This window comes from Auritidibacter ignavus, from assembly GCF_003703835.1.
GTDB lineage: Bacteria > Actinomycetota > Actinomycetes > Actinomycetales > Micrococcaceae > Auritidibacter > Auritidibacter ignavus.
On the sequence record NZ_RDQR01000006.1, the window covers coordinates 56,982 to 114,652 of the forward strand.

52 protein-coding genes and 1 pseudogene (2 of these 53 cut by a window edge) are annotated in these 57,671 nt (G+C 60.9%); 32 read left to right on the plus strand and 21 right to left on the minus strand.

Going from position 1 to position 57,671, the window contains the following annotated elements:
• The 10 genes from DYI20_RS04830 to DYI20_RS04875 form a co-directional block, all read left to right on the plus strand.
• On the plus strand, positions 1–1,372 hold the 3' portion of the coding sequence (locus DYI20_RS04830; RefSeq protein ID WP_183145597.1) for a glycosyltransferase family 87 protein. Its footprint begins 191 nt before the window's first position; only the last 1,372 of its 1,563 coding nucleotides appear in the window; its start codon lies off the left edge, out of view; its stop codon occupies positions 1,370–1,372.
• 10 nt (positions 1,373–1,382) lie between these two features.
• Positions 1,383–2,660 (plus strand): M18 family aminopeptidase, encoded by a 1,278-nt coding sequence (locus DYI20_RS04835; RefSeq protein WP_122549005.1) that lies wholly within the window; start codon positions 1,383–1,385, stop codon positions 2,658–2,660.
• A 163-nt stretch (positions 2,661–2,823) separates the two neighbouring features.
• Positions 2,824–3,129, plus strand: coding sequence for a 30S ribosomal protein S6 (gene rpsF / locus DYI20_RS04840; RefSeq protein ID WP_110100910.1), 306 nt, complete (start codon positions 2,824–2,826; stop codon positions 3,127–3,129).
• Between the two features lie 62 nt (positions 3,130–3,191).
• The gene (locus DYI20_RS04845; protein WP_110098898.1) at positions 3,192–3,716 is read left to right on the plus strand and encodes a single-stranded DNA-binding protein; all 525 of its coding nucleotides are present in this window, start codon (positions 3,192–3,194) and stop codon (positions 3,714–3,716) included.
• A gap of 55 nt (positions 3,717–3,771) precedes the next feature.
• The gene (rpsR, locus tag DYI20_RS04850) at positions 3,772–4,008 is read left to right on the plus strand and encodes a 30S ribosomal protein S18 (RefSeq protein WP_110110674.1); all 237 of its coding nucleotides are present in this window, start codon (positions 3,772–3,774) and stop codon (positions 4,006–4,008) included.
• 28 nt (positions 4,009–4,036) lie between these two features.
• Complete coding sequence (gene rplI, locus DYI20_RS04855) at positions 4,037–4,507, plus strand: 50S ribosomal protein L9 (protein WP_110122523.1); 471 nt, start codon at positions 4,037–4,039, stop codon at positions 4,505–4,507.
• Between the two features lie 133 nt (positions 4,508–4,640).
• Positions 4,641–5,369 carry a YggS family pyridoxal phosphate-dependent enzyme gene (locus tag DYI20_RS04860; RefSeq protein WP_122548974.1) on the plus strand — a complete coding sequence of 243 codons (729 nt, stop codon included), beginning with the start codon at positions 4,641–4,643 and terminating at the stop codon, positions 5,367–5,369.
• Positions 5,370–5,537: 168 nt separating this feature from the next.
• Positions 5,538–5,972 (plus strand): PaaI family thioesterase, encoded by a 435-nt coding sequence (locus DYI20_RS04865; protein ID WP_122548975.1) that lies wholly within the window; start codon positions 5,538–5,540, stop codon positions 5,970–5,972.
• A gap of 486 nt (positions 5,973–6,458) precedes the next feature.
• Entirely contained in the window at positions 6,459–7,832 is a 1,374-nt protein-coding gene (gene dnaB, locus DYI20_RS04870; RefSeq protein ID WP_122548976.1) for a replicative DNA helicase, read from the plus strand.
• Between the two features lie 188 nt (positions 7,833–8,020).
• Positions 8,021–9,574 carry an AMP-binding protein gene (locus DYI20_RS04875; protein ID WP_122548977.1) on the plus strand — a complete coding sequence of 518 codons (1,554 nt, stop codon included), beginning with the start codon at positions 8,021–8,023 and terminating at the stop codon, positions 9,572–9,574.
• Positions 9,575–9,628: 54 nt separating this feature from the next.
• Here the strand turns inward: DYI20_RS04875 and DYI20_RS04880 are convergent, their stop codons facing one another.
• Together DYI20_RS04880 and DYI20_RS04885 are read right to left on the minus strand one after the other, a co-directional pair.
• Entirely contained in the window at positions 9,629–10,360 is a 732-nt protein-coding gene (locus DYI20_RS04880) for an NAD-dependent epimerase/dehydratase family protein (protein WP_110110678.1), read from the minus strand.
• Between the two features lie 96 nt (positions 10,361–10,456).
• On the minus strand, positions 10,457–11,146 hold the full coding sequence (locus DYI20_RS04885; protein ID WP_110098957.1) for a GTP pyrophosphokinase: 690 nt from the start codon (positions 11,144–11,146) through the stop codon (positions 10,457–10,459).
• Between the two features lie 176 nt (positions 11,147–11,322).
• Here DYI20_RS04885 and DYI20_RS04890 point away from each other — a divergent pair, with 176 nt between their 5' ends.
• Positions 11,323–12,531 (plus strand): aminotransferase class I/II-fold pyridoxal phosphate-dependent enzyme, encoded by a 1,209-nt coding sequence (locus tag DYI20_RS04890; protein ID WP_122548978.1) that lies wholly within the window; start codon positions 11,323–11,325, stop codon positions 12,529–12,531.
• A gap of 15 nt (positions 12,532–12,546) precedes the next feature.
• On the opposite strand, the gene DYI20_RS04895 is transcribed toward DYI20_RS04890, so the two are convergent.
• Positions 12,547–13,137 carry an NADPH-dependent FMN reductase gene (locus tag DYI20_RS04895; protein ID WP_110100901.1) on the minus strand — a complete coding sequence of 197 codons (591 nt, stop codon included), beginning with the start codon at positions 13,135–13,137 and terminating at the stop codon, positions 12,547–12,549.
• Between the two features lie 155 nt (positions 13,138–13,292).
• Here DYI20_RS04895 and DYI20_RS04900 point away from each other — a divergent pair, with 155 nt between their 5' ends.
• Both DYI20_RS04900 and DYI20_RS04905 read left to right on the plus strand, forming a co-directional pair.
• A complete protein-coding gene (locus DYI20_RS04900) occupies positions 13,293–13,862 on the plus strand; it encodes a YbhB/YbcL family Raf kinase inhibitor-like protein (RefSeq protein WP_122548979.1) in 570 nt (189 codons plus the stop codon).
• Between the two features lie 315 nt (positions 13,863–14,177).
• A complete protein-coding gene (locus DYI20_RS04905; protein ID WP_122548980.1) occupies positions 14,178–14,582 on the plus strand; it encodes a Pr6Pr family membrane protein in 405 nt (134 codons plus the stop codon).
• Here DYI20_RS04905 and DYI20_RS04910 read toward each other — a convergent pair.
• Positions 14,579–15,253 carry an SDR family oxidoreductase gene (locus tag DYI20_RS04910; protein WP_122548981.1) on the minus strand — a complete coding sequence of 225 codons (675 nt, stop codon included), beginning with the start codon at positions 15,251–15,253 and terminating at the stop codon, positions 14,579–14,581. The genes DYI20_RS04905 and DYI20_RS04910 overlap by 4 nt on opposite strands.
• Before the next feature lie 149 nt (positions 15,254–15,402).
• Here DYI20_RS04910 and DYI20_RS04915 point away from each other — a divergent pair, with 149 nt between their 5' ends.
• Positions 15,403–16,170 carry a ubiquinone/menaquinone biosynthesis methyltransferase gene (locus tag DYI20_RS04915; protein WP_110100898.1) on the plus strand — a complete coding sequence of 256 codons (768 nt, stop codon included), beginning with the start codon at positions 15,403–15,405 and terminating at the stop codon, positions 16,168–16,170.
• A 63-nt stretch (positions 16,171–16,233) separates the two neighbouring features.
• Positions 16,234–17,112 (plus strand): annotated as a pseudogene (locus DYI20_RS12775) (IS5 family transposase).
• Here DYI20_RS12775 and DYI20_RS04925 read toward each other — a convergent pair.
• Together DYI20_RS04925 and DYI20_RS04930 are read right to left on the minus strand one after the other, a co-directional pair.
• Positions 17,109–18,317 (minus strand): YkvI family membrane protein, encoded by a 1,209-nt coding sequence (locus DYI20_RS04925; RefSeq protein ID WP_122548982.1) that lies wholly within the window; start codon positions 18,315–18,317, stop codon positions 17,109–17,111. The pseudogene DYI20_RS12775 and the gene DYI20_RS04925 sit on opposite strands and share 4 nt — an antisense overlap.
• A gap of 11 nt (positions 18,318–18,328) precedes the next feature.
• The gene (locus DYI20_RS04930; protein WP_110122725.1) at positions 18,329–18,934 is read right to left on the minus strand and encodes a TetR/AcrR family transcriptional regulator; all 606 of its coding nucleotides are present in this window, start codon (positions 18,932–18,934) and stop codon (positions 18,329–18,331) included.
• A 192-nt stretch (positions 18,935–19,126) separates the two neighbouring features.
• On the opposite strand from DYI20_RS04930, the gene DYI20_RS04935 reads away from it, so the two are divergent.
• The 5 genes from DYI20_RS04935 to DYI20_RS04955 all read left to right on the plus strand — a co-directional run bounded on the left by DYI20_RS04935 (position 19,127) and on the right by DYI20_RS04955 (position 24,861).
• On the plus strand, positions 19,127–19,909 hold the full coding sequence (locus DYI20_RS04935) for an electron transfer flavoprotein subunit beta/FixA family protein (RefSeq protein WP_110110686.1): 783 nt from the start codon (positions 19,127–19,129) through the stop codon (positions 19,907–19,909).
• Positions 19,910–19,922: 13 nt separating this feature from the next.
• The gene (locus tag DYI20_RS04940) at positions 19,923–20,906 is read left to right on the plus strand and encodes an electron transfer flavoprotein subunit alpha/FixB family protein (protein ID WP_122548983.1); all 984 of its coding nucleotides are present in this window, start codon (positions 19,923–19,925) and stop codon (positions 20,904–20,906) included.
• Positions 20,907–20,938: 32 nt separating this feature from the next.
• Positions 20,939–22,816 (plus strand): cytochrome b/b6 domain-containing protein, encoded by a 1,878-nt coding sequence (locus DYI20_RS12575; RefSeq protein ID WP_243857764.1) that lies wholly within the window; start codon positions 20,939–20,941, stop codon positions 22,814–22,816.
• A gap of 84 nt (positions 22,817–22,900) precedes the next feature.
• Positions 22,901–23,638 carry an SDR family NAD(P)-dependent oxidoreductase gene (locus DYI20_RS04950; RefSeq protein ID WP_122548984.1) on the plus strand — a complete coding sequence of 246 codons (738 nt, stop codon included), beginning with the start codon at positions 22,901–22,903 and terminating at the stop codon, positions 23,636–23,638.
• Between the two features lie 62 nt (positions 23,639–23,700).
• Positions 23,701–24,861 carry an acyl-CoA dehydrogenase family protein gene (locus DYI20_RS04955; protein WP_122548985.1) on the plus strand — a complete coding sequence of 387 codons (1,161 nt, stop codon included), beginning with the start codon at positions 23,701–23,703 and terminating at the stop codon, positions 24,859–24,861.
• Positions 24,862–24,876: 15 nt separating this feature from the next.
• On the opposite strand, the gene DYI20_RS04960 is transcribed toward DYI20_RS04955, so the two are convergent.
• Positions 24,877–25,650, minus strand: a complete 774-nt coding sequence (locus DYI20_RS04960; RefSeq protein WP_122548986.1) for an enoyl-CoA hydratase/isomerase family protein — start codon at positions 25,648–25,650, stop codon at positions 24,877–24,879.
• A gap of 160 nt (positions 25,651–25,810) precedes the next feature.
• Between DYI20_RS04960 and DYI20_RS04965 the strand changes: the two genes are divergently transcribed.
• Positions 25,811–27,475 (plus strand): long-chain-fatty-acid--CoA ligase, encoded by a 1,665-nt coding sequence (locus DYI20_RS04965; protein WP_122548987.1) that lies wholly within the window; start codon positions 25,811–25,813, stop codon positions 27,473–27,475.
• A gap of 31 nt (positions 27,476–27,506) precedes the next feature.
• Here DYI20_RS04965 and DYI20_RS04970 read toward each other — a convergent pair whose 3' ends face one another.
• On the minus strand, positions 27,507–28,418 hold the full coding sequence (locus tag DYI20_RS04970; RefSeq protein ID WP_122548988.1) for an aspartate dehydrogenase domain-containing protein: 912 nt from the start codon (positions 28,416–28,418) through the stop codon (positions 27,507–27,509).
• Between the two features lie 101 nt (positions 28,419–28,519).
• Here DYI20_RS04970 and DYI20_RS04975 point away from each other — a divergent pair, with 101 nt between their 5' ends.
• From DYI20_RS04975 to DYI20_RS04995, 5 genes are all read left to right on the plus strand, one after another.
• Entirely contained in the window at positions 28,520–29,527 is a 1,008-nt protein-coding gene (locus tag DYI20_RS04975; protein WP_122548989.1) for a DUF368 domain-containing protein, read from the plus strand.
• A gap of 133 nt (positions 29,528–29,660) precedes the next feature.
• Positions 29,661–31,085 carry an HNH endonuclease gene (locus DYI20_RS04980; RefSeq protein ID WP_110100883.1) on the plus strand — a complete coding sequence of 475 codons (1,425 nt, stop codon included), beginning with the start codon at positions 29,661–29,663 and terminating at the stop codon, positions 31,083–31,085.
• Positions 31,086–31,193: 108 nt separating this feature from the next.
• A complete protein-coding gene (locus DYI20_RS04985; protein ID WP_147472519.1) occupies positions 31,194–31,913 on the plus strand; it encodes a DUF6318 family protein in 720 nt (239 codons plus the stop codon).
• Between the two features lie 447 nt (positions 31,914–32,360).
• A complete protein-coding gene (locus DYI20_RS04990; protein WP_147472520.1) occupies positions 32,361–32,846 on the plus strand; it encodes a hypothetical protein in 486 nt (161 codons plus the stop codon).
• Between the two features lie 43 nt (positions 32,847–32,889).
• Complete coding sequence (locus DYI20_RS04995; protein WP_244924656.1) at positions 32,890–33,402, plus strand: NUDIX hydrolase; 513 nt, start codon at positions 32,890–32,892, stop codon at positions 33,400–33,402.
• Here the strand turns inward: DYI20_RS04995 and DYI20_RS05000 are convergent.
• Positions 33,377–34,600 carry an acyl-CoA dehydrogenase family protein gene (locus DYI20_RS05000; RefSeq protein ID WP_110110907.1) on the minus strand — a complete coding sequence of 408 codons (1,224 nt, stop codon included), beginning with the start codon at positions 34,598–34,600 and terminating at the stop codon, positions 33,377–33,379. The two genes, DYI20_RS04995 and DYI20_RS05000, sit on opposite strands and share 26 nt — an antisense overlap.
• A 374-nt stretch (positions 34,601–34,974) precedes the next feature.
• Here DYI20_RS05000 and DYI20_RS05005 point away from each other — a divergent pair, with 374 nt between their 5' ends.
• Positions 34,975–35,853, plus strand: a complete 879-nt coding sequence (locus tag DYI20_RS05005) for a 3-hydroxyacyl-CoA dehydrogenase family protein (RefSeq protein ID WP_122548993.1) — start codon at positions 34,975–34,977, stop codon at positions 35,851–35,853.
• 35 nt (positions 35,854–35,888) lie between these two features.
• On the plus strand, positions 35,889–36,668 hold the full coding sequence (locus DYI20_RS05010) for a crotonase/enoyl-CoA hydratase family protein (protein ID WP_122548994.1): 780 nt from the start codon (positions 35,889–35,891) through the stop codon (positions 36,666–36,668).
• Positions 36,669–36,789: 121 nt separating this feature from the next.
• Here the strand turns inward: DYI20_RS05010 and DYI20_RS05015 are convergent, their stop codons facing one another.
• The 8 genes from DYI20_RS05015 to DYI20_RS05050 all read right to left on the minus strand — a co-directional run bounded on the left by DYI20_RS05015 (position 36,790) and on the right by DYI20_RS05050 (position 46,360).
• A complete protein-coding gene (locus DYI20_RS05015; protein WP_122548995.1) occupies positions 36,790–37,866 on the minus strand; it encodes a phosphotransferase family protein in 1,077 nt (358 codons plus the stop codon).
• Between the two features lie 61 nt (positions 37,867–37,927).
• Positions 37,928–38,758: an SDR family oxidoreductase gene (locus DYI20_RS05020; RefSeq protein ID WP_110100876.1), complete on the minus strand. Its 831-nt coding sequence runs from the start codon at positions 38,756–38,758 to the stop codon at positions 37,928–37,930.
• 254 nt (positions 38,759–39,012) lie between these two features.
• Positions 39,013–41,703 carry an ABC transporter permease gene (locus tag DYI20_RS05025; RefSeq protein WP_122548996.1) on the minus strand — a complete coding sequence of 897 codons (2,691 nt, stop codon included), beginning with the start codon at positions 41,701–41,703 and terminating at the stop codon, positions 39,013–39,015.
• Between the two features lie 3 nt (positions 41,704–41,706).
• Positions 41,707–42,462, minus strand: coding sequence for an ABC transporter ATP-binding protein (locus tag DYI20_RS05030; protein WP_110110903.1), 756 nt, complete (start codon positions 42,460–42,462; stop codon positions 41,707–41,709).
• 124 nt (positions 42,463–42,586) lie between these two features.
• Positions 42,587–43,627, minus strand: a complete 1,041-nt coding sequence (gene adhP, locus DYI20_RS05035; RefSeq protein WP_110110902.1) for an alcohol dehydrogenase AdhP — start codon at positions 43,625–43,627, stop codon at positions 42,587–42,589.
• 212 nt (positions 43,628–43,839) lie between these two features.
• Entirely contained in the window at positions 43,840–44,148 is a 309-nt protein-coding gene (locus DYI20_RS05040; RefSeq protein WP_110110901.1) for a hypothetical protein, read from the minus strand.
• Between the two features lie 34 nt (positions 44,149–44,182).
• The gene (locus DYI20_RS05045; RefSeq protein WP_166769928.1) at positions 44,183–44,878 is read right to left on the minus strand and encodes a response regulator; all 696 of its coding nucleotides are present in this window, start codon (positions 44,876–44,878) and stop codon (positions 44,183–44,185) included.
• 72 nt (positions 44,879–44,950) lie between these two features.
• Positions 44,951–46,360 carry a sensor histidine kinase gene (locus DYI20_RS05050; protein ID WP_122548997.1) on the minus strand — a complete coding sequence of 470 codons (1,410 nt, stop codon included), beginning with the start codon at positions 46,358–46,360 and terminating at the stop codon, positions 44,951–44,953.
• A 92-nt stretch (positions 46,361–46,452) separates the two neighbouring features.
• On the opposite strand from DYI20_RS05050, the gene DYI20_RS05055 reads away from it, so the two are divergent.
• The 4 genes from DYI20_RS05055 to DYI20_RS05070 all read left to right on the plus strand — a co-directional run bounded on the left by DYI20_RS05055 (position 46,453) and on the right by DYI20_RS05070 (position 50,141).
• Positions 46,453–47,322: an aldo/keto reductase gene (locus tag DYI20_RS05055; RefSeq protein ID WP_110098849.1), complete on the plus strand. Its 870-nt coding sequence runs from the start codon at positions 46,453–46,455 to the stop codon at positions 47,320–47,322.
• Between the two features lie 129 nt (positions 47,323–47,451).
• On the plus strand, positions 47,452–48,387 hold the full coding sequence (locus tag DYI20_RS05060; RefSeq protein WP_110098848.1) for a metal ABC transporter substrate-binding protein: 936 nt from the start codon (positions 47,452–47,454) through the stop codon (positions 48,385–48,387).
• On the plus strand, positions 48,384–49,214 hold the full coding sequence (locus DYI20_RS05065) for a metal ABC transporter ATP-binding protein (RefSeq protein WP_110100869.1): 831 nt from the start codon (positions 48,384–48,386) through the stop codon (positions 49,212–49,214). Before DYI20_RS05060 ends, DYI20_RS05065 begins: the two co-directional genes overlap by 4 nt.
• Before the next feature lie 69 nt (positions 49,215–49,283).
• A complete protein-coding gene (locus DYI20_RS05070; RefSeq protein ID WP_208392267.1) occupies positions 49,284–50,141 on the plus strand; it encodes a metal ABC transporter permease in 858 nt (285 codons plus the stop codon).
• On the opposite strand, the gene DYI20_RS05075 is transcribed toward DYI20_RS05070, so the two are convergent.
• From DYI20_RS05075 to DYI20_RS05090, 4 genes are all read right to left on the minus strand, one after another.
• Complete coding sequence (locus DYI20_RS05075) at positions 50,071–53,442, minus strand: beta-phosphoglucomutase family hydrolase (protein WP_122548998.1); 3,372 nt, start codon at positions 53,440–53,442, stop codon at positions 50,071–50,073. The genes DYI20_RS05070 and DYI20_RS05075 overlap by 71 nt on opposite strands.
• Positions 53,443–53,547: 105 nt before the next feature.
• A complete protein-coding gene (locus tag DYI20_RS05080) occupies positions 53,548–55,620 on the minus strand; it encodes a TRAP transporter permease (RefSeq protein WP_233487911.1) in 2,073 nt (690 codons plus the stop codon).
• Positions 55,621–55,812: 192 nt separating this feature from the next.
• Positions 55,813–56,856: a TAXI family TRAP transporter solute-binding subunit gene (locus DYI20_RS05085; protein ID WP_110100867.1), complete on the minus strand. Its 1,044-nt coding sequence runs from the start codon at positions 56,854–56,856 to the stop codon at positions 55,813–55,815.
• A 63-nt stretch (positions 56,857–56,919) separates the two neighbouring features.
• Positions 56,920–57,671, minus strand: partial view of a type III PLP-dependent enzyme domain-containing protein gene (locus DYI20_RS05090; RefSeq protein WP_122548999.1) — the 3' portion only. Its footprint extends 598 nt past the window's final position; 752 of the gene's 1,350 nt are visible here — the last part of the coding sequence; the start codon falls outside the window, past its right edge; it ends in the stop codon at positions 56,920–56,922.

Sequence of the window (57,671 nt, forward strand, 5' to 3'; positions counted from 1 at the left end):
GGCGGTGCTACAAAAATCACCGTGCCGTCTTGAAGGCTGGTCCCAACCCTTCGTGAACTTCGCCGGATGCTACTCCGACTGGACCGCGTTATACGGTGGTCGCGGTTTCGACGAGAACCCCTTCGCACCCTTCATGGAGGCCTCCACGTTCGAATACCCGGTGCTGATCTCGGTTGTGGCCTCCCTGACGGCAGCACTGACCCACTTCTTTAACCCCGACCGGCCCTCGTTACTGTACTTCGACATCAACTTCGTGTTGGTCTTCGCCCTGTGGGTCATCACCGTGGTGGTCGTCGCCAAGTCCTCGGTGCGGCGCTTCTGGGATGCCGCGATGGTGGCCATCGCCCCGGGCATGATTCTGGCGTCCTCTATTAACTGGGACATGTGGGCGGTGGTCCCCCTGATCCTGGGTCTGTGGCTGTTTGGTGGCAAGAAGTACTTTTGGGCCGGCGTCCTGTTCGGCATCGGCATCTCGGCGAAAATCTTCCCGTTACTCGTCTTCGGGGCCATCCTCGTGCTGGCGGTCCGTACTCTGGTCTTCCGCCCATTGGTGCTCAGCGCGGCCGGAGCGGCCACCTCCTGGCTAGTCCTCAACGTGCCACTGATGCTGACCAACTATGAGGCGTGGTCGTTGTTCTACACCTTCTCCGCCGACCGTGGGCCCGGCTGGTCCTCGGTCTGGAGTATGTGGAACGTATTCAACGACAGCCACCCGGTCACCGCCGAATCCCTGTCCTATTTGTCCGTGGGTGCTGTGGCGATCTGCTGTGCTTTCATTTTCGTCATCGGAACCACCGCACCGGTTCGTCCCCGCATGGCGCAATTGGTGTTTCTCATCGTGGCCAGCTTCGTGCTGTTCAATAAGGTCTACTCACCACAGTTCGTGGTGTGGCTGATCCCGCTGGTGGCCCTGGCCTTGCCCAATTGGCGTGACTTTTTGATCTGGCAATTCGTGGAAGTGTTGCACTTTTGGGCGGTCTGGGCCCATCTGTCGCATTTTACCTCCGAACACAACACCCAGCACCTCTTCGATGAACGGCTCTACGGTCTGGCCGTGGCCGCACACATGTTGGCCACCTTCTATCTGATGGCCCGGGTGGTCTATCAGATCTACCGGCCTGAAACCGACCCGGTGCGCACCAGCCTGCCCGTCTTCGACTCCAGCCTGCGCGGTGAGGCTTCGAAGAATCTGGCCTGGGATGACCCGCTGGGTGGAGACTATGACGGCGCACGCGACCGTCTGCCATTCCTCATCCCTGTAGCCCAACCCGTCGGCAAACATGCCGATCACACCGAGCCCGAACCCGTTGAAGTCGGCGCGGCCGAGCACCAGGGGATCTGGACACCCATCACCCTTGAGCACAAACAGTAGGGTGGAGTTCATGAGTCACCTCGATGAACTGGTCCGTCTGATATCTGATGCCCCGACCTCATGGCACGCTGCCGACTATGTAGCCCGGGAAGCTATCGCCGCTGGCTTCACCCGGCTGGAGGAAACCGAGCCCTACCCGCTAGCCCCGGGTGGTTACGTGGTCGTCCGTGATGGTGCGGTGATCGCCTGGATCCAGCCGGAGGCCACCGGCGAGGACTCAGCGACGCTACCGGGCTTTCGCATTCTGGGCGCTCACACCGATTCCCCGGGGTTCAAGGTCAAACCCAGCCCGGATACCACCACCGCCGGCTGGGCCCAGGTCGGTGTTGAGGTGTACGGGGGACCGCTGGTCAACTCCTGGTTAGACCGCGACCTGGCCTTCGCCGGACGCCTGGTATTACGCGATGGCAGCACCAAACTGGTCACCACCTCCGCGATGGCGCGCATCCCGCAGCTGGCTATCCACCTCGATCGCGAGACCGATCGGGGGCTGACTCTGAATCGACAACAGCACCTGATGCCGATTGTGGCCACCGCCTCCGGCGACTCCGCAACCACCATTGTGCACGCCATCGCCGAAGAAGCCGGTCTCTCGGCAGACCACGTGGTTGCCGCCGATCTGATGCTGGCCGATACTCAACCCCCGGCCATACTGGGCTCGGCCCAAGAATTCTTAGCCGCCCCGCGGATGGACAATCTGGTCTCCGTCTCGGCTGGACTTTCCGCTCTGCTAGAGGTTGCCCACCAGCCAGCGCCCGACCTGATTCCGGTGCTGGCGGCCTTCGACCACGAAGAAGTCGGTTCCCAGACGCGTTCGGGGGCCGCCGGGCCATTCTTAGACGAAACTCTGGTGCGTATCCAGCACAGCCTGGGCATTAGTCCCGAGCAGAGCCCGCGGGTGCGCGCTCAATCCTGGCTGCTGTCGGCCGACTGTGGCCATGTGGTCCACCCCAATTACGTCACCAAACACGACCCGGACCACCACCCGTTGCCCAACCAAGGCCCGTTGGTGAAGATCAACGCCAATCAGCGCTACACCACCGATGCGATGGGACATGCGGCCATGGCCGGGTGGGCCGAGGACGCCGGGGTACCGATCCAAGAATTTGTCTCCCGCAATGATGTGCCCTGTGGCTCCACCATCGGTCCGATCGCCTCGACCCGGTTAGGGATTCCCACGGTGGACTGCGGGGTGGGGTTGCTGTCGATGCACTCGGTCCGTGAATTGGTCGGTGCCAAAGACCCAGGCTACTTGACCCGCCTCACCGCCGCCTTCTTTCGCCAGTAGTCAGCACCAGGAAAGCTGGATCTGTAGCACACTTCTCACGGTTCGCGTGGTAATTTCGGCGCAATCACGCTAAACTATTCGAGTTGTTCTTTGACAACAGCACTAAGGAGAACCTCCTGTTACGGAAAGACCGTGACCATAAGCCCGAAGGAGGTGGGTTCGCATGCGTGCATATGAATTGATGGCGCTGATTGACCCGGAGGTCGATGAGCGTACAGTTGAACCGACACTGCGTAAGTACTTTGACAACACCGTTGTCAAAGACGGTGGCTCCGTGGAAGAAATCGATGTGTGGGGTCGTCGCAAGCTGGCCTACGAGATCAAGAAGAACTCGGAAGCTGTTTACGCGGTCGTGAATTTCACCGCTGAGCCGGCCTCGGCTCAGGAATTGGAACGCCAGCTGGGTCTGAATGAGACCGTGTTGCGCACCAAGATCATTCGTCCGGAAGAGCAGAAGGTCACCCTCTAGGGTCACCTCGTCACTGCACAAACACTCAAGCATCGGTTTAACGAGAGCACCAGGAGTACCTCATGGCTGGAGAGCCGGTAGTCACGATTATTGGAAACCTGACCGCCGATCCCGAACTGCGTTTCACCGCATCGGGACAGGCCGTCGCGAACTTCACCATTGCCCAAACTCCTCGGATCTACGACCGTCAAACCAATGAATGGTCCGATGCTGAGACCTTGTTTGTGCGTGCTTCCATCTGGCGTGAAGCAGCAGAAAACGTGGCCGAATCCTTGACCAAAGGAATGCGCGTGGTGGCCCAAGGTCGCCTGAAAGCCCGTTCCTTCCAGACCCGTGAGGGCGAGAACCGCACCAACTGGGAACTGGACGTCGACGAGATCGGCCCGTCGTTGCGCTACGCCACCGCCCAGGTGACGCGTACCCCGCGTCACGGGGGCGGATCCGGTGGTGGTTTTAACCAGAACCCGCCGGCCCAGAACCAGGGCGGCTGGGGTCAAGCTGGTGGTGCCCCACAGCAGGATCCCTGGGGCGGAGCTCCCTCCGCTGGATCCTGGGACACCCCGGATCATCAGGAACCACCGTTCTAAACACCAACCATCCCGCTGACTGCGGGCTCCAGTTATTACTCGAAGGAGCACCACGATGGCTAAGGCTGAAGTACGTAAGCCCAAACCAAAGCCCAATCCCCTCAAGACAGCAGGCATCGACTACATCGACTACAAAGATGTGGCTCTGCTTCGCAAATTCATCTCCGATCGCGGCAAGATCCGTGCCCGCCGTGTGACCGGTGTGACCGTCCAGCAGCAGCGCAAGATCGCTTTGGCGATCAAGAACGCACGTGAAATGGCTCTGTTGCCCTACTCCGGTTCCGGCCGCTGATCTTGAAGTAGAGAAGGAGAGAGTAGACATGGCACAGCAGAAACTCATTTTGACCCAGGAGATCCCCGGCCTCGGTATTGCCGGCGATGTCGTCGAGGTCAAGAACGGTTACGCTCGCAACTACCTGATCCCGCGCGGTTTCGCTACTCGTTGGACCCGCGGCGCAGAAAACCAGGTCGAAGAGATCCGCAAGACCCGGGCAGCTCGGGCCATGGCGAACCTGGAAGAAGCTCAGGCGCTGGCCGAGAAGCTCCAGCAGCAACCGGTGCAGATTCAGGTGGCCTCCGGTGAGACCGGTCGTTTGTTCGGCTCGGTGACCTCCTCAGACATTGTCGAGGCCTTGGAAGCAGCCGGCCACGAGTCGATCGACCGTCGCAACGTCGTCTTGACCGACAGCATCCGTTCGCTGGGTAACCACTCGGTGCAGATCCGTCTGCACGACGACGTGATTGCTCAGGTGGAACTGGCTGTCGTTCCGGCCCAAAAGAAGAAGAAATAAGCTTCTTCGCTCTGGCTAGACCCGGATTGCGTTGAGAGAACCCCGGGGCAGGTGTTGACCATCATCTGGTCACCCGCCCCGGGGTTTCGTTGTCTCCCCCAGTGGGCTGGCAGGGCTGTGTTAGCTTTGAGCTATGTCTGAATCTGCTGTGGCCACCACCCTGGAAGAGATCCAAGAGAACCTCTACGCGGTTCGAGGACGGATTAACGCTGCTGCCAACCGTGTCGGGCGTGATCCCCGGGATGTGCGTCTGATCCCGGTGACCAAAACCGTGGCGGAACAGCGCCTGCGCACCGCCTATCAGGCAGGCATTCAGACCTTCGGTGAGAATAAAGTTCAAGAGGCCCACCAAAAATACCAGGCCATGAACGACTTGGAGATCACCTGGTGCATCATCGGGCCATTACAGTCCAATAAGACCCGAGAGGTGGCCGAATTTGCCGATGAGTTCCACGCCCTAGACCGGGTCAAGATCGCTCGCAGACTCCACGACCAGCTCACCGAAGCCGGACGGGACCTGTCGGTGTTGATCCAGGTCAATACCTCCGGGGAAACCACCAAATCCGGTCTCGACCCGACAGAACTCGGCCCGTTTGTTGACCAGATTCAGGATTTCACGGCACTTCGGGTCAACGGATTGATGACCATCGCCGAGAACTCCGATGACGAGGATGCGATCCGGAATAATTTCCGGCAGCTGCGCGCGTTGCGCGATGAACACCGCGACCAACTCGGGGCCGGAGATCTGTCCATGGGCATGTCAGCCGACTTTGAGATTGCCATCGAAGAAGGAGCCACCATGGTCCGAATCGGTTCTGCGATCTTCGGCGCGAGACCTCCCCACGGCTCGGCACAGGCCTAACGTGCACAGCACCTCTGCCGGGTAGTGTTGCTGGGGCTGTGGGGTACTTCTGGGCCACTGATGAAACTCAATCAGGCGCGCCACGGGCCATGCTGGGCCGTGACCGCTGGGTAAGGTGCTAGATTCTCTGCCAAGTAGCCCCTATGCGGAGAGTGAGTACAGCGCGCCATGGTCGATCGACTTCACGATATCTGGGACCACATCAACGAAGCCCAGGGAACATTCGGGTCCACCACCAACTTCGTCTTTGACGACATCACCGCCACACACGTGGCAGGGCACGCTGAACTGGGCCCAGACCACCACCAGCCCTGGGGAATCGTCCACGGAGGCGTCTACGCCACCATTGTGGAGTCAGTGGCCTCGGTAGGTGCCAGCTACGCCGTGAAGGACCAGAACATGTTCGCGGTGGGCTTGCACAACGGCACTGACTTCTTGCGTCAATTTAGTGCCGGCACCGTCCTGGTTGAAGCCAATGCCCTCTACCAGGGACGCACCCAGCAACTCTGGGATGTCGTCATTACCGCCGAAGCCACCGGCAAAGTCTTGGCCCGCGGACAACTTCGACTCCAGAACCTTCCCGCTCCGGAAAACCACGGCTGATCTGGCCCTTTAATGTGAAGCAATGCACGTAGCGTGGGAGAACCACACTGGTGTAATTTATCCACGGCTGTGGGTAACCCTGTGGATAACTGCGTGTGGTGTGGAAAACACTCCTTGTACTCGCCCGTCATGGTGCTGTCAAGTCGGCCAAAGTGAGTGCAAATTATTTTTTAAGTCACAGGCTGTGATTCATAAAAGCCCTAGTCAAAGCCGAATCCGCGGATGATCACCTGGCTGAATCAACAGGTTCTTGAGAATTTTTACACAGGCTAATCCACTCTTTCCACAGGTTATCCACAGGAAAAGAATTTTGGGGGTTTGCTGAGGCTGTTTTCCCCGAGTAGTGTCGCTATATCGCCTCTCGGCCGGTGGGTATTGGCAGGTTATGCACAGGGTGCACATACTGCGCGCATCCACTGCGACCGGGGGGTCTTCGTGAGGCAGTCCGGGGTCCGGTAAAGGGGAAGGGAATCAAGAGACGATCTAATGAATACGCCTTATGATTCCACCGGTTCCCCGGAGCTGTCTCGCGACACGCTCGTCCCACCCCAGGATCTCAGCGCCGAACGATCTGTCCTCGGAGCGATGTTGCTCTCGCATGATGCGGTGGCCACCGTGGTGGAGGTTTTGCGTGGGCCAGATTTTTACTCACCAGCTCACGAGCTGATCTACGACTCCATCATTACACTCTACGGTCGTGGCGAACCCGCAGATGCGGTCACCGTCTCCGACATGCTTAACAAGCGTAAGGAGCTACCTCGTGTCGGGGGAGCCTCGTACATACACGAATTGGTCCAGTCCGTTCCGGCTGTCACCAGCGCCGAGTTCTACGCCGACATCGTCCAGGAGAAAGCGATTCTGCGTCGACTCGTGGACGTGGGCAACAGGATTAGCCGGATGGGCTACGCCCAAGACGGCGACGTGGACGACATTGTCAACGCTGCCCAGGGTGAGATGTACCGGGTGGCAGAGAACCAGCAATCCGAGGACTACGTCCGTCTTTCGGGCATCCTGGAGAACACCGTCGACGAGATCGAAGCCGCCGGTGATCACGCCGGTGGACTCTCGGGTGTTCCCACCGGTTTCTACGAGCTTGATGAGCTGACCCAGGGACTGCACCCCGGACAAATGATCGTGGTGGCGGCCCGTCCTGCGGTGGGTAAATCGACGTTGGCTCTCGACCTGGCTCGTGCGGCGGCGATCGGCAACAACATGCCCACGGTGTTCTTCTCGCTAGAAATGGGCCGCAATGAGATTGCGATGCGTCTGCTGTCGGCCGAAGCAACCATCGCGCTGTCTGATCTGCGTAAAGGTGCACTGGAATCCGAACACTGGACGAAAATCGCCGCCACCGTGGGACGGTTGAACGAAGCACCGTTCTTCATTGACGACTCACCCAATATGACGATGATGGAGATCCGGGCCAAATGCCGGCGCCTGAAGCAAAAGCACGACCTGAAACTAGTTGTGTTGGACTACTTGCAACTGATGAGCTCCGGCAAGCGGGTGGAATCACGTCAGCAAGAAGTCGCCGAGTTCTCTCGTGCCCTGAAGCTCTTAGCCAAGGAACTCGAGGTCCCGGTCATCGCGCTCTCGCAGCTCAATCGTGGCTCAGAACAGCGCACCGATAAGCGTCCGCAGATTTCTGATCTGCGTGAATCCGGTTCAATTGAACAGGATGCCGACATGGTCATTCTGCTGCACCGTGAAGACGTCTATGACAAGGAATCACCACGTGCTGGTGAGGCTGACCTGATCGTTGCCAAGCACCGTAATGGGCCGACCCGAACTATCGTCGTCGGCTTTCAGGGCCACTACTCCCGGTTCAACAACATGGCCCCTGAGGACGGCGGATTCTAGAGCCACTGATCTGCGCCTCAGCGCGGTGTCGGGCAGCACTTGCTGGAGACACGCAAAAAGACGTGTCCGGTCGAGGTTTCTAATGACTCTGATGCGGCGAAGGAAATTTGCTCGTCATCTCGCTTTTCCGTTCACACCTCCACTATTGTAGTAGTGATATAGATCACACTCCTCTGGAAGGTCTGAACATGCTGATCCCCTCCCTTCCCGACCGTCAGCCGTTCTTCTCACGTCGCATGCACTGGATGAATATGCTCGATCTGCACGCCACTGATAGACCAGATGAGATTGGGTTGACCACCAAGACTGAGAACATTTCCTGGTGGGAGCTACAGCAGCGCGTGCAAGCCTTGGCCGCAGACCTTCAGCAACATCGGGGTGTACAACCCGGCGACCGTGTGCTGATCCTGTCGCTAAACAGCGCAGAATATATCATCGCCATGCTTGCCATTAATACCGTTGGTGCGATCAGCGTTCCGATCAATATTCGATCTGTGCCGCGCGAGCTCGACTATTTTGTGTCAGATTCTGGTGCGAAAGTGATCTACGTCGACGCCATGGGCGCTCAGGCACTGGCTGGGTCCCAGAGCAAAGACCATATCCAGACCATTTCTCTGGTGGAGGATGTGCCCGAGATTGTGGCAGCCGGGGGAACCGCCGAGCCTTTGGACATCGATGAGAACTCGATTGCCATGATTGTCTATACCTCGGGGACCACCTCGGATCCGAAAGGGGTCATGCTCAGCTATTTGAATCTTTTGAGTCAGACCATTCCGGTGTATCGCAACGCGCCGGCCCCGGGAGATCTTCCTGAAACCAACCTCGTTGTGGTTCCGTTGTTCCATATCGCCGGCATCGGTGTCCTGACTCCGGCATTTTTTGCCGGTACTCGTTTGGTGGTCGCTCCACCCCAGGTACTCACAGATCTCGCAGCGCTGGTTGATCTCATCGAGAAATTGCAGATCACCAATATGTTCTTGGTGCCGACCATCTGGCAAGCACTGTGTTCTCTACCCGGCATCACCGAGCGAGACCTCCCGTTACAGTCAATCTCGTGGGGAGGATCACCAGCCTCGAAGGAAACCCTGCAACTGATTGTGGACACTTTTCCAAAGGCAACGCTTTCCACGGCGTTCGGTCAGACCGAAATGTCACCCATTACCGCGCTGTTACAAGGCCCCGCATCACTGCGCAAGATGGGCTCCATCGGTGAACCAATCGGGCCGATCGCAGCTCGTATTGTCGACGCGGAAGGAAACGATGTCGCCCCCGGAGAAATGGGAGAAATTGTCTATCGTGGCCCGGGACTGATGGCCGGCTATTGGAATAAGCCCGAGGCGACCCAACAGGCTACCCGGGACGGCTGGTTTCACTCCGGGGATATGGTCCGACAAGATGAGGAAGGATTTATGTATGTCGTCGATCGGTCCAAGGACCTGATCATCTCCGGTGGTGAGAACATCTCCTCAATCGAAGTTGAGCATGCCGTCAGTACCCACCCGAAGGTGGCTGATGCTTCCGTGATTGGTGTCCCCGACGAGAAATGGGTGGAGACGCCGCTGGCGATTGTGGTCCCCGATGATCCCGCGGATCCACCCACCTTAGCGGAGATTCACGATTTCCTCTCTGACAAGCTTGCCTCCTTCAAGAAGCCCACGCGCCTTGAAATCGTCGAGGAGTTACCTCGTAATGCTTCGGGCAAACTGCTCAAACACAAACTCCGAGAACAATACGCCCTGTAAAAACCAGACCCGTGCATCATCAGACAGCCGGCCACTTTGGCTCGTGGCATCTGTTCAACGGCCACGATTCCAGGTATAGATCTCACCGGTCCATGGCTGGTCGGCCTGATGTTGCGGTGCATAAAAGAGGCGGAACTGATCGGTGGCTGCTAGCTCCCGGGTAATGGTGGCTTTCCACTCCTGGTGGGTCAGCCAGACCCGCTCCATGTGTTGGCGATATTCCTTGTTGGTTTGGCGGGCAAATCGCGGTCCATCGGTCACCGCATGGGGATCGTCCCGGTAGCGCATCGCGCCGATACGGATGATTGACACCGGCAGGCCGTGAATTTCGCTTGTGGAACGCAATAACGCTTCGGCGAAGGCCTTCGCTGCCCCGTAAAGACCATCCGGTCGTGGCAAGCTCGTCGGATGCGGCGTGTCGAGAACTCCTGTTTCGTAGAACTCAACTTCGTTCATCCCCGTCACATGGTTGCTGGAAGCATAGATGAGACGCTTCACCCCCTTTTCGACGCAGACTTCGGCCACATTCTTTACGCCGTGGATCTCGGCCTCGAGGAGTCCGTGCCACCCCATCTTGGCGCCCGTGGGAAGGTACAAAACATAATCAGCATCGCCTAGCCCGTGACGTACCACTGCTTTATCGGCCACCGTACCCGTGGACCAGGCGTGGTATCCCACGATATTGTGATGATCCAACACATCGAGGCCTATCAGAACCAGATCCTCGTCTGTGAAACACTGACCGGTGACCCGCCCGATCTCACCGGCAGCACCAACCACGGCCATGCGTGGTCTGCTGTGCGTAGCAGAAGTCGGGCACCAAGCGTTCAGTGTGGCCGTGGTGCTGTGCGGTAGTTCCACTTCCGGCACGAATGATTCTCCCTAAACCCAGTGGCCACCGTGGTTCGTCGCTGAGGGGGAATCAGCCCCTGCGGAACGTATCGGCTTGCTGTGCAGAATATGACGCAGATTCAGCATCCGCTGTTCCAAAGTCGAGGAGATCTCGGCGACTTCCTTCAGCTCGTCGATAGCCCACTGTGGCACATCGCCGTCGTATTTATAGTGCAACTTGTGCTCCAGCGAGGCCCAAAAGTCCATCGCCGACGTACGGAACTGGATCTCGACGGTGACATCCTGACGGCCTGATGACAGGAACACGGGCACCCGGATAATGGCGTGCAACGACTTATACCCGTTGGGCTTGGGGTTTTTGATGTAGTCCTTGACTTTCAGCACCGTGACATCATCTTGAGCTACCAGCATGTCAAAGATTTCATAGACGTCAGTGACGAAGCCACAGGTCACCCGCGCCCCGGCAATATCGGTGATGGTGCGTCGAATCTCGTCGGGGTCGAAAGCAATACCCTTACGTGAAGCCTTCGCCAACAAGGAGTCCATCGATTTCACGCGGGTGGAGATGTGCTCGATGGGGCTGTAGTCGTGGAGCTGGGTGAACTCATCGCGTAACACCGACAGCTTGGTTTCGACCTCCCGGAGCACGAAGGTGTATTCGGCCATCATCGAGTCCAAGTCTCTCCGCAACCGCTGAAGTTGTGCGGCCGAGAAAGACATGGTGCCCTCAGCGGTGTGGATATACACCTCATCGTGGGGTGTGACGCGTCGCAAGCTAGGAACCTGTCCCGCATAGCGTGCCACGGACCGCTGATCGGGAACAGACGGGGAAGTACTCATGAGACTCAGTCTAGAAATACAGCCTGCACGGAGTCTGAAAGGACCATACTAGAACCATGACTGACAAGGTGACACCGAGCCGATCTGAACAGCCCCATTTCACGCCTTCGCGTCGTTCTCAGGTGCCCCCGTTTCGGGTGATGACCATCTTGCAACGCGTTGCGGAGCTAACTGCCACCGGACAACCGGTGATTAGTCTGTGCGCCGGGGAGCCCTCTGGCGGAGCACCCACGGCGGTTACCGAAGCCGCCCGGAATATCCATGATGCGGCCGTGCCGCTGAACTACACTCCGTCGCTGGGTATCCAACCGTTGCGGGAAGCGATCGCAGAGCACTACCGTCGCTGGTACGACCTTGAGGTTCCCGTGTCACAGGTTGCTGTCACCACCGGGTCATCGGGTGGCTTCATGGTCGGTTTCTTGGCCGCCTTTGACGTGGGAGATCGGGTGGCCTTGGCCCGTCCCGGTTACGCCGCTTACCGCAATGTGCTCCAAGCCTTAGGTTGTGAGGTCGTTGAAATCCCGGCCGGTGCGGAACAAGGGTTTCTGCCCAGCATTCGGGACCTGGAGCAGGCCAATGTTACCGGACTGGTCTTGGCCTCACCCAACAACCCCACTGGCACCATGGTTGAACCCGCCAGCATGCAGCAACTGACCAGCTGGTGCGACGCCCACGGGGTGCGACTGTTCTCCGATGAGATCTACCACGGCATCACCTACTCCACCCGCGGGGTGAGTAGCTGGGAGTACTCCCGCACCGGCGTGGTGGTCAGCTCCTTCTCTAAATACTGGGGAATGCCCGGCTGGCGACTGGGCTGGTTACTGCTGCCCGAAGATCTGGTAGCACCGGTGTCGGCACTGTCGGGCTCGGTCTCTCTGTGCCCACCGGCCGCCGGACAGTACGCCGCGATAGAAGCGTTCAGCGACACCGCCTACGCCGAATGCGATGCCCGTGTCAGCCAATTTGCGGCCACGCGCTCGCTGATTCTCTCTCGGACTTCCGAACTGGGCTTTGATGACGCCGCGCCTGCCGATGGGGCGTTTTATTACTATGCCCGGCCCCCGAAGGCGGTGATGCAACGCTTCGGAACGGCCACCGCTTACGCCCAAGCACTGCTGGAATCCCACTACGTGGCCCTGACGCCGGGACTGGACTTTGATCCGGTGGACGGCGATGAGTTTATCCGCATCTCGTTTGCCGCCGGCACGGCCGCGGTGAGTGAAGCCCTGGAACGGATCCAGCACTTCCACGCGCAGAACAGCTAGTCGGGCGCGTGCGATCTAGTTCTGCCGCAACGGCCGGGTCGCGACGGTCAACCGGTGTAGTTCCTCGAGCAGCTTGCCCAGCGACTTCTCATGGCGGTCGTTGACCTGTAGCGTATCGGAGTCAAAGTCGTAGCGGTTATATAGCAGGATCTGTTGCCCGATGGTGTACATCCCGTAGGGGGCCATGCTGACCCGCCATTGATCCACCGCACGGGCGCCACCCACGCCCCCGTAGGAGATGAAGCCGACCGGTTTGTGCTTCCACTGCACATCCAGCAGATCGTAGGCGTTTTTGAAATATCCCGGCGCCGCTCGGTTGTATTCCGGGGTGATGAATAAAAACCCCTCGCAGCCATCGACCGCATCGCGCCAGCGCACCAGATCGGCTGGTGCGTGCTGATCGGAGTGCTGATTGAAGTGTTCCAGCGGGGGTAGCTCGAAGTCCTTGAGGTCCAGCACCGTAAACTCGGCCGGATAATCGTGGGCCTCGAGATGGTTCCGCACCCAGTCGGCGACAGAATCGGCCTTGCGTGGGGTGCGGATCGAGCCGATGACCACTCCCAGCCGAGGGAGCTGATCTGCTGTGGTGTCGTTGTGCTCAGTCATATATCGAGCCTAGGGTCCTTGCCGTATTCAGCCCAGTCAACGGCCGAACACGTGACGTTTTGTGTCACACGACATAGGCTGGAGCACAACAGCACGGGTACTGGTCACACCGACCGGGCCCGAGACCGTATCAGCGATTGGACGAAAGGACTCTGATGAGCTCCGAGACGATTAACGCATTGAACGAGACCGGTAATGATCCCTTCGCCCGCCTAGACGATGCCGTGGCATTCACCGTGACCTCCACCAGCGTCACTGACGGTGAGCAATTCCCGCTCAAGCACTACTCGGGTGCCATGGGAGTTGACGGCGGAGAAGACATCTCCCCCCAGTTGTCCTGGTCGAACGCACCCGAGGGCACCAAATCATACGCCGTAACCGTCTATGATCCGGACGCTCCCACCGGCTCGGGATTCTGGCATTGGTCGGTCGGCAACATCCCCGCCTCGGTCACCGAGTTGCCCGAAGGTGCCGGCGCCGGCGACGGCTCCGGACTGCCCGAGGGCGCCTTCCAGCTCAACCACGACGGCGGTGGCCCCGGCTTCGTCGGTGCCGCCCCACCGGCAGGCCACGGCCCACACCGCTACTTCATCACCGTCCACGCCCTGGATGTGGAATCCCTGGACATTCCCGCGGATTCATCCAACGCCTTCTTCGGCTTCAACCGCTTCGGCCACGTGCTGGGTCGTGCCACGATTGTGGTCACTGCCGAAGTCGATGGCTAACCGCACTGGCTCACCAGCGGGCCACGGTGCTGTAGCTCGTTGGGCATTGTGGCGTCGCATAGGGTACGGGGCCACCGGTCTGATCGGACTGGTGGCCCTGACCACGTCCATTGCCCTGGGCTTTCGTCGCGACGGCGATCCACCCGCCGGCAGTACCCTGACCGGACGCCTGACAGCCGGCTGGGAGCATGCGCTCAACCAACCCGCCTATTTCACCTTCATCTCGGTGTTGATGACCACACTGGTTTCCTGGTGGCTGGTGATCCGACCCCACTCCCGCTCGCCTGTGCTGCACGTGGTGCGCATTGCCGCGGTATGTTGCCTGAGCATCACCGGGCTGGTCTTCAATATCCTGCTCCGCGACGACTCAGTGCTGACCCACTGCAACAGGTCAACGACTTCACCTCACACGTGGTGTTACCCATCCTGCTGGCTGTGGTCACTGTCCTGGTGGGCCCCTTCGGACAGGTGCGCTGGAGGAGAATTGCTATCTCGCTACTGATCCCCGCACTGTGGCTGGTGTTCACGCTGGTGCGTGGCCCGATCCTGGACTGGGTGCCCTATGACTTTTTGGACCACACCGCCCCCGGCGGATACACCACGGTGGCGACCTATTGTGCCGTGATTCTCACCGGCTACCTGGTGGTCGCCACCGTGTTATGGGGTTATGACCGTCTCAGGTCCCGTCGGGATCCGGAGGCACTCACCGCGGTGTCTTAGTCGCGCTGAGTGGAGAACACCTCGTCGATCGGGGTATCGCCATCAAAGAAGTCGATCTTGTGTCCGATCGATTCGGGGTGGTTCAGTGCTGCCACAATGGCTGAAGCCACATGAGCCCGCGAGGTTTCTCGACGCTCGTTCTCATCACGGGGATGGTCTTCTGGAACCTCCATGATCTTGCCGGTGGGCTCCTCGAGGGTCAGCAGGCCCGGGCCCAAAATGGTGTAATCGAGACCGGAGTTGCGCAGGTACTCATCGGCCTGCGACTTGGCTTCAGCGTAGGGGTAGAAGGAGTCGGTTTCCGCCACGCCGTGATCCCGACGGCACCCGGCATAGGAGATCAAAATGAACCGGGAGACTCGAGCCTGCTTGGCGGCATCAATCGAGCGTTTGGCTGCTTGCAGATCTACTGCGTAGGTGCGATCCGGATTGCCCCCGCCGGCACCGGCGGCGAAGATCACCGCATCCTGATCCGAAAAGGCCTCGGCCAAGTCATCCTGGCTGGCCTGCTCGAGATCCAGCACCTGGGCTGTGGCGCCGGTGGCCTGAACATCGGGTATTTGCTCTTCCTGACGAATGACGGAGGTGACGGTGTTGGTCTTTTCGGTGAGCAACTGGGCCGCGCGTAGCGCAACCTTGCCGTGTCCACCCAAAATAATGTAATGCGCCATGATCCCACCTTTCCGCTGTGTGCTACACCGGACGAGTCAGGCCCGGTGTCGCGTTCTCATTCTGTGTCGTGTTCTTGTGGTGCTTTCACTACGCGTAACAGGTGCCCCGGTGATCTTATTCCGACCGATCCCAGGTAGCGTGTGAAGATATGAGCACCACCTCCGCAACGACCTCCTCACCCAACCGGTCAACCACGCCCACGGGCGTTGACTCCGTGGCCGTGGACGAACACGGCCACACCGTGGCCGGGATGTTTGACGCCATCGCCGACCGCTACGACTTGATGAACCTGGTGATGACCTGGGGCCAAGAACCACGACTGATCCGCCGCACCGTCGCCGCAGCCCGGCTCCCACAGGCCCCGGCGGTGCTCGATCTGGCCGCCGGCACCGGTGATCTGGCCTTCGCGGTGCTGTCTCGGTACTACGGCGCTGAGATCACCGCCTGCGATATTGCTCCGGAGATGATGGCCGTCGGTGCCGCCCGCCCCGGCGGAGACCAGATCAGGTGGGTGCAGGCCGATGCGATGGACCTGCCCTTTGCGGACCACAGTTTCGATGCGGTCACCCACGGCTATCTGTTGCGCAACGTGACCGATATTTCTGCCACCCTGGCCGAACAATTCCGCGTGCTCAAACCCGGGGGGTGGATGGCAGCTCTGGAGATGTCACCGGCACCACGGAACGTGATCAAACCGTTCTCCACCGCCTACATCACCTGGGCGGTCCCGCGGATTGCCTCCTGGATCACCGACAACCCCGAGGCCTATGAATACTTGTCCCGAACCTCCCGAGGCTTCCATCCGCCTCAGGTGATCCAGCGTATGGCGCACGAGGCCGGTTTCCGATCCACCGGCTACGAGCTACACATGTTCGGCACGATGGCGATCCACTGGGGGCAAAAACCCCTGGACTAACACTGCCTCAGGACTAGGGCGTGTCTGACAAAGTTTACGGTTGGTTTCTGAAACTCTTGAGTCATGTCTCGATTCCAGCTGCTCACTGATGACCAATGGGCTCTCATCGCTGACTACCTGCCAGCACCAACAGGCAAGCGCGGACGCCCCTTTTCCGATTCCAGGCAGATGATCGAAGGCATCATCTACCGCTACCGCACCGGCATCGCCTGGCGCGACCTGCCCGAGACCTTCGGCAAATGGCAGACCGTGTGGACCTGGCACCGTCGCTTAGCCTCTGACGGCACCTGGGATGCCATCCACCAGGCGCTGACAGACTTTGCGGCGAAGAATGACAAGGTCGACTTCACCGTCTCAGTCGACTCCACGATCGCTCGTGCTCACCAGCACGCAACGAACATCAGCCGCGTAAAAAAGGGACTCGTCGAATTACAAGGATCTGCTGACCGAGTCACCTGACCACGCCTTCGGCCGCTCTCGTGGTGGCTTGTCGACAAAGACTCATCAGCTCGTCGATGGCCACGGACTGCCGTTAGTCACGATCTGCACTGCCGGCCAGGACGGCGACAGCCCCATGCTCGCTCCGCTACTGGAGAACCTGAAAGTCGGTCGACGCACCCGCCCAGACGCGCTCCTGGGTGACAAAGCCTACTCATCGAAAGCGAATCGCTCATTGCTGCGCTCACGAAAGATCGAGGCAGTTATCTCCGAGCCGACCGATCAGCAAGGCCATCGTCTCCGCGAGGATCAAAGGGCGGCCGTCCACCGAAGTTCAACGCAATCAAGTACAAGCGCCGCAATGTCATCGAGCGTGGTTACGCCCGTATGAAACAGTGGCGAGGACTGGCCACACGATATGACAAACTCGCCATCATCTACCGGGCCGCTATCGTGCTCAACGGTGTCATCGCTTGGTTACAGCATTTATCAGACACGCCCTAGGCCTGTGCGTGCTGTTTCTGGCGGCGGTTGCGGATCGGCTGAACCACCAGGGTTTGGGCCACCAGGATGAGCATAAAGATCAGCCCGACCCAGCCACCAATGGTGTAAATGGCATTGACCAAGGTCCGGAAGTCGAAGAACAACGCAAACGTCATCGCCAAGGCTGCGAACACCAGCGTGAGCACGACCGCCCGCGGGGTGCGGTCCTCAGCGAACTGGTTCACGGTGGACCACAACAGGGGCACCGCGGTGGTGTAGACACCGAAAATAATCAGGATCGCGACAATAATCTGCGCCCAGGGGGCGATCAGTCCGGCAATCTCGAGCATGGGAATATCTTTATCCCACACCTGCGGCAGATTCGCCAGCAGGCCGGCGCCGGCCACAGCTGCCCCCAGGGCGAAGAGCACTCCGCCACTGGCTCCCGAGGCCACCGCGACCTTGCGTTGGGGTGACTCTGTTCCCACCGCGGTGACAAAGTTGACCAACACCAGCATGTTGTACGAGGCAAACAGCAACCCGGCAACCAGCCAATTACTCCCGGCGCGCACGGCCCCATACTCATTGGCCTCGAAATCGACGTCGGCGAGAAAGCGGGCGCTATCGGCAATACCTGAGGGGTTATGGGCGATCCCATAAATCCCCAACAGGATCGCGATGACCGCAATCACCGGGCCAATGTTGCCGACAATATCGACGGTGCGTCGCAACCCCATCAGCACCGTGGCCACCAGCAACACGGTCATGATCACACCCATCACGTGCGGGGACCAGCCGAAGGATTCGACGAACAGTGAGTCGGCGCCGGCGATCATAATGATCGTCACCGCGAACATGAACAACAACGCAAACCATTCAAAGGCCAAACCCAACCAGCGACCGGCAAAGAACTCGTAGACCTGTCCCGGGCGCGCAAAACGCTGGTGATAGCCGGCCCGGGCCAGCTGAGCGGCCACAAACCCCAAGATGACACACACCACGGCGCCGGTGCCAATAATGCCCCATAACCCGTGAAAGGCGAAGAACTGCAGAATCTCCTGGCCGGTGGCGAACCCGGAACCGATGACCACTGCGGTGATCGCCCCGGTATTGCGAACCCACGCGCCCCAGGCGAAACCGCCACCAGAATCGGTCGGGGGTCCCGAGGTTGCCGCGGTGCCAGGGGTGTTGGTCTGTGGGGTCTGAGAGGATCGGCGCTGGGTCATGCCAGGCCAGTCTAGTACGTCGGGTCGGCGACCACGCGCATATGCAACCCCATCTCATCGGCGTTGACATTGAGTTTTTCGGCCACCCGATCGATAAAGGGTTGCATGAACACCTGGCCGAGTTGCCCGTAGAGGACACGCATGACCTGTTCACTGGTGTCACGAGTGGTGGAGGCGAACCCGCGCTCGCGTAACTCTTGGATCTGGGCGGTGGCAAGATCGGTGATGCGCTGGTACAGGTCATCGGAGACCTCCCGATCGCCCAGCAACATCACGTGCCGGAGGTAATTCACCCCGTGCGGGTTCTCCTGACACCAATCGCGGAGTCGCTGATCCAAAGTGGGGGCCACCGCTTGCGGATCATCCGGTTTGCGGTCTTCGGGAAGGTGCTCGTAGGCGATGGCATCCCGAATACCGAACACGATCTCATCTTCCACCGCTTCCTTCAGGAGCGCCTTGGTGCCGTAATGATGAGTAATCAACCCGACGGTCACCCCGGCCTGCGTCGAGATCGAGCGCATCGAGGTGGCAGCCGGGCCGTGTTGTGCGAACAATTCCAGAGCGGCCTGCAGGATGCGTTCTTTCGCCGTGGTTTCCGCTGAGTCGGTGAGCTGCATCCGGGTGTCGCCTCTTTCGGTAACGATGAAAATAATGCGTGCTAGATCACAGTAGAGTACTATGTGTGTGGCTAAATCCTAACGTGCCATGACGCGCGCCTTGAGGGCACGACGGGACTTTGTGTCCCGGTCAGCGCCAGGATGACACCCACCCGAAACTACAACGTACAAAAGTGCAGACGGAGTGCAGCGATGAAGCTAATGATCTTCGCCAAGTTCGTGCCCGACACCTATGGCAAGCGCGGGCTCGATCTCGAGACCGGCATGGTTGATCGTGTCTCAGAAGCCGTGATCGATGAGATCGATGAACGTGTCGCCGAGGCAGCCACCCAATTTAAGAACGACATTGGTGCCGATGACACCGAAATCATCGCCGTGACCATGGGCCCCGACGATGCCTCGCAGGCGCTGCGGAAGGTGCTGGCTATCGGTGCGGACCGGGCGGTGCACATCGTCGACGACGGATTGGCTGGGTCCGATTTGGTCCAAACCGCCCGCGTTTTGGCCGCCGTGGTGGAGCGTGAAGGTGCTGACCTGGTGCTCACCGGGGCTGAGTCCACCGACGGTCAGGGCGGTATGCTCGCAGCCGCGATCGCCCAGCTGACCGGCCGGCCCGTGGCGCCTAGTTTGGATGAAGCCACCGCGACCGCCACCGGGATTTCCGGTGTCCAACGCGATGGCACCACCGAAACCACGTTGAGCGTTCAGTACCCCGCTGTGGTCTCGCTGACCGAAAAGATTGCTGAGCCACGGTTGCCGAACTTCAAGGCCATCCGTGCAGCGAAAAAGAAGCCACAGGAGCAACTGTCGCTGGCTGACCTGGACCTGCAGGCCGGTCCCGAGGCCGCCTATGTGCGCTCGACGATGGTTAGCGCCGCCCAGCGTCCTGCGCGCACCGCCGGACCGAAGGTCCCCGCTGAGGATAATGCCGTCAAGCAACTTGTTGACTTCCTGGCCGAACGCCACGTGATCTAATCGGAGGCACCCCATGACGAACCCCAATAACCCCGTTGTCCTGGCCCTGATTGAGCTCACTGAGCAGGGCCAACCCGCTGAATCTGCCGCCGAGGTGCTCGGCGCAGCTGCTGCAGTCGGCGCTCCCGTGGCTGTGGTAGCCACTGATAGCGAGCCTGCCGCCGAGGTGGTCTCGAGTCTTGGCGAGCTGGGTGCCACCCAAGTGCTGGCCTCCACCGGTGCCGGTTCCGGCTATGGTGAAGCCGAACTGACCGCCCTGGAGCGGGCCATCGACCAGTCGGGTGCCACCACCGTGGTACTGTCTCACACCATCACGGGTCGCAACACTGCCGGGCGACTGGCGATCTCGCGTCACGGTGCCCTGGCCTACGGCACGACCGGTCTGTACTGGGATGCCGAGGGTGAAGAAAACGTGGCCACCCACGCGGTGTTCGGTGGTGACTACAACGCCGAATCCACCGTGGAAGGTGGATTGATGATCGTGACGATTCGCCCTGGGTCGGTTTCCCACCGTGCTGACGCTGTGCCGAGTCCCGAACTGGTCACCTTATCTTCCGGTGAGACCACCTCGAAGTTCGCCAGCGTTGATGCCGTCCAGGTCGCCGAGCAGACCTCGACCCGCCCGGCGTTGACCAGTGCCGACATTGTGGTCTCCGGTGGTCGCGGCGTGGGATCGGCGGAAAACTTTGACCTGGTTAACCAGCTGGCCGATGCTCTCGGGGCTGGCGTGGGTGCCTCGCGTGCCGCGGTGGACTCTGGCTACGTGCCGCACTCCTACCAGGTGGGTCAGACCGGTGTCTCGGTCTCACCGACACTCTATGTGGCTCTGGGTATTTCCGGTGCAATCCAGCACCTGGCCGGTATGCAGACTGCCAAGACCATCGTGGCCATTAATAAGGACGAAGAGGCCCCCATTTTTGAAGTCGCCGATTTCGGCGTTGTGGGAGATCTCTTTGACGTGGTTCCCCAGCTGATCGAAGAACTGGGCAAACGCTAACCACTCGCGCACCACCAGGAGGGGCACCAACGATGACGGAGCAGGACAATCTGCCTGGCGAGCCTTCGCGGCGTCGCATGGCCGGATGGACACCACTAACCGTGGAAAACCCCCACGCCGTGCCGGCCACACGTGCACCGATGAACGCACCGGTTGACCAGCAGACCCCACCGGAGCCTGCTACAGCACAACCGACGGCTGCACAGCCTGCACCCCAGCCACCAGCCGATACCCCCGCGCCGGCCGGCGGGGCCGGAACGGTCGAAGAAGTGACCGAGCCGGCCCCCCTGCCAGCGGGGCGACGTCGCATGACGGGCTGGACCCCGTTGAACTACCGGTTCGTTCCGGAGCACACCGGACAGGCGGTTACCAGTGCGACACCCTCCCCATCCGCAGCACCCTCCGATTCCGTGGCCACTTCGGCATCCCCTGCGTCTGCACCCGAGGCCGACGCAACCACGGCAGATGGTACCGCCACTGGGGTTACCACCACCGCCCAGGTAGTCGAGGTCGCTGCCGAAGAGCAGTCGATCCCTGCCGGTCGTCGTCGGATGGCTGGCTGGTCACCGCTGAAGTATCAGCGCGTGGCCAGTACCCCGCAGCCGGGTGAGACCACTGAGGGATCCGGTGCATCACAGCAACCTGCGGTAGCTCCTGCCACCGTAGCAACACACGACACCGCGACCGCTACCACCGCGGGCCCGACGACCAGCGCAACAGCAGGTCAGGGGCATGTGGAAGAAGTCTCTACCCCCGAAACCGCTCCGGAGGGTCGTCGCCGGATGGCCGGTTGGACCCCGCTGAAATACCGCTACGTTCCGGCACAGCCGGCCGAAGCGACCGCTGCGGAACCCGAGCAGACCGAGCAGTCACCGGCCTCCTCGCCGACGGCGACGACCACACCCTCGGATACTCACCTCGCGGCCAATCAGGCGGCAGCCCAGCCCACCGCCGCTGCCGCCCAGCAACCGTCTGTCTCGCCGAGGCCGAAAGAGAAGAAACCGCTCTCGCCGTGGACCAAGCGCCTGCTCGGATTGGCCGGTGTCCTGGTTCTGGCCGTTGTGGTGGTCCTTTTCGCCCGCTGGCTTCGCAGCCTGGACCCGGTGGCCGAGTTTATCGCCACCTACGACGGACACTCCACTCAACCGGCGGATACCCCCGAAGGGTTCCCGTGGTGGATGAACTGGGCACACTTCTTCAACTTCTTCCTGATGGTGCTGATCGTGCGCACCGGTCTGTTGATCCGCACCGAACAGCGTCCCGAAGCCTACTGGCGAGCCAAGAAGAAGAGCCTGTTCTCACCGTTCAAGGACGAAGGACCCAAGGTCACCATCCACCAGTTCACTCACCAAGCCCTGGACCTGCTCTGGGTGCTCAACGGCGTAATTTTTGTGATCCTGCTCTTCGCCACCGGCCACTGGGCCCGCATTGTGCCCACCGACTGGGACATCTTCCCGAATATGGTCTCCGCCGGGATCCAATACGCCTCCCTGGACTGGCCGGCAGAAGATGCGTGGGCGCACTACAACGCACTGCAGGTCGTGGCCTACTTCATTGTGGTCTTCATTGCCTCCCCGATCGCGATCATCACCGGTCTGCGGATGTCGACCTGGTGGCCGAAGAATAACGCCACTCTGAACAAGATCTATCCCGCTCCCCTGGCCCGCAAGCTGCACTTCCCGACCATGATCTTCTTCGTGGCATTTGTGATCGTCCACGTCTTCTTGGTGTTTATGACCGGCGCGCTGACCAACCTGAACTATATGTTCACCGGTCGCGACACCAACGACGTCTGGGGCCTGCTGGTTTTCCTCCTCGCCCTGGCGGTCACGGTCGGTGCCACCTGGCTGATCAAGCCGATGATCATCTCCCCGGTGGCTCAAACCACCGGTACCGTTTCGTCGCGCTAAGAAAACCCCACACGGTGCCTGTGACACGTCTCTCATTTGGTACTGTATGACTGTATAGTCACACCACAAGTTAAGGAGAAGACTATGGAGTTTTCACAGCGTAGTTTTATCGTCACCGGCGGTGGTTCTGGGCTCGGTGCAGCCACCGCAGGGGCCCTCGCCTCCCGGGGCGCCCAGGTCATCCTGGCCGATTTGAAGGGTGAAGATGCTGAAAACCGCACCTTCGTGAAAACCGATGTCACCGACGAAGATCAGGTTCGCAGAGCCATCGAGGTCGCCCAGTCCACAGCACGGCTCTCCGGCCTGGTCAACTGCGCCGGGATCGCCATTGCCCAAAAAGCCGTGTCCAAAGGTCAAGCCACCCCGCTGGCCGACTTCGCCAAAGTCGTCAACATCAACCTGATCGGTACCTACAACACCACCCGGCTGTTCGCCGAGGCCATCCACACCCAGGAACCGGATGAGCGCGGTGAGCGCGGGTTGGTTGTCAACACTGCCTCCGTGGCAGCCTTCGACGGCCAGATCGGACAGCCGGCCTACTCGGCCTCCAAGGGTGGTGTCGCCTCCATGACGCTGCCACTGGCCCGCGAACTCGCCCGCCACGCCATCCGCGTGGTGACCATCGCTCCCGGGATCTTCAAGACCCCGATGATGGCCTCGCTACCCCAGGAAGCCCAGGACTCCTTGGCCAAAGCGATCCCGTTCCCGCAGCGTCTCGGTGAGCCCTCCGAGTACGCCCAATTGGTGCTGCACCTCTGGGAGAACCAGATCCTCAATGGTGAGGTCATCCGCCTGGATGGCGCCATTCGGATGCAGCCCTAACGACCCCACTTTGTCAGATCACCAGATAGCCACCCGGCATCGACCAAGCTGAGGAGAAAAGCATGTTATTAGATGACTACCGCCCCCGCTGGGCCACTGAAGAACACGACGATTTGCGCGATATGGCCCGCGAATTCTGCGAAAAAGAACTCGCCCCCAACGCGGAACGTTTCGCTGAACAGCACGAAGTCGACCGCGACCTGTGGAATAAAGCCGGCGACGCGGGCCTGCTGTGCCTGTCCATCCCCGAAGAGTATGGTGGCGGTGGCGGAGACTTCTCCCACGAAGCCGTACTGATCGAAGAACAGGCCCGCGTTGCTGACAATGCCTGGGGCAACGTGATCCATTCGGTGATCTGCGCCCACTACATCCTGGAATACGGTACCGAAGAGCAGAAGCAGCGCTGGTTGCCGAAACTGGCCACCGGAGAATTCGTCGCCGCGATCGGCATGACCGAACCCACCACCGGATCCGACCTGCAGGCCATCCGCACCAAGGGTGTCCGCGACGGTGACGACTACGTGATCGATGGCTCCAAGACCTTCATCACCAACGGTTCCCAGGCCAACCTGATCATCATCGTCACCCGCACCAACGACCAACCCGGTCACAAGGGTATCTCGCTGGTCGTGGCTGAAACTGACGGACTTGAAGGCTTCTCGCGCGGTCGCGTGTTGCAGAAGATCGGGACCCACGGACAGGACACCCGTGAATTGTTCTTCTCCCAGATGCGGGTTCCCGCCGCCAACATCCTCGGCGGTGAAGCCGGCGAAGGTAAGGGTTTCTACCAGCTGATGCAGCAGCTACCCCAGGAACGTCTGGCCGTGGCCGTCACCGGCGCTGCTGCTTGTGAGGCCGCGGTGCGCACCACCATCGACTACACCAAAAACCGTCAGGTCTTCGGCAAGACCGTGATGGACATGCAGAACACCAAATTCGTCCTGGCCGAATGCGCCGGCGACACGCTGGCCGCCAAGTCCATGGTCGACTGGGCCATTGAAGAACACGTCGCCGGAAAACTCACCACCGAAGGGGCATCTGCGGCCAAGTTCTGGGCCACCGACATGCAGTGCAAGGTGGTTGACCGGTGCTTGCAGCTACACGGCGGTTACGGCTTCATGATGGAATACCCCATCGCCCGCATGTACGTTGATGCCCGAGTGCAGCCGATCTACGCCGGCACCAACGAGATCATGAAGGACTTGATCTCCCGCGGCTTCTAGCCCACCCCAGCTGGATTAGCCGAAGTTCGGCTCCCGCTTTTCCATCATGGCCTGCGCTCCCTCGATGAAGTCGGGGGAGCGCATGGCTGTTGCCTGCACGGCAATTTCATCTTCCAGGTGGGCGTCCAACCCCACCCCGGTATCTACCGAAGCCACCAACAACCGCTTGGTCTGCTCCAAGGAATACCGCGATTTCTTCACCAAGATTTGAGCCAGCTGTTGTGCCCGGAACTGGGGGTCCTCCACCAGTTCGGTGACCAGACCCCACTGGGCAGCATCGGCGCCGGTAAACCACTCGCCACTCAATAAGATCTGTGCTGCCCGGGTGGGTCCCACCAGACGTGGCAAGAACCACGACAGCCCCAGATCTCCCCCGGAGAGACCCAGGTCCCCAAATGGTGCCCGGAACCTGGTCTGTGCGGTGGTGATTCGGAAATCACAGGCTCCAATCAGCGAGATTGCCCCACCGATCACCAGTCCGTTCACCGCGGCAATCACCGGCTGACGGGCGGCCCGGATCTCCACCGGAGTTTGATAGATCGCCCGCACCTGATCATCGTTGATCTGTGGTTCACCGTCATCAGAAAACGGCAGGGCCTTCAGGTTCAACCCGGAAGAAAAGGCATCGCCGGCTCCCTGAATGATGATCACCCGTACCTGTTCGTTGGTGCGTAGCTCGCGCACCGCCGCGGCGAAATCTGCAAAATCCTGCGGGCTAAGTGCATTCAACCGTTCCGGAGCATTCAGGGTAACGGTGCCGATGTTGCTGTCAATACTGGTCTCAATCATGTGCTTTATCCTAGTGATCCTGCTAACAACCGACCATGGTGGTCATAGATACCTGACGTCATGAATGAGCGTCATCCGTAATTCGGCTCACATGACATACTAAACTGAGTGAGTCAGATCACCCCGAAATATGAGACTTAACACAACATAAGGAGTACCAATGACTGAACCAGTGGTCACCGGTTACCCCGCCACCATGATGAACGACTACCAGCTCAGCCTCACCACACTGCTGCGCCACGCTTGTCGCAGCTATGGTGATACCCCGGTGGTCTACCGCACGGCCGATGGCGGCTGGGATCGCACCACCTACGCGGCGGAATACACCCGGATCGTGAAGATTTCCTACGCTCTGCGCAAGCTAGGTGTCCGCGTGGGAGACCGGGTCGGCGTGATCGACTGGAACAACCTGCGACACTTCGAAATGTACTGGGCCCTACCGGCCCTGGGTGCCGTCCACGTTCAGATCAACCTGCGTCTTCCCCCCGAAGACATGCTCTACGTGCTGGACAACGCCGGGATGAAAGTTGTGTGTGTCGACGAAACCCTACTCCCGGTCGCCGAGGCGATTGCCCCGCAGGCCACCGGCGTGCAGACCTGGGTGATCATGACCGACAAACCCGCCGACCAGGTCCAGACCAGCCTGGAGAACGCTGTGTTCTACGAGGACATTCTGGCTGAAGCCCCGGTGGAAGAACACTGGCCGAATATGGACGAGAACTCGGCCTGTACCGCCTGCTACACCACCGGTACCACCGGTCGCCCCAAAGGCATCTTCTACTCCCACCGTTCCCAGGTGTTGCACACCTACGGTGTGGCCCAGGTGCTAGGAATCACCTCCGATGACTGCGTGATGCCCATTACCCCGATGTTCCACGTCTCCAGCTGGGGCTTTGTCTATATGGCGGTGCTGTCTGGAGCGAAACTCGTACTCCCGGGCCGGTATGCCATGGAAGAAACCCCGGAACTGGTGCGGGTGATCGTCGAGGAAAACGTCTCGGTCACCAACGGCGCCCCGGCTATCTTCTCCCCGATGCTGGAGGAGATCAAGAAAATGGATCCCGCCCCGGATTTGTCCCGGTTGCGCATGATTTCTGGCTCTTCCGAGCCGCCGCTGTCCATGATGCACGGATTTATCGAGCTGACCGGTGCCGAAGTCATCCACGGCTACGGTGCCTCCGAAACCTCCCCGGTGGTCGCCGTCAACCGTCTGAAAGGTACCCTGAAGGAAAAGCTGAGCGACGACGACAAGTTGCAACTGATGCGCAAACAAGGCCTGTTGCTTTCCGGCATCGACTTTGCCCTCTTTGACGGGGTCGGCTTCGAGGTCCCCTGGGACGGTGCATCGGCCGGTGAGATCTGCATGAAGGGCCCCTGGATCACCGGGACCTACCACAAGATGGCCGAAGAAGATTTGGCCGACCGTTTCGTCAACGGCTACTGGCGCTCCGGCGACGTGGGCACCATCGACGAGAACGGCTACCTGAAAATCACCGACCGCATTAAAGACGTGATCAAATCCGGTGGCGAGTGGATCTCCTCGATCGATATGGAAAATGCGCTCACCGCTCACCCGAAGATTGCCCAAGCTGCCGTGGTCGGGTTGGAACACCCCAAATGGGAAGAGCGCCCCTTCGTGCTGGTGGTGGCTCGCGACGGTGAAGAGATCACCTTGGACGAAATTCACGAGCACCTGCTCCAGGACTTCGCCAAGTGGCAGTTGCCGGACTCCTTCCAGGTTGTTGATCACATCCCCGCCACCTCGGTCGGCAAGATCGACAAGAAGAAGATCCGCGCCGAGTACTCCGATACCTACCTGGTGTGACCTGGTCTCACCAGGGTTGATCTGCGCAAACCTAACCTCGCGGCTTGCGCGCTGTCGGTGGTGTGTGATCCCCCAGCTGCTGAAGCACCTGCCGGAGCGTATGCGCTACCGACAGCGCGGTCGTGATGGAGGTCTGCGGATTTTCCGGGCTCGGAGCCGACTCGAACGTGAACTGAAACCGCCCGGCGGCACCGGTGGCGATGATTTCATGCCGGGCATCGGTCAAACGTGGATTGGCCACCAGATTCAGCTCCACCCGATCCAGCGATTGTTGCATCAACCGCACGTTATCCTCCGGCGACGTGCCCAACCCCCGGGTGGCCCATGCCAACGCCACGCCCACATTCGTATTCCCCGGAAACGACTCTATTGCGCCTCGGGGGGAACCCGAAAACACCGTCAACGGTTCGTCGTCGTCCCCCACGTTTGCCAGCCGATCCTGTTGCTGGTCATCCATCCAGGGCTGAATCAAGCTTTCCGGCGGTTTCGATGTGGTAATTCCCACCCGGTCCAGCCCGTCGGCCTCGGCCAGTGACGACAACATATCCAGCCCGCCGATCGCACCGTGGGTTACCCACAACCGTCCCGGACCCGATAACAGCTGGGTGGCAATCTCTTCATCGACCAACGCACCCACACTGGTCAGCACCGCATCTTTACCGGCCGCAATCACCCCCGGTCCGTAGGTAGTGGCCGGTTCAACTCCGGCGGCCTCCACAATGATCTCAGCACTGTCCACCGCTGTTTCTAGACCCGGAGTATCAATCTGGACCAATTGCACGCCATCGGGTGCCGGACTGTCTTCATAGCGCGACAGATCCCGCACCGCCGCGGTGAGTCGGATTCGGTCCTTATCCAGTTCCGGGCGCAACAACCGTGCTAAATGGCGACCCACCGCACCAAAACCCAGAAAGACCACGTGGGTTGACGTTTCTGCAGGCATTTTTTCAGTCTAATCTCGTAGACTGACTCAGGCCATGCCCGGCTGGCAGACAACTCCCGCAGAAACAGTCCAGCGACCGTAGAGAACAGGACACCGTCCCGATGTCATCAGCCCCCGATGAGGCCACCGACCAGCAGACCGCGCCCTCCGGGCCCAGTTACCGCAAGACCTCCGTGCTCGGTAACGCCGTGCGCGGTGCGATGATGGGCACCGTCGAAACTGTCCCCGGCGTCTCCGCCGGTACCGTGGCCCTGGTGGTCGGCATCTACGACCAGATCATCGATTCCGCCTCGCATCTGATCACCGCCGTCCGCAAACTCATCACCGGCCCCGACCGAGCTGCTGCCTTCCGCTCCGAGATGGCAGCCGTGCATTGGAAAGTCGTCATTCCCGCCGTCATCGGCATGCTCGTGGCGGTATTGTTGATCGCCGGCCCCATGGTGAATCTGCTGGAAAACTACCCCGAACAAATGCGCGGACTGTTCTTCGGCATGGTGCTGGCCTCGATCGCCGTGCCCTTCCTGATGTTGCTCGATGGCTTCCGCTACCGTCGCCAACTGCTACGCTGGGCTGGCAAAGACCCCTCCCGCCAGCGCCTGCGCTACTACCACATCCTCGCCGCGATCCTCGGCCTGATCGCCGCCTTCTGGCTGGTGTCCCTGCCCCAAGCCGACCTGGAGCCCACCCCCTGGATCATCATTCTCGCCGCCGCCGTCGCGATTTCGGCCCTCGTCTTACCCGGACTGTCGGGCTCATTCATCCTGCTGACCTTCGGACTCTACGAGCCCACCCTGCGCGCCGTCGACGAACGCGACCTGGGCTATCTGGGAATCTTCCTGACCGGCCTGATCCTCGGCGGTATCGTGATCGTCAAAGCCCTGAAATGGTTGCTCGACCACTACCACGCACTCACCCTGGCGGTGTTGACCGGCGTGATGGCTGGCGCCCTGCGGAGCCTGTGGCCCTGGCAAGACGAAGCCGGATCACTACTCGGCCCCGATCCCAACACGCTGATGCCCGTCATCCTCTTGATGCTCGCCGGTGTTGCCATCGTGGTGGTCTTGATCATCGTCGACCGCCGAATGGCTCGTCGCGCCCAAGACAGCTAACGTCTGACCCATGCGCTCCGACCCCTGAGCTGACGATCGCTGCCTCCACAGCACGCCCCCACAGCCCTCTGGTTGTCCACAGTTGGATCGGGCCGACTGCCCCCGAATTCAGTGGCCCACTACGTTGGAGGGCATGACCATCCTGACTGATGCCGCCACCACCGCCACCCAACTGGCTCAGGCCCGCGAGCAATTCATGGCCGAATTCGTCGCGATGTGCGCCGATACCCCACTCGCTGCACAACCCGCCCCCGTTGCCACAGAAGCTGGCATGGTCGAGCTGCTCACCGAACTCGAACGTACCAAAAATGCGCTTACCGCTGCTGAAGTCCGGCTTACCTCCCGGCTTCATGACCAACGCCTCGCCCGCGAGAAAGCTGAAGGCGTCCCCGCCGACCGCCGTGGCGCCGGCCTCGCGGCCGAAATCGGCCTGGCCCGCCACCAGTCACCGACTCGAGGTCACCGTTTCCTGGATCTGGCGCGCACCCTGACGACCACCATGCCCCGGGCATTGGACACCCTGACCGAGGGCCACCTATCCGAACACTCCTTGCAACTGATCAGTCGCGAACTCTCCGGCCTCACCCCCGAGCACCAGCGGACCATCGATGCCGAACTGGCCGAGCACTACCCAACTCTCTCGGCGCAACGCCTGGCCCGCCAAGCTCGCGGCCACGCGCAACGACTCGATACTGATCGACAGGCTACTCAAGCCCGCGACGCCCGGCCGAAACGCTCCGTCACTCTCAAAGATGCCGGCCCCGGCATGTCCTATGTGCTCGGTTACCTCCCCACCGAAGAAGCCACTGCGATCAAGGCTAGTCTCACCAAGGCCGCCCGTCGGATGATCGCCGACGCCGACAACCCCGATCCGCGCACGTTGAAACAGCTCGAAGCCGACTTGCTCGTCGAATACGCCACCGGCCAACGCACTGCGCCGGCAGTCTCAGCCCACGTCGGCGTGTTAATCACCGCCGATGCACTGTTTGGTCACGGTGATTCCCCGGCCTGGATCTCCGGACAAGGCCCCCTGCCGGCCGACACCGCGCGAAAGTGGCTGAAAAACCCCGAGGCGAAGGCCTTCATCCGTCGTTTCTTTATCGACCCCGGCCACGGCGGCCTGATCGGCATGGAATCTTCCGGCCGATCCTTCACACCCGGGCTCAAAACCCTGATCTCCTCGCGCGATGATGTTTGCCGCACCCCGTTCTGCGACAACCCGATCCAAGAATTTGATCACGCCACCCGGTATGCGGACGGCGGAGCGACCTCCTGGGAGAACGGGCAGGGGCTCTGTGCCAGCTGCAACCAGAACAAAGAAAAAATCGGCTGGAACTACACCGCCGACGCCGACGGGGTACAGGTTGAAACCCCCACTGGCCAGAGATACCACACTCCCACCACTCCCGTGATCCCTGGACTGGTGGTCGGCAACGGTCCTCCGGCACCCAATGCCCCGAATCTCAACGCGTCGGATCCCGACGAGGACACGCTGCCCTGGGACGCCGATGATGACCCACCGGGTTTCTCCGACTTCGAAGGCCCACCCCCGTTCTAGGGGTCTGCACGTTTTCATGTGTGCGTGTGCAAATTAATTGTGGATAGCTCTAGTAGCGATTTCTCATGACCAGTACCGTGGAGTGATGTAGCTTACACAATCGTTTCGATGAAACTGGAGATGCGAACCGTGCCTAAATCATCACTTACACCGTCCACTGAACGTCGGCGACACCGTTTTGCCTCCGTGTTTTCGTGCAGTGGCTTGGTTTTGTTGGGGCTCGTCCTAGCTGGCTGTTCTTCCGACGATACTAACCACAATGCCTCAGCTCTGGATGCCACCGTACCGGACGAGGAGCATCAGACTGCAACTAGTCAAGATCCCTCTCCTACGGAATATATTCCCGCATCCGAGGACGGGCCGGCCCAAAATGTTCCGGTCCCGGAAAAACCTGAGGCTCTCAGTGAGCTGACTGAGGAGGGTATGAAGGCCGCCGCCCTGTATTGGTGGGACGCCTACAACTACACGACTGAGACAGGCGATACCGGGCCGACAGAAGAAGTCTCTGCTGAATCGTGTGAATTCTGTCAAGACGAGATTGAAGTTCTTGAAGCGCATTATGCCGCGGGACGCTATGCGGAAGGTGTGAAGGCCACGCCCACTATCGAAGAAGTCGCATCGTTCGATCCAGATAGTCAGCAAGGGGAGGTCAACATTTCTGTAGAACAAGCGCCCGGGGAGGTCTTCGACTCTGATGGAACCGTTCTGGCGGAACAGTCTGTAGATGAGAGAAACCATTCTAGCTGGAAGATGGATATGGCATTTGACGAGACAGACAGTTCATGGCGACTTACGCAAATGTGGCTCTATACGGACCACGATGCGTGATTGGAGTATTTGATGAGGGGCCCTGCAGTCGCATTGATCGTCTTGATTATTACCTGGTTCACGGCCCATCCGAGTTTTGCGGAGCAAGAACCCTACTGGGACATGGGACTAAGCGAAAGAGATGGAACTATAGATTTGCGCGGTCATTTAAGTATTCCGGGCGAGTCAAGTACTCAGAATCAGTTCCCTCAACAAACTGAGTCTTCTGTCGCGAGTTCTTCCGGTTCTAGCGCTGGTGGGGGCTCGAGCAGTGGGCCGTCTTCGAACAGTGGGGGATCTTCTGCGCATTCGTCTGAATACGCCCTTCGCCTTATCTGTTTCACGCACAAGCGGCTCGAGATACGGATTCCAGAATTTACTACGCCGAAGTGGTGTGACTCGTTGCTAAATCCCAGCACGCCTGTCTCGCAGCCTGCTCCAGTTGGAGGAGCGGGAGGAAATCAGCAGGTGGTCGTTCCTGACGTGACGATGTCAGAGGTAGCAACGATGGAGGTCGAACCGGGTCAGATTTCTACTGATCGTGGTGGGTTCGGGTTGATCCGGGCGCATACCAATTTCTTTGTCGATTCCACCGAGACTCAAGTGTTTGAGGAACAGATGTTTGGTCGTTCGGTTCGCGTTGAAATGGAACCGTTCCGGTATGAATGGGATTACGGTGACGGGACCAGCCGGACGACTTCTGTGGGTGGTTACGCCACGGAGGTGTTTAATGACGAAACCCCGACCTCTCACGTTTACGATGACACCGGCCAGTTCCAGGTCAATCTCACGACTCACTATCGGGGAACCTACCAGGTGGAGGGGATGGCCAGTCGCCCTATCCCCGGGACTTTGGCCCTGGACGCTGATCCGGTCACTGCCGACATCTGGCGTGCCGAGACCCGCAACGTGTCCGGCCCGTGCGATGAAGCTCAAACGAACTGGGGTTGTTGAGCCTGTTCAGGAAGCCTATTGGGCGCGGTTCTATACTGGGCGGGTGGACACGACTCAAGAACAACCCGTCATCACTGTCAGTGCTGTGGTCTTGCGCGATGATCAGGATCGCGTTTGCCATGTGCGCAAAGTGGGGACTCAGGCGTTTATGTACCCGGGCGGTAAGCCCGAACACGGAGAAAGCGCTACCGAGACGGCCGTGCGGGAAGCCCGCGAAGAGTTGGGTCTTCAATTACGGGTCGAGGACCTGCACGATTGGGGTACATTCACCAGTGTTGCAGCCAACGAACCGAATACGGTGTTACGTTCGCGAGTCTTTACCGTCGACTACCAGATCTGGCAGGGCCAGGACCTGCAACCTCACGCGGAAATCGAAGAGCTACGCTGGATCCCTATCGACGGTGACGATCTAGGGCTTCCTCAAGGAACCTTTCTCGCTGACCTCGCCACAGAGATTCGAACCCGAATGCAACAGTCCGCTATCGGCTACCTCACTGAGACTTCTCGAGCCCAGTTGGGGAGGGCCGAGCCTATTTATAGGCCGGAATTCCGGTGAGCTGGTGTCCAATAATCAGCGTGTGTACTTCGTCGGTTCCCTCGTAGGTGCGAACCGATTCGAGATTATTGGCATGACGAAGCGGTGAGTAGTCGCCGGTAATGCCGTTGCCACCCAGAATGGTGCGACACTCACGGGCGATGTTGATCGCGCTACGGCAATTATCCATCTTCGCCACCGAGATCTGATGGTTCTCTAGGGTGCCGGCGTCTTTGGCTCGACCCAGTTGCAGGGCCAGCAACTGCCCTTTGACCAGATCGACGGTGAGATCGGCCAGTTTCTTCTGGGTGAGCTGGAACGAGGTCAGCGGGCGGCCAAACTGCAATCGTTCGGAGGCATAGTTTAATGCCACCTCCAGGGAGTCGCGAGCGGCCCCCATCGCGCCCCATGCAATGCCGTAGCGGGCTTCATTCAGGCAACTAAAGGGACCGCGCAAGCCGGGATTCTTGGGCAATATCGCATCGGCGGGCAGGGTGGCATTGTTCAGGTGGATCTCGCACTGCAACGAGGCGCGCATCGACAACTTTTGCTCGATCGGGATGGCCGTGAAGCCTTCGGTGTCGGTGGGCACGATAAACCCGCGCACGACCTGGGCATCATCGGGCTTGTCGTAGTCCTCAGGAACCGCGCCGACCGTGCGTGCATCGGCCACCGAGGTTTTGGCCCAGACGATGCCCACCTGGGCGATGGAGGCCAAACCGATCCAGCGCTTGGCGCCGTTAAGCACCCACTGTCCGTCAACGAGTGTGGCCTGGGTGGTCATACTGGCTGGATCGGATCCGGCGGTGGGTTCGGTGAGACCGAAGAAACCTAGCGCTGCACCGCTTGCCATCTTGGGCAACCAATATTCTTTTTGTTCTTCGGAACCATTCTTAGAGATCGCCGACATCGCCAGGGATCCCTGAACCGAGACCACGGTGCGCAACCCCGAGTCGCCAGCTTCCATCTCCTGCATCGCCAGACCGTACTCCACCGCGGAACGTCCCGCGCAACCGTAGCCCTTCAAATGCATGCCGAATAGGCCCAGCTCCGCCATTTCGGGGATCAGTTCGATCGGCAAATGGGCTTGATCAAACCACGTGGCGATCTGCGGACGCACCCGGCGATCCACAAACTCCGCGACTCGGTCACGGACCTCGAGTTCTTCAGTGCTTAGTAACGACTCGATGTTCATCAGGTCAGTGGGATGCTTGGGCATGAGCGCTCTTCCTCTTTTCACAACGGCCTCAGCTGGCAAGACAATGTATTCCACATCATAGTGACCCACACCGCACGGTGGGGGTTATGGCGAGGGGTTAATGCTTCTATACGCAGATGCGGGCCGATTATTGCGTGCCGGGAATTGCTCAACTGAGACTATGGGATGGCGCTGTTGGACAGCCGGGGTGATCAGCAGCGTAAGAGCCCAACGCATCTTCCACTGTGATCGTCGCCACCGGTAGGCTAAGCGGGAGGTGTATCATCACCCATCGGCTCTCGCCGGCTAACACCAGTTGGCACTGGTCAGCACCGATCAGAACTGATCAGAGTCGAGGAGAAACGACCGAAGCAGAACGAGGAGATAGTGCTCTGATGGTTGACGACCTGCTACAAAACATCCGTCGCATTGCCGTGATCGGGTCCGGGACCATGGGATCGCAGATCTCAATGGCGTGCGCCCTGGCCGGATTCGAGACCACTGTGGTGGATATTGTGGATGAGGCCCTGGAGAAAGCTGAAGCGTCTTTGCGCTCGCGGATGGAACGCGACGTGTCCAAGGGCCGTCGCCAGCAGGCTGATGTTGATGCGGCGTTTGACCGGTTGAGCTTCTCGACGGATTCCGATCAGGTGGTCTCGGGCGCCGATGTGGTAATTGAAGCTGCCACCGAGAACCTGGAGATCAAGCGCAAACTGTTCGCCGGTTTTGATCAAGCGGCGCCGGAGCACACGATTCTGGCGACCAACTCCTCCACGATCGTCTCGTCTCAAGTTGCTGATGCCACCAACCGGGGCGATAAGGTGTGCAATTTCCACTTCTTCAACCCGGCGCTGGTGATGAAGGCCGTGGAAATTGTGCCCAACGACCAGACTTCCACCTATACCATCGATGTGATGTGCGCTGTGGCGCAGCGATTGGGCAAGCACGTGGTGCAACTGCACCGTGAGATCCCCGGTTTCGTGGCCAACCGGCTCATGAATGCCCTGCGCGATGAGGCGCTGAATCTTTACCAGGCCGGTATTGCCAGCTATGAAGACATCGATGTGGCCGCCCGGGATGCTCTGGGCCACCCGATGGGGCCATTCGAGCTGATGGATCTGGTGGGTATCGATGTTTCCTACTTCATCGATATGGCCGAATACGACCAAACCGGGCAGGACGCAGCGCTACCGCACCCGGTGCTGAAAGAAAAATACGAAACCGGTGACTACGGCCGGAAAACCGGTCGTGGTTGGTACAACTACGAGAACTAACAGCCCCGGCACGGGCATCCAGAAGGAGTTTAGCCATGATGGAATCACCGACCGATCAGCTGATCACTGAGCGCCGCGACCAGGTGCTGATCATTACCCTGAATCGGCCCAAGGCCAAAAATGCCGCGACCAAAGAGATGTCGGAAGCCATGGTGGCGATCCTGGACGATTTTGATCGGGACGACTCTTTGGCGGTAGCGATCCTGACTGGCGCCGAACAGACCTTTTGTGCCGGAATGGATCTGAAGGCCTTCGCGGAAAAGGGCGAGCGCCCGTTTGTGGAAGGTAAAGGGTTTTTGGGGATCGCCGAGAACTTCGTGTCCAAACCGGTGATTGCCGCGGTGGAAGGATACGCGCTGGCTGGTGGCTTTGAAACCATGCTGGCCTGTGACCTGGTGGTGGCCTCCGAAACCTCGACGTTCGGACTCCCCGAGGTCAAGCGCGGGTTAATTGCCGCCGGGGGTGGTGTGGTGCGACTGCCGCGGCGCACACACCGGGCCGTGGCGTTGCACATGGTGCTGACCGGTGATCTTTTCCCCGCTGAGTTTGTGTACCGGCACGGACTAGTCAACGAGCTGGTGCCGGAAGGCACGGCGTTGGACGCCGCCCTAGAGATGGCCCAGAAGATCGCGGCCAATGGCCCGCTGGCAGTGCGGGTGTCCAAACAGGTGGTGGTGGAATCTGCCTCCTGGACGGAGGATGAGATGATGGAGCGTCAGCGAGTGCTCACTGAACCGGTCGGGGAGTCCGAGGACGCACTGGAGGGATCCCGTGCTTTTGCGGAGAAACGTGCTCCGCAGTGGAAAGGACGGTAACGCCCAAAACGAGCCGGTACACCTGGCAGCAGGTGCACCGGCTCGCTGGTTTTGATCAGTGAGTGGTGGCTGTTGTGGCTGACTGAGCTGTGGTCTGATTTGATCTGAGCGAGTGCGGGGATTAGAGGTGCTCCAGACCGTAGGCCAGCACGGCAGGGCCGAGCTCACCGACCTTGTCGAATCCTTCACCCACGGTCTTGCCCTGCAGGTAGCGGTAGTGGATGCCCTCCATGATCACCGCTAACTTGAAGGCACCCAGGCCCAGGTAGAAATCAATCTGGTCCAGGTCCCGCTGGGAACGCTCCGCGTAGCGTTGCAGAAGCTCGTCCTGGCTGATGAAGCCCGGGGCCAGGGCAACATCGGACACCGATTCGGCGCCTTGGCCACCCCGGGTGGCCAAGGCGTTGTACACCACGGTCAGAGCCAGATCTGCTAGCGGGTCGCCCAGGGTCGCCATCTCCCAGTCGAGCACCGCCAGGACTTCGTCCTGGTGGTCGGTGCCGGTGGCGCCAATCAGCGTGTTGTCGAGCCGGAAGTCGCCGTGGACAATGCTGACCTCGGAGTGCTCCGGGATCTGGGACTCTAGCCGGCGGTGTAGCTGCTCAAACTCGGGGATATCCCGCGACAGGGAGGCATCCAGTTGCTTCTTCCACCGGGACACCTGGCGTTGCAGGTAGTTGGCAGGTTTACCGAAGTCCTGCAGCCCCACCTCGGCCGGATCGATGGCATGCAGATCGACCAGCGTGTCCAGGATCCGCTCCGAAATTTTGCGGGTCCGCTCTGCTCCGATCGGTTCCAGCTGGCGGGCATACCGGTAGGTGGTGCCGTCGATGAAATCCATCAGGTAGAACGGGGCGCCCAGCACCTCGGTGTCCTCACACAGCGTGACCGCATTGGGGACCGGGAAACTGGTCGGGGTCAGTGCGGAGATCACTCGATACTCACGCGACATATCGTGAGCGGTAGCCAGCACGTGACCAATGGGAGGTCGGCGTAGCGCCCAGGTGCTGCGCCCATCAGTGACCCGGTAGGTGATATTGGATTTACCACCGGTAATCAGATCGGCAGACAGTTGCCCTTCGGGGTCAACGAGTCCCGGGTGGTGATCATCTAGGTAGGTACGAACCGCGGCTAAGCTCAGCCCGGGCAGGTCCTCACCCGGCGCCGCGTGACCCGTGGAGTTGTCAGGCTCGCTCATGATCTATCGTCTCCTCTTGCTGTTCTTCCCTGTTCCGCACCGTGCGCTGTGGCAGGGTTGCTTAGGCAGAACCGCCGGCCACGGTGATACCGCCATCGACCACCAAGATTTCACCGGTGATCCACGAGGCGGCATCGGAGGCCAGGAAGGCCACCGCAGTGGCAATGTCTTCGGGGGTGCCCAGCCGCTTAGCCGGGTACTCAGCTGCCACGGTCTCTTCCCGGCCCTCGTACAGGGCCTTGGCGAAATTGGTCTTGACCACTGCGGGTGCGACGGCGTTGACCCGGATGTTCGGGCCGAGCTCGACAGCCAAGGTGCGGGTCAGGTGGGAAACGGCTGATTTGGACACGCCGTACAGGCCAATACCGGCCGAGGGGATAATCGAGGAGACAGAGGTCAGGTTCACGATCGAACCGTGGTCTTTGAAGCCCAGCTCGTCATCGGCGACGACTTCCTGAACCCAGGCCAAGGTGGAGATCACGTTGACCTCCAAAATCTTCTGGACGGCTTCCAGCTCGATCTCGGCTAGCGGACCGTAGACTGGGTTGATCCCGGCGTTGTTGACCAGCACATCCAGGCGGCCGAAATTGTCCTTGACCTGAGCGAGGACTTCGGGACGGTGCTCGGGATCGTGCGACTTCCCGGCGATCCCGATCGCGCGACCGGAGGAACCGGCCTTGCCGGCCAGTTCGTTGAGGTGCTCGGCGGCTTCCTGCAGGGGGCCTTCCTTCCGGGCAGTGATCACAACATTCGCCCCGCGAGCGATCAGTTCTTCAGCAATGCCCAGGCCGATCCCGCGAGAAGCGCCGGTGACCACGGCGGTCTTGCCGGCGAAGTCTTGTGGTTTGGCCTCAGCGTGCTGTTGCGATGATGCGGTGGTTTCGGTAGTCACGGTCCGGGACCCTCCAGTCGATAGTGGTATGCAGTGGGCGGTGGGAGAATGCTTCTCCCCTTATCACCCCTTTAGAGTAACCCGGGTCACAGAGGATTGGAAAGTAGCTCACCTAAAACGACACTGTTGGCCGATAAGTTACATGCGCCGGTTAAACCGGTGGCTGGGCCCGGGCAGGTGATGCCATCTCGTCACCCGATGTGTCGATGAGAGCTGGGCACCACCAGCCACGGACCCAGTGCTGGAGCTTGCGGCTACTCCATGGCCAGCCCCTGGACCGGCGGGGTCTTCACCGCCCGGCGGGCCGGGGCGATGGAGGCCAGCAGGCCGGCCAGGGCGGCCACTGCCAGGATGATCAGCATCTCCACCCACGGGACGGTGAGTCCCACCACCTCGGAAGAGGACTGGCTCAGCGTGTCATCGGCTAGTAGCGGCTGGAAGAGCGCTTGGGCGCCGGCCCAGCCGTAGAACACTCCGAGCACACAGCCCAGCACGGCGCCTACCGCTGCGATCAACATCGCCTCCCAGGCCAGCATCGAGCGGAGCCCCCCACGGGTCAGCCCCAACGCGCGCATCAGCGAGTTCTCTCGGGTGCGTTCCATGGTGGACAGCGAGAGCGTATTGGCGACGCCGACCAGCGCGATGATCACCGAGATGGCCAGCAAGGCGACCACGATCAGCAAGAGCATGTCGATCACCATCTGGTAGAGGGCCTTCTCGGCCGCGGGCGCAGTGACGTTGGCGGTCTCGTCCAGCTGGGTATTGATCGAGGTGAACAGTTCGGTGAGTTCGTTCATGCTCAGACCGTCGTCGACACTGAACCAGACCTGACCGCCAGGCGAGACCGGCGCGTCAGGGTCCGGGGAGTCTGGCAGGCTCTCGGCCGGCATGGGGCCACCCAACGCCTCGGCGGTGGCGGGCGAGACCAGCGGGTTCTGCAATGACGTCTCGGTTCGCTGCACCGTCAGCGTCAGCGTGGTGCCGTCGGCGCCGGTGACCTCCAGGGTCTGCGGGGTCGGATCGTGCCCCATGTCTTGCCCCTGTTGCTCGATCCATGACGGCAACAACACCGTGTGCTTTTCCTCGAGCATCTCGACGTCTTGATCCGGAATGCCGACCGCGGTCAGCGCGTCGGGCTGGGCGGACTGGACCTGTTGTAGCGTTCCACTGGAGTCCTCGTAGGTGCCGACAGTCTCGATCACGGCAGTGTTCTGCACGTGCTCGAATTGCTCGATATCCTCGGCGGTCGTGGCGGGATCGGCCAGCTCCGTGATGACGGCATCGACCGGGAAATTCGAGGTCAGTAGCTTGTCGGCTTGCGCCTGAGCGATGCGTCCACCGGTGAGCATCAGCGTGACCAGCGTGGTGCCCACCAGCAGTGCGGTGGCGGTCGAGGCGGTGCGGGACCGGTTGCGCACCGCATTCAGCTGGGCCATTCGGCCCGGAACCCCGCCCAGACCACGCAGGAGCGCGCCCACACCGTAGACCGCGCCGGGAACGAACAGCACCGCCAGCAACAATATGCCGATGAAGGAGATGACCCCACCCAGGATCGCCAGCAGTAACTGGCCGACCAGGGCGGTGCCGACCATCAGCGCCGAGCCGCCCACGAACAGTACCGCACCAATGATCAACCGGATGATGCCGGTCTTCTGCTGCACCCCGGTCGGCTCCATCGGACGCAGCGCGGCCAGCGGGGAGACCCGGGTGGCGCGCAGGGCCGGGGAGAAGGCGGCGACCACGGTGATCACCACACCGGCCACCAGCACCCAGAGCAGGTTCAGCTCTGCTCCGAAGGTCAGTTGCGGCATGTTGAGTAGCTGAGATCCCAACAAGACCAGCAAGGCCATCAAGCCTACCGCGAGCCCGAGGCCGATCACCGAGCCGATCAGGCCGATCGCGAAGGATTCCAGCAATACCGAGGAGCGGACTTGGCCGCGGGTGGCGCCCAAGACCCGTTGCAGGGCCAGTTGTTGGGAGCGCTGGGCGACCAGCACCTGGAAGGTATTGGCGATCACCAGCATCGTGACAAATAGGGCGACCACCGCAAAGGCCAAGAGCACGCCGACTAATTCGGCGGCCCCGGGGGTTTCCTCGAGTTCAGCAGCGATGGTGTGCTCTGGGGTGTCGACCTGGATCGCGGTGGTGATGCGGTCGTCAGCGGTTTGACGCTCGGCCCACGACGTCAGCTCGGCCAGGGCCTGGTCCGTGGAGGCACCGTCGGCGAGTCGGATCAGCGTGTAGTCGGTGAAGACGGTGTTGGCCTGCTCGGCGGATTCGTCAGTAGCTGGTTGACCGGATCCGTCGCCGGTCTCGGGGTCCTGGCTGGGTACGGCGTTGAAGGCTTCGACCAGGTCCGTGGAGCCGATCGCCTGGTAGCCGTAGACCATCATCGGGTTGGTGGTGCTCGGCAAGGTACCGGTCAGGGTGGCGGTGACCGGGCCGTTGGGGCCCTCGAGCTCGAAGGTGTCGCCAATATCGAGACCGAGCTTTTCGGCCGCCTCAGCGTTCAGGGCAATCTCGTCGTTGCCGTCGTGGGCCGGCAGCTCGCCCCGAGTCGGTTCGGTAGCCACTAACGAGTGATCCCGCGGGGCCGGTTGTAACAGCAAGGGCGCCGCGTTGGGCTCAGTGTCGGTTCCGAGGGGAACATAGGTGGTGCTCGGCGAGTAGGCCTCGGCGACGGTATCGAGCTCTTCCAGCTCTCGCTGGGTGTCTGGATCGGCCAGCAATAAGGCCGCATCGGAATACGGGTCCGGGGACAACACCACATCGGAGGTCGAATAGGTCTCTCCGAGGGTGGCTTTCAGGGTCGCGGTTGAGGTGGATCCGACCAGGAGCGCTCCGGCGAGAAACATGGTGCCGATCACGATCGCGATCAGCACCGATACGTACCGGCGAGGGCTGTGGCGGATCTGGGAGAGGGCAATTTTCAGGGTCGGTGCCATCGTTTAGACCTCCCCCATCTCGGACATGGCCTGCAGCACTGATTCGGTGGTGGGCCGGTGGATCTCACCGGTGACCGCCCCGTCGGTGAGCAGAATAACCCGGTCGGCGTAGCTGGCCGCGGTGGGGTCGTGGGTGACCATGATGATGGTCTGGCCTAACTGTCGGGCCGAGTTCTGCAGGAAGGTCAACACCTCGGTTCCGGTGGCGGTATCCAATGCGCCGGTGGGCTCATCGGCGAAGATCACATCCGGGCGGGTCAGTAGCGCGCGGGCGACGGCGACGCGTTGTTGCTGGCCACCGGAGAGCTGGTGGGGTTTATGATTCAGCCGCTCGGTCAGGCCCAGTACCTCGACGATCTGGCGGAACCAGGCGCGATCTGGTGTGGTGCCGGCCAGATCGAGCGGGAGCAGAATATTTTGTTCGGCGCTCAGGGTCGGGACCAGGTTGAAGGCCTGGAAAATGAACCCGACCTTGGACCGGCGCAGGATAGTGAGTTGTTTATCGTTCAGACCGGTGATGATTTCGCCGCCTAAGGCAATTTGGCCGGAGTCGACGGTATCAAGTCCGGCCAGAGCGTGCATCAGGGTCGATTTTCCCGATCCGGAAGGCCCCATGATCGCGGTGAACTCTCCGGGGGCGAAGGAAACGGAAACGTTGTGGAGAGCGGTGACCTGCGTGTTCTCGGAGCCATAGACCTTGGAGAGGTTCTTGGCCGCCACGGCAGGATATTGATGAGTGGGTGCATGATGTTGTGTCATGCTTCTATCCTGCTCGGTCGGGCTGGCAGGCACATCGGCGCCTAGAACGATTCTGCCGACCCCGATCGCACCGGGCCTCCTCCTGCAGGAGGAGGCCAACACGAGCCGGGGTGGGGTGGTGGGGTCAGTACTCGATCACCACGCGACCGTCGATCTTACCGTGGCGCATCTCGTCAAAGATCTCATTGATCTCAGCTAACGGCCGGCGGTGGAAGGTGGGATGGATCTTGCCGGCGGCATAGAACTCCAGGGCCTCCACCATGTCCTGACGGGTGCCGACCACCGAGCCACGGATGGTCAACCCTTTCAGGACAATATCGAAGATCGGGGCCGGGAACTCACCCGGGGGAAGTCCGTGGAAGACGATCGTGCCCCCGCGACGGGCCATATTGATCGCTTGGCCGAACGCGTCGGGGTGCACCGCAGTGACCAGCACGCCGTGAGCGCCACCGATGGTCTGCTGAATCTCGATCGATGGGTCGGCCACGTTGGCGTTGACGGTCAATTCGGCGCCGTGTTGACGAGCCAGGGCGAGTTTGTCATCGGCAATATCCACCGCGGCCACGCGCATGCCCATGGCCACCGCGTACTGCACGGCAATATGGCCCAGCCCGCCGATCCCGGAGATCACGACCCATTGACCGGGTTGGACTTCGCTCCGTTTGAGCCCCTTATACACGGTGACTCCGGCGCACAGCACCGGGGCGACTTCATAGGGGTCAGCACCGGCGGGGATCATCGCCGCATAGCGCGTATCGACCAGCATGTATTCGCCGAATGAGCCATCGACGGTGTAGCCACCGTTGTCTTGCTCTTCACACAGGGTCTCCCAGCCGGTGCGGCAGTGCTCGCAGTGCCCGCACGCGCTATACAGCCAGGCGTTGCCGACCAGATCGCCGATCGAGACATTGGTGACCTGGTCTCCGAGAGCTTCGACCACGCCCACCCCTTCGTGACCGGGGATAAACGGTGGGGAGGGTTTGACTGGCCAGTCGCCTTCGGCGGCGTGTAAGTCGGTGTGGCAGACCCCGGAGGAGATCAGCTTGACCAGTGCTTGGTGGCCGGTGGGGGTGGGTACGCCGGCGTCTTTGACCGTCAGGTCATCGCCGAACTGCGTGACGACGGCGGCCTTCATGGTGGATGCAAGGGGTGTTGGGGGTGTCATGATTTCTCACAGCTCCTGTTCTGATTCGCGGTGACGTCGAACGAGCGACGTCTCGTGGCTGTGAGTCTAATCACACGAGAATGCTGAAACGTTGCCCCCAGGTTGCACGGCTAGATAGGCACTTCAGCACGGCACTGCAACACACGGTAGCAGGGCGCGTGCGGACGGTGCCGTCTCCGCTGGATCCTGTCGATCAGTCGGATCGTGTCGCGTTAGCGGGAGTTTTGGCGCGTGGCGATTGCTCGCCAGAGGCCATACCCGGCCGGAACAACGATCAGTAGCACCCCCAGAGTGAGGATCAACGGGGAGAGGTGACCGGTGACCAGCCATAACACGCCGGTGGTGATAAGCATGATGATCCCGATCAGAGCCATCAGCACTAAGCCCAGGGTTTTGGGAGAAATTCGGTGGGTTCTCGGGAGCTCTTCGGCGGCCACGTCCTCGGCGCGGGAGGGGTAAGACGGCGGGCTGGGGTGCTCAGCCGGTTGTTGAGCACGGCGAGCAGAACGGCGTGAGGACATACCGTTATTCTGCCACGGCTATCTGGTGGCTGTCTTAGTGCTGTGGCACGATACCGGCCCGGTAGGCCGCGACCACGGCCTGCACGCGGTCGCGGGCGTGCAGTTTTTGCAAGATCTTGGACACATGGGTTTTCACGGTGGTTTCAGACACGAACAGCACCTCGGCGATCTCCTGATTGGACAGCCCTTCGGCCATTTGGATCAGCACGTCGCGCTCGCGGTTGGTCAAGGTCGCTATCGCCTGATCGAGTTCCTCGTGACAGTGCGGGGTGGCCGGGGAGGGCGTGCGCAGTTCGGTGGCCAGATGGTCGAGCAACCGGCGGGTGGTGGAGGGTGCGATCACCGCGTCGCCGTGGTGCACCGAGCGGATGCCGGACAGGAGTTGGTCGGGCGGGGCATCTTTGAGCAAGAATCCAGAGGCCCCGGCGTCGATGGCCTCCAGTGCGTATTCGTCCAGATCGAAGGTGGTCAGCACCACCACGCGGATCGTCGGGTGTTCGGCTAACAGCCGGCGGGTGGCTTCGATCCCGTTGAGTCCGGGCATGCGGATGTCCATCAACAGCACATCGCAGCCGGCGATGGCCTCGGAGGTCAGGGCCTCAGTGCCGGTGGCGGCTTCGGCGGTGACAGTGAGATCGGGCTGGGAGTTGATCAGCATGCTCAGCCCGGAGCGGACCAGGTGTTGGTCGTCGATAACGCCGATGCTGATGGGTGCTGGGGGAGTGGTCATGCGGTGGCTTTCTGGCGTGGTGGGTGTGTGCGGTGGCGGTGAGGTTGGCGGGTTGCTCTCCCGGGGGCGAGGCTAGTTTTGCTCATAGGGTATCTCTGCGTGCACGCGGAACCCACTACCGTCGTGGCGAGGCCCGGCAGAGAGGATCCCCGAGTACAAATTGAGCCGTTCGCGCATCCCGATCAGCCCGTGGCCGGTGGTGGGGGTTTGGCAGGTCTCGCCCGTCTGGCAGGTCTCGCCCGTCTGGCTGGACTCGCCCGTTCCGCCGGTGTCATCGATGGTGACCGCGACCCCGGTCGGCCGCCAGCGCACCACGACCGAAGCGCGAGCATCCTCGCCGGCGTGTTTGCCGGTATTGGTCAGCGCCTCTTGCACGGTGCGGTAGATGACTAGTTCGGCACCGGCCGGCAGCGAGCGGGCCGGGGTGCCAGAACTGGTCAGCGTGACGTGTAGCCCGGTCAGCTGCACCGTGGCGATCAGATCGTCAAGGTCGGCCAGGCCGGGCTGGGGAGCGTAGTCGGTGGTCTCGGTATCGCGCAGGACTCCCAGTAGCCCGCGCATCTGATGCAGTGCATCTCGACCAGTATCGGCCACGGTGTCGAGCGTGTCGAGGGCCAGTTGGGGATTGGTGGTGCCGGCATACCGGCCGCCATCGGCTTGGGAGATGATCACCTGCAGGGAGTGGGCGATAATGTCGTGCATCTCACGGGCGATCCGGTTGCGTTCATCGGCGGCAGCCAGCGCCCGTTCCTGGGTGGCTTCGACCTCCAGCTGTCGGGCACGATCCTGTAGGCGAGAAACAGCAAGTTTGCGGGTGCGGGCCAGGTCACCGAAAGCCCAGGGAGCCAGCACCAGCAAGGCACAGATCACGGTCAGCATGATCCCGGCGACCACTCGGCTCTCGAAGGTCTCGGTCCCGGGGGCCGGGTAGAGGTAGTAGTCGCCGGTGGTGGAGGTAAAGTCGAGCTGGATGGCTCGTTCCTCCGCGGTCAGCGGGGTCTGTAGTGCGGGATGATCGGCGGTGAGCACGTAGTGTTCGGGGGAGTAGATCACCCGCAACCCGTAGGCGATCGCGGCGAGCACGCCAGTGATCAGGCCGGCCAACGAGGCCCAGCGTGGGGCGTTTTTGGCCAGATTATAGACCATCATTGGGATGATCACCATCGAGGGGATCAGCATCGGGCCCAGAGCCAGTTGAATCAGTCCCAGCACGACCACGACCCCGGCGGCGAAGACCGGAGCGCGTCGACGGATCACCCAGGTGGCCATGTGCAGGGTGGCCAAAATCAACGTGTAGACCCCGATGCCCTCCAGCGGGAGGGCGGGCGGCCAGTACCACAGCTGCCAGGAGGACGGGTCCGAAACCGGCAGGACGTTGCTGGGAAATACCAGCACCAGCCAGATGAGGCCGGCGTCGATGGCATCGTAGGCCATCGGGTGGTTCGTGGAGAACCGATCGAGGATGCGCAACGGGTTCATCATCTCTACCCTAAGGCGTTCCGGCGGGGTGGGGGTACTGTGGTGAGAACGTCGGGACACCGCGTGGCGGTTGACCGCCCCGGTAGGCTCAAGACATGGTTGACAATGATCCCACACCACCCGATCACGCACCACAGCACACGACCATTCCCTGGCACCGACTCAGCGATGGCGGATCGATCCCCGGGATCGGATTTGGCACGCTGGTGCAGTCTCGGCAGTATCAGGCTGCCACCGAACAGGCGATTGCACACGGCTATCGGCTGATCGATACCGCGCTACGCTACGACAATGAGCGCGATGTTGGAGCCGCTGTGCGCGCCAGCGGGGTGGCCCGGCAGAATCTGGTGATCACCACCAAAATCCCGGGGCGATGTCACGGTTATGACACCGCCCGGCAGTCGATCGAAACGTCCCTGGAACGGCTCGGGCTCGACCATATCGATATTGCCTTGATCCATTGGCCACTACCGCGACTGGACCGGTATGTGGAGACCTGGCACTCGATGATCGAAATGCGCTCCCAAGGGCTGATCACCACGATTGGTGTGTCGAATTTTCTGCCCGAGCACCTATTGCGGCTGCATGCCGAGTCGGGGGTGATGCCAGAGATCAACCAGATCGAGATGCACCCGTACTTTCCGCAGGCCGACCAGCGAGCCTTCCACGCTGAGCATCATATCGTCACTGAGTCCTGGTCGCCGTTGGGGCGGGGGACTGCGATCATGCAGGAGCCGGTGATCGCCCAGATCGCTGGGGCACACGAGGTTAAGCCGGCCCAGGTGATTTTGCGCTGGCATATCCAACACGATGCGATTCCGTTGCCGGCTTCGTCTTCACCGGAGCATCAGCGGGACAATCTGGCCCTGGACTTCACGCTGACCCCGGAAGAGATGGACCAGATCGATGGCCTGGCCCGGGGCCGGATATCGGGACAGGACCCACGCACCCACGAGGAGTTCTAGATGTTTCACGAGGTGGCGTTGTTGCAACTACGGCATACCGAACTATATGATGGGATGCGCCGCAACAACAGAGTGTGGTGTTGTGTTGAGATGACAGCACGACAGATCCCCACAGGTTAAGGGAGAAGCATGCAGAGATCACGGGTGGTCACCGCGCTGGCCGCGGGAGTCGTAGCGAGTACCGCGTTGACCGGCTGCAATCTGGACGCGCCGGGAGACCAAGCTGAGGGAGACCAGCCGGTGGTCCTGACCACGTTCACGGTGCTGGCCGATATGGCCGATAATGTGGCCGGCGAACACCTACAGGTCGAATCGATCACTAAGCCTGGTGCCGAGATTCATGGTTATGAGCCGACTCCCGGCGACGTCACGAAAGCCAGTGAGGCAGATCTGATTCTGCACAATGGACTGAATCTCGAGGTGTGGTTCGAGCAGTTCGTCGCCGATGCTGATGCCGACCACGTGGTGGTCACCGAGGGGATCGAGCCGTTGAATATTACCGAAGACGCCGGGGAAGGACTACCGAATCCGCACGCCTGGATGAGCCCGGAGCTGGCTCAGGTGTACGTGGACAATATGGCCGAGGCGTTTGGAGAACTGGATCCCGATCACGCCGAGGACTATCAGGCCAATGCGGAAGCGTATAAGGAAGAGTTACAGGATATTCAAGACGAGCTGATCGCCGAACTAGACCAGGTGCCCGAACAGCAGCGGGCTCTGGTGACCTGTGAGGGCGCGTTCTCCTATTTGGCCGCCGATGCCGGATTGACCGAGGACTACATTTGGCCGGTGAACGCCGAAGAAGAGGCGACCCCGCAGCAGATTGCTGACACCATCGAGTTTGTCTCCGACAACGATGTGCCGGCGGTGTTCTGCGAGTCCACGGTCAACGATCAGGCAATGCAACAAGTGGTGTCGGCCACCGACGCCGAGTTCGGCGGTACGCTGTATGTTGACTCACTGTCGGAACAGGACGGCCCAGTGCCGACCTACCTGGATCTGCTCCGCCATGATGCGCAGACCATCACTGCCGCGCTGACTGAGGAAGGCGAAGACGCTGCATGACCCCACCCGATGCCACACCGGAGACCTCCTCTGGTTCAGGTAACTCGCCCGGCTGGACAGCACAGCCTGCATTCGAGGTGCACAACGTGAGCGTGCACTATGGGGAGGTGACCGCGTTGAGCGGGGTGAACCTGGTCTTGGGGGCCCGGGGGGTGACCGGTCTGGTGGGTATGAATGGCTCGGGTAAGTCCACGCTGTTCAAAACGATCATGGGGCTGATCCGGCCGACCACGGGGCGGGTGCTGATCGGCGGCGATTCCCCGCAGGTTGCGCGTAAACACGGCACGGTGGCCTATGTCCCCCAGAGCGAAGCGGTGGATTGGGCGTTTCCGATCAGCGTGCGCGAGGTGGTGATGATGGGCCGATACGGGCACATGGGTTTGACCCGACGCCCCGGACCCGATGATCACGCCGCGGTGGATGCGGCCCTGGAACAGGTGCACCTGAGTGATCTGGCTGACCGGCAAATTGGGCAACTCTCCGGCGGGCAGAAGAAGCGCGCTTTCGTGGCCCGTGGCATCGCCCAGGGGGCCGAGATCATGTTGTTGGATGAACCCTTCGCCGGAGTGGATCAGCGCAGCGAAGCCACCATGGTGGCCCTGTTGCGACAGGTAGCAGCCGAAGGGCGCACCGTGCTGGTCTCCAGCCACGATCTGCACGCGCTACCGGAGTTGGCCGATGACGCGGTGCTGTTAATGCGTCGGGTGTTATTCCACGGCCCGGTGGCTGAAGCACTCACGCCCGAAAAACTAGCCCTAGCCTTTGGGCTCCAGGATTCGGGTTCCAGGACAGCAACTCACGGGGATGAACGCGAGGGGATCAACTAGAGGGATGGATCGGTGAACCTTTTCGAATACCTCTCGGAGCTGTTGCTCGGACCACTGCAGTACGAGTTCATGGTCAGGGCACTGATCACCACGGTGACCGCCGCGGTGGTGTGTGCGTTGTTGTCCTGCTGGCTGGTACTGATCGGCTGGTCGCTGATGGGGGACGCAGTCTCCCACGCGGTGCTACCGGGTGTGGTGATCGCCTACATTCTGGGCGCACCTTTCGCCGTAGGGGCCCTGGTCTTCGGGGTGCTGGCGGTGGTACTGATCGGGGTGGTCAACGGCACCTCGCGAGTCAAGGAAGACGCCGCGATCGGGATCGTGTTCACCACACTGTTTGCCCTGGGACTCGTGCTCATCTCGGTGACCCCGTCCCACACGGACCTGGGCCACATCATTTTCGGCAATATTCTCGGGGTCTCCCCGGCTGATCTGACGCAGATCATCATTCTGGCTGCGATCGCGCTGGCGGTGCTGTTGCTCAAACGGCGGGATCTGACGCTATACGCCTTCGATGCGGTACACGCGCATGCCATCGGACTCAACCCGCGGTTGTTGGGCGCCATCTTGCTGGGGCTATTAGCTCTGACCGCGGTGGTCGCCCTGCAGGTGGTCGGGGTGATCCTGGTGGTGGCGATGTTGATCATCCCCGGGGCGACGGCCTATCTGCTCACCAACCGGTTTTCCCGGATGCTGATCATCGCCCCGACGATATCAGCGCTCGCCTCGGTGGCGGGACTGTATGCCAGCTACTGGATCGATGTCTCCCCAGGTGGGCTGGTGGTGCTGTTACAGGGGCTGGTGTTTGCGGTGGTGTACTTCTTCGCCCCGCGCCAGGGGTTGATCACCCGCTGGGTCAGGCATCGACAAGTTCAACGCTCCACGTCTGACCCGGCGCAAGTTGCTGCTGCTGGTCCTGAACGATGACATCCAGCGGGTGCGAGGCCGCATCGAGGAGTGTTAGCTCGGCGCGTTCGTGGGTGAGCTCGACGACCAGCGGCTGGCGCTGGACCAGGAGCGAGAATTTCACACCGGGTAGCTCCTCGGGCAGCTGCGGATTCAGCCGGAGCATGTTGCCACGGGTCTCGACCCCGGCGTAGCCACGGATCACCATATCCACACTGCCGGCCATCAGGCCCAGGTGCACGCCCTCGCGGGTGGTACCGCCCTGCGTGTCGGAGAGATCAACTTCCATCCCCTCGGTGAACAGCTTCCAGGAGTTCGACCGATCGATCCGGGCCGCCACCCAGCCGTGCACCAGCCGGGAGAGTGAGGAGCCGTGCGAGGTGCGGTGCAGATAGTAGTCCACGGTGGCCTCGTGGTCCTCGGCGGTGTAGACGTAGCCCAGGCGGGAGAGCATGTCGTAGAGCTCTTCGGCCGAGAACAGGTAGGTCAGCATCAGTGTATCGGCCTGTTTGGAGAGCTTATACCGGTTGGTGGTATCACCTTCGGCCTGCAAAATCAGATCCAGCCGACCGATATTGCCATACTTGGCCCGGTAGCCCTCCCAATCAAATTCCAAGAGGTCCTGGTAACCCTCAAACTGGGCGATAATGTGTCGGCCGGAGACCTCCATGAAGGGCACGGTGAGTTTCGAGGCGACATCTTCCCAGGAGGCAACTTCTTCCACAAACAGATCCAGCCAGTTGCCGACCGGGTCGTTGCGCTTTTCCAGATAGCGCAACCACTCGATGGTGGATTGCAACACCCACGCCAGCAACATATTGGTGTAGGCGTTATTGCTCAGTCCGGATCCGGGGGTATCGGGGTAGCCGTCGTGGTACTCATCCGGTCCCATCACCCCGTGGATCGAGTACCGGTCGGTGGCGGGATCATAGCTGGTTAGCGAGACGAAGAACCGGCAGATCTCGACCAGCATTTCGGCCCCGTAGTCGGAGAGGAAGGACTCATCGTGGGTGGCCTCCAGGTAGCGCAATACCGAGTAGGCGATCGCTAGTGAGACGTGGCGTTGCCGGTGGGAATTATCCGGCATCCACATCTGCGAACGGGGGTTCCACAATTCGGTGGGGGTCTCTTCTCGGCCGTCGGAGCCGGATTGCCAGGGGTACATCGCCCCGTCGTAGCCTTCGGCGGCGGCCATGGCGCGGGCTTCACCCAGCCGGCGGTAGCGGTAGAGCAACAGCCCACGGGTGTATTCCGGCCGGCGCAGGATCAGCATCGGGTGGATGTAGAGCTCATCCCAGAACAGGTGCCCACGATAGCCCTCACCGTGTAGCCCACGGGCCGGCACCGAGGCATCGAGTTCTTCACGGTTACCGAACACGGTCTGCAGCACATGGAAGGTGTGGACGTTCAACGCCAGCTGGTGGCGCAACAGCGGCCGGTCGGAGGCCATGGTGTCCACCGGGGCGGTGCGGGTAATGTCGATGGGCCGACCGAAGTCGATCTCGACGGCAAATTTCGACCACAGCACGCCCCACATCTTCTCGTGGTAGCTGAGCAGATCGCGGAAACTCTTCACCCGGTTGATCCGTTTGCTGGAGTTGATCGCCGGGGTGGAGATCGCGTGATCACGCGAGGTGGTCATCGCTGCGATCTTTTCTAGGGAGAGTTTTTCGCCCGCGGTGACCTGCAGGTCGATCTCGTGGCCGATGGTCAGCTCATCGGCGCCGGTGATCAGATTGCGGGAGAGCTCCGGGGAGTACTCGGCGTTGTGCGCGCTGGATCCCGGTGAGCCCGGGGTGAGCCGGGTGCGGGTGGCGATGGCAACATGCACCTGAGATTGGGAGGTGACGGTTTCCAGTAGTACCGTCTCGGGGTCCAGGGTCTCGGCGGTGACCGGTTCCCAGTGACGGTTGGCCAGCTGTAGATCGTCGGTGACGTTCTGATTGGCCACCCGGCCGTTGATCCCGGAGCGGACCTGGACCCGACCGGACCAGTTCTCGGCGGTGATCTTGATCTGCATAGCGGCCAGGTTCTCCCCGGCCATGGACTGGAACTGGCGGGTGGTGACCTCGGTGATCCGGCCCGAGGCGGTGCGGTAACGGATGGTGCGACTCAGCAGCCCGCGACGCAGATCCAGATGTTGGTGGTAGTCTTCCAGGCTCAGCGACGGGTTCGTCGGGGAGAGCAGAGTGCCCTGGTCGTCGGTAATGGTCACATAGGTCCAGTCGGGCAGGTTGACCATGTGCTCGGTTTCGACCACGTGACCCTGCAGGTCGGTGGTGAGCCGGTTGAACACTCCGGCGGCGTAGGAGCCGGGGTAGTGTACCTCGGAGGCCAGGGTGCCCGGCACCGAGCCACGAGTGCCCCAATACCCATTCGCCAGGGTGCACAGGGCCTCACGGGTGCCCTCATTCTCGGGTTCGTAGCCGGTGAAGTTCAGCACCCAGCGGGAGTCCATATCGTGGGTGACGCGACGGTCGAGTTTCAGCGAGGTCAGATCGTCGGTGACGATGTGGGCGCCAGCTTCAGCCAGTCGGCCGGGATCCTGTAGCCGATCGACCCCGATCACCAGGCCGAATTCTCCGGCCGTAGCAGCGGTGACCCCGGAAACGGCGTCTTCGAGCACCACCATATCTTCGGGTTCCAGCCCCATCTCATCAGCGGCGCGCAAGAACATCGCCGGGGCGGGTTTGCCCTCGAGATCTTCAGCTAAGGCGGTGTTGCCGTCAACGATGACATCGAAGTAGTCGATCACGCCACCGGCGGTGAGCACATTGGGCGCGTTGCGCGAAGAGGAGACGATCGCGGTGGGAATGCGCTCGTGGCGAAGTTTGTCGAGCACCTCGGTGGCGTCGGCGAAGACCTCCACACCGTCTAAGGCCAGCACCTTGTCGAAAAAGGACTGCTTGAGCTCGGCCAGTCCTTGCACGGTGAGCTCGCCTTCGAAATCGGCAGCGGCTTCGGGCGTGATAGTTTCGGCGTCCTCACCGATGTGGGCGCGTTCGGGCACGGACAGATCGCGGGAGGCAAAAAAGTTACGCACGCCATCCTCGCGGGGCATGCCGTCGACGAACTGCAGGTAGTCGGAGTCAACATCGAATTCTCGCAACCGGTTGGGGTCGGCGATGACGACCTCGCGGTTCATCTCCAGCTGGCCGACCGCCGGCAGGGCCTGGTCAAACAGTTTCTTCCACGCTTCGGCATGAACCTGGACAGTTTTGGTAACCACCCCATCCATATCGAAGATCACGCCACGATAGTGACGCAGTCCGTGACGTCCAACAGAGGAGGTGACCTGATTCGAGGTGCTCAGTGGATGCATGATTCCATCGTAGGGTCAATCAACCCACCTGGCGGAAGAACTGCCGTGCGCCAGGTGGGTTGTGGTACGCCGTGATGATGTTCACAGCCGGATCAGCCGGTGCGCTTAGGCGGTGAGGGCGTTTTTGGTGTTCTTCCGGCGCCAGATCTGTAGCCCAGCCACGATCGCGATCACGGCGAGCCCACCCAGCGAGCTGAGGATCTCGGGGAAGATCAGCAGAATACCGCCGGCGATCAGGGTGACCGATTCCCACCAGTGAGACCGGTCGAGGAAGTAGCCGGCCGTGGCTGCTGCCAGGGCGGTCATCCCGATGATCACGAACACCAGCGTGCGTAGGAAGGTCAGGATCCCGTCGTCGCCCTGGAAGAGCAGGGCGGGTTCGAAGGCGAAGACGAACGGCACCATAAATCCAGCGATGGCCACGCGCAGGGCGGTAACGCCCGAGACCAGCGGGTTGGAGCCGGCAATCCCCGAGGCCGCGTAGGCGGCCAAACACACCGGTGGAGTGATATCGGCCAGCAAGCCGAAGTAGAACACGAACAGGTGGGCGGCCAGTACGGGCACATCGAAGGTTTCGATCAGGATCGGGGCGGCCACCGAGGCGGTGACCACGTAGTTGGCGGTGGTAGGCAACCCCATGCCCAGCACTAGGCAGGCGATGGCGGTATAGACCAACACCAACAGGAAGCTCCCGCCGGCCAGGGTGAGGATCCCATTGGAGATCTGACCCCCTAGCCCGGTGGCGTTAACGGTGCCGGCAACCATTCCTGCCGAAGCGCAGGCGGCGATCACCGGCAGGGCTGCCTTCGCACCGTCTTCCAAACACAGCACGAGTTCTTTCAGGTTCATCCGGGTCGAGGCGCGCAACAGCGAAATGATCAAGGTGGCTGCCAGGCCCCACAGGGCCGCATTGGCCGGGGTGCGACCGGCCAGCATCAGCCCGATGATTACCGCCAGCGGTAGCAACATGTCGACCTTGCGGGCCAGCAGTTTCCATGCCGGGAGATAATCGGAGTCCAGACCGCGGATTTTGTACCGCTTGGCTTCGTAGTGCACCGAGAGCATTGCGCCCAAGAAATACAGTACCGCCGGGACAATGGCGATCACGATGATGGTCTGATACGGGATCCCGGTGTATTCGGCCATGATGAACACCGCGGCACCCATGATCGGGGGCATGATCTGACCACCGGTGGAGGCGGTGGCCTCGGTCGCGGCAGCGAAGGTGGGTTTGAAGCCAATGCGTTTCATCAGCGGGATCGTGAAGGAACCGGAGGCCACGGTGTTGGCCACCGAGGAACCGGTGACAGTACCCTGCATGGCCGAGGCCACCACCGCGGCCTTGGCCGGACCGCCGGTAAACCGGCCGGTGAGTTTGGTGGCTAGCGAGTTGAAATAGGCTCCGATATCGGTCTTCAGCAGTAGCACACCAAAGAGCAGGAACAGGAACACGAAGGTCGAAGACACCTGGATCGGGGTGCCAAAGATCGACCGGGTGGTGAAGAAGGTCTGTTCGACCACATTGTCCAGCGAGGAGCCGGCGTGGTCGAACACTGGAACGAGATCGCCGCGCCAGAAGTACAGCAGGGCACAGATCGCGATGATGACAATCGGTAGACCCACGCAACGACGGGTGGCTTCCAGGATCAGGATGATACCGGCTGCGGCGACGAAGGTATCGAGGTTGGAGTAACCGAATAGTTGCACGTCGACGCTGGTGATGTAGTCGTAGCGGTAGACCAGGTACCCGAAGACGGCCAGACAGCCCAGAGCCAGGACCGTATCCACCCCCAGGGAGGTGAAGTACGCCCAGGACCGGGTGTTGGCCTTGATGCCAAGCTTTTTGTGGATCGGATACAGCAGGTAAATCATCGCCATGGCCGATCCGACGTGGATGGCACCTTGGATCAGGATGGGGCGGGAGCCAGCGAGTGCGGTATAGAGCTGGAAGATGGTCAGACAAGCGCCGACGATAAAGACCAGAATGCGCCACAGGCCCATCTCGCTGTTGAGTCGGTAGCGGGCGGCGACGTCGTGTTCGCGCAGGACCTGTTCGGCGGCCTCGGCGTTGGCCGCGGAGTCGCTCTGGCCTTGTTGCAGAGCTTCGACTTCTGCGGCGGTGAGAACAGCGGAGGGTTGCTGCTCCTGGGTGGAGGAGGGGTCAGGTTGTTGCGCCACGGCGTATCCCTTCAGACTGAAACCTGATCGTCAGTGGTGTCGACGATGTACCAAGTGCTCGAGAGCACTGCATGAGCATGAGTGATGAGGTGGGGACCGGTATCGGCCACGCCGGACCATCAACGCCAATCGCCCGGTTGCGAGAAACACGCTGGTCGTTGATGGCCCGGTGGTGAATGGTCGATGGGTGGTTTACTCTTCGTCTGCTCCGTCCTCGTCAGCGTCATCGCCACCGTCGCCGCCGTTAGCGGAGGCGCCGACCTCGTCGAAGTACTTCTGAGCACCGGGGTGAACCGGAATATCCCCCACGCCCAGCAGTCCGTCTTCAGCGTTGATCAGATCAGCCTGGGGTAAGGAAATATCATCGGCGTTTTCGTAGACAGTCTTGGTGAGCTCGTAGGCATCGTCCTCGCTGATCTGGCTGGTGGAGCCCAGCAACGCAGCGTAGACGGTCACGGTGAGCACATCGTCTTCGACGAAGTCGTAGGTGCCGGCTTCGATGGTGTAGGTCTCGAACAGTGTGTCGCCGGCGATGGCGTCAGCTTCTTCTTGATCCAGGGAGACCAGCTTCACATCATTGGTGGAAGCCAGTTCTTGCAGACTGGCCGCCGGAACACCCAGAATTTCGATGGAGGCGTCAATGTGGCCATCCTGTAGCAGGGAACGACCCTCGGTGAAACCTTCTTCATAGGCCTCATAGTCGCCCTCTTCCAGGCCGTAGGCTTCCAGGATCTCTAGGGCCACAGCGCGGGTACCGGAGCCGGGGGCACCGATGCCGACTCGCTTACCCTCCAGGTCCGAGATGGTGTCGATGCCGTTGCCTTCCAGGGTGATCACCTGAGCGGCTTCGGGGTAGAGCTGACCGATCCAGGCCACGTTCTCGATCCCGCCTTCAGCGCCCTCGAACTGGCCGGTGCCGGAAATGGCTTCCTGGGCGGTGTTGTTCTGGGAGAAGCCCAGCTGAGCAGAACCGTTGTTAATACGACCAATGTTGTCGGCGGACCCATCGGTTTCGATGGCGTCCAAGCTCAGATCGGTGTTCTGACCGATGACGTTGGCGTACTCGTTGCCCAGCGGGAAATACACGCCAGACGACGAGCCGGTGGCGAAGGTGATGTCCTGGGTATATTCGGCGTCGCCGCCACCACCGTTACCGCCTTCGTCGCCACAGGCAGTCAGCGCCAAGGCGGCCACTGCCGTGGCTGCCACCACTTTCAGCGAGGTGAATGCTTTCATGAGTTCTCTCCTATGGTGTGAGGTGAGTGGACAATTCGGAATAGTGTGAGGGGTCTTCAGTTCTCAGAGCAGTGCCGCCGGCCAGCTGTGGGCCATCGGTTGGTTCGTCCCGCCCTGATCCAAACGCAAGGGCCAGTCTGGGGAAAACAGGCTGGGGTCTTCGCGCGGTGCCCGCAGGACCGTGAACGTCTCGTGGCCGGTGACTCCGTAGACGCCGGGTTGGGCCAGGGAGTTATAGCTGAACGGGTTGGAGGGGTAGTAGGCTCCCGTATCGGGAAAGACCAGGATGTCGCCCTGTTCGACGCGGGGGAGTTGGATGCGGTGGGCAACCACATCGCCGGAGAAACAGCAGGGGCCGGCTACATCGTGTTGCTGGGTGCGCTCTGGATCACGCGGTGCCGCGGTGGGGTCGAGGACTTCGACGCGTAAGGGCCAGGCGGCGGGCATGAAAATGGTGCGGGTAGCGACCTGAGCTCCGGCGTGGGAAATCGCGATCCGGCGATCGCCGGCGTCTTTGGTGTACTCCACGAAGGAGGCGATGAAGCCGTGCTTGGCCAGAATCGAGCGACCAAATTCGGTCTTGACGGTGAACTCACCGTTGAACAGCAACGGTGCGTGTTCGGCCAAAAGATGTGCGTAATCGGTGAAGGTGGGGGTACGCTCATCGGAACCGAAGTTCACCGGGAGCCCACCGCCAATATCGAGGGTGTGAACTTGGGTGCGACCGACCCGTTCGTTGATCTCGGTGGCCAGTTCGCTCAGCAACTTCGCCCCGGTGACCATCGAGTCCAGGGACATCCCTTGGGAACCAACAT

Bases quoted from the DNA above. Each gene is read 5' to 3' on its own strand.
- DYI20_RS04835 (WP_122549005.1), top strand. From the start codon at position 1,383: ATGAGTCACCTCGATGAACTGGTCCGTCTGATATCTGATGCCCCGACC.
- rpsF (WP_110100910.1), top strand. From the start codon at position 2,824: ATGCGTGCATATGAATTGATGGCGCTGATTGACCCGGAGGTCGATGAG.
- DYI20_RS04845 (WP_110098898.1), top strand. From the start codon at position 3,192: ATGGCTGGAGAGCCGGTAGTCACGATTATTGGAAACCTGACCGCCGAT.
- rpsR (WP_110110674.1), top strand. From the start codon at position 3,772: ATGGCTAAGGCTGAAGTACGTAAGCCCAAACCAAAGCCCAATCCCCTC.
- rplI (WP_110122523.1), top strand. From the start codon at position 4,037: ATGGCACAGCAGAAACTCATTTTGACCCAGGAGATCCCCGGCCTCGGT.
- DYI20_RS04860 (WP_122548974.1), top strand. From the start codon at position 4,641: ATGTCTGAATCTGCTGTGGCCACCACCCTGGAAGAGATCCAAGAGAAC.
- DYI20_RS04865 (WP_122548975.1), top strand. From the start codon at position 5,538: ATGGTCGATCGACTTCACGATATCTGGGACCACATCAACGAAGCCCAG.
- dnaB (WP_122548976.1), top strand. From the start codon at position 6,459: ATGAATACGCCTTATGATTCCACCGGTTCCCCGGAGCTGTCTCGCGAC.
- DYI20_RS04875 (WP_122548977.1), top strand. From the start codon at position 8,021: ATGCTGATCCCCTCCCTTCCCGACCGTCAGCCGTTCTTCTCACGTCGC.
- DYI20_RS04880 (WP_110110678.1), bottom strand. From the start codon at position 10,360: ATGGCCGTGGTTGGTGCTGCCGGTGAGATCGGGCGGGTCACCGGTCAG.
- DYI20_RS04885 (WP_110098957.1), bottom strand. From the start codon at position 11,146: ATGTCTTTCTCGGCCGCACAACTTCAGCGGTTGCGGAGAGACTTGGAC.
- DYI20_RS04890 (WP_122548978.1), top strand. From the start codon at position 11,323: ATGACTGACAAGGTGACACCGAGCCGATCTGAACAGCCCCATTTCACG.
- DYI20_RS04895 (WP_110100901.1), bottom strand. From the start codon at position 13,137: ATGACTGAGCACAACGACACCACAGCAGATCAGCTCCCTCGGCTGGGA.
- DYI20_RS04900 (WP_122548979.1), top strand. From the start codon at position 13,293: ATGAGCTCCGAGACGATTAACGCATTGAACGAGACCGGTAATGATCCC.
- DYI20_RS04905 (WP_122548980.1), top strand. From the start codon at position 14,178: ATGTTGCCTGAGCATCACCGGGCTGGTCTTCAATATCCTGCTCCGCGA.
- DYI20_RS04910 (WP_122548981.1), bottom strand. From the start codon at position 15,253: ATGGCGCATTACATTATTTTGGGTGGACACGGCAAGGTTGCGCTACGC.
- DYI20_RS04915 (WP_110100898.1), top strand. From the start codon at position 15,403: ATGAGCACCACCTCCGCAACGACCTCCTCACCCAACCGGTCAACCACG.
- DYI20_RS04925 (WP_122548982.1), bottom strand. From the start codon at position 18,317: ATGACCCAGCGCCGATCCTCTCAGACCCCACAGACCAACACCCCTGGC.
- DYI20_RS04930 (WP_110122725.1), bottom strand. From the start codon at position 18,934: ATGCAGCTCACCGACTCAGCGGAAACCACGGCGAAAGAACGCATCCTG.
- DYI20_RS04935 (WP_110110686.1), top strand. From the start codon at position 19,127: ATGAAGCTAATGATCTTCGCCAAGTTCGTGCCCGACACCTATGGCAAG.
- DYI20_RS04940 (WP_122548983.1), top strand. From the start codon at position 19,923: ATGACGAACCCCAATAACCCCGTTGTCCTGGCCCTGATTGAGCTCACT.
- DYI20_RS12575 (WP_243857764.1), top strand. From the start codon at position 20,939: ATGACGGAGCAGGACAATCTGCCTGGCGAGCCTTCGCGGCGTCGCATG.
- DYI20_RS04950 (WP_122548984.1), top strand. From the start codon at position 22,901: ATGGAGTTTTCACAGCGTAGTTTTATCGTCACCGGCGGTGGTTCTGGG.
- DYI20_RS04955 (WP_122548985.1), top strand. From the start codon at position 23,701: ATGTTATTAGATGACTACCGCCCCCGCTGGGCCACTGAAGAACACGAC.
- DYI20_RS04960 (WP_122548986.1), bottom strand. From the start codon at position 25,650: ATGATTGAGACCAGTATTGACAGCAACATCGGCACCGTTACCCTGAAT.
- DYI20_RS04965 (WP_122548987.1), top strand. From the start codon at position 25,811: ATGACTGAACCAGTGGTCACCGGTTACCCCGCCACCATGATGAACGAC.
- DYI20_RS04970 (WP_122548988.1), bottom strand. From the start codon at position 28,418: ATGCCTGCAGAAACGTCAACCCACGTGGTCTTTCTGGGTTTTGGTGCG.
- DYI20_RS04975 (WP_122548989.1), top strand. From the start codon at position 28,520: ATGTCATCAGCCCCCGATGAGGCCACCGACCAGCAGACCGCGCCCTCC.
- DYI20_RS04980 (WP_110100883.1), top strand. From the start codon at position 29,661: ATGACCATCCTGACTGATGCCGCCACCACCGCCACCCAACTGGCTCAG.
- DYI20_RS04985 (WP_147472519.1), top strand. From the start codon at position 31,194: ATGAAACTGGAGATGCGAACCGTGCCTAAATCATCACTTACACCGTCC.
- DYI20_RS05000 (WP_110110907.1), bottom strand. From the start codon at position 34,600: ATGCCCAAGCATCCCACTGACCTGATGAACATCGAGTCGTTACTAAGC.
- DYI20_RS05005 (WP_122548993.1), top strand. From the start codon at position 34,975: ATGGTTGACGACCTGCTACAAAACATCCGTCGCATTGCCGTGATCGGG.
- DYI20_RS05010 (WP_122548994.1), top strand. From the start codon at position 35,889: ATGATGGAATCACCGACCGATCAGCTGATCACTGAGCGCCGCGACCAG.
- DYI20_RS05015 (WP_122548995.1), bottom strand. From the start codon at position 37,866: ATGAGCGAGCCTGACAACTCCACGGGTCACGCGGCGCCGGGTGAGGAC.
- DYI20_RS05025 (WP_122548996.1), bottom strand. From the start codon at position 41,703: ATGGCACCGACCCTGAAAATTGCCCTCTCCCAGATCCGCCACAGCCCT.
- DYI20_RS05030 (WP_110110903.1), bottom strand. From the start codon at position 42,462: ATGACACAACATCATGCACCCACTCATCAATATCCTGCCGTGGCGGCC.
- adhP (WP_110110902.1), bottom strand. From the start codon at position 43,627: ATGACACCCCCAACACCCCTTGCATCCACCATGAAGGCCGCCGTCGTC.
- DYI20_RS05040 (WP_110110901.1), bottom strand. From the start codon at position 44,148: ATGTCCTCACGCCGTTCTGCTCGCCGTGCTCAACAACCGGCTGAGCAC.
- DYI20_RS05045 (WP_166769928.1), bottom strand. From the start codon at position 44,878: ATGACCACTCCCCCAGCACCCATCAGCATCGGCGTTATCGACGACCAA.
- DYI20_RS05050 (WP_122548997.1), bottom strand. From the start codon at position 46,360: ATGATGAACCCGTTGCGCATCCTCGATCGGTTCTCCACGAACCACCCG.
- DYI20_RS05055 (WP_110098849.1), top strand. From the start codon at position 46,453: ATGGTTGACAATGATCCCACACCACCCGATCACGCACCACAGCACACG.
- DYI20_RS05060 (WP_110098848.1), top strand. From the start codon at position 47,452: ATGCAGAGATCACGGGTGGTCACCGCGCTGGCCGCGGGAGTCGTAGCG.
- DYI20_RS05065 (WP_110100869.1), top strand. From the start codon at position 48,384: ATGACCCCACCCGATGCCACACCGGAGACCTCCTCTGGTTCAGGTAAC.
- DYI20_RS05070 (WP_208392267.1), top strand. From the start codon at position 49,284: ATGGTCAGGGCACTGATCACCACGGTGACCGCCGCGGTGGTGTGTGCG.
- DYI20_RS05075 (WP_122548998.1), bottom strand. From the start codon at position 53,442: ATGCATCCACTGAGCACCTCGAATCAGGTCACCTCCTCTGTTGGACGT.
- DYI20_RS05085 (WP_110100867.1), bottom strand. From the start codon at position 56,856: ATGAAAGCATTCACCTCGCTGAAAGTGGTGGCAGCCACGGCAGTGGCC.